This is a genomic window from Rothia sp. HMSC071B01 (assembly GCF_001808945.1).
Taxonomy (GTDB): Bacteria; Actinomycetota; Actinomycetes; order Actinomycetales; family Micrococcaceae; genus Rothia.
The window spans coordinates 225,225-282,895 of the sequence record NZ_KV795070.1; the positions used below are offsets into that span (position 1 = coordinate 225,225).

Annotated in this window: 39 protein-coding genes and 1 tRNA gene (2 of these 40 cut by a window edge); 33 read left to right on the top strand and 7 right to left on the bottom strand. The window is 60.1% G+C overall.

Annotation, left to right across the window (positions count from 1 at the left end):
* The 17 genes from ileS to HMPREF2527_RS02620 form a co-directional block, all read left to right on the top strand.
* On the top strand, positions 1-2,959 hold the 3' portion of the coding sequence (gene ileS / locus HMPREF2527_RS02540; protein ID WP_070506134.1) for an isoleucine--tRNA ligase. Its footprint begins 383 nt before the window's first position; only the last 2,959 of its 3,342 coding nucleotides appear in the window; the start codon falls outside the window, past its left edge; it ends in the stop codon at positions 2,957-2,959.
* Between the two features lie 131 nt (positions 2,960-3,090).
* Positions 3,091-4,752, top strand: coding sequence for a bifunctional folylpolyglutamate synthase/dihydrofolate synthase (locus HMPREF2527_RS02545; protein WP_044150372.1), 1,662 nt, complete (start codon positions 3,091-3,093; stop codon positions 4,750-4,752).
* Positions 4,753-5,138: 386 nt separating this feature from the next.
* Positions 5,139-5,816 carry a TenA family protein gene (locus tag HMPREF2527_RS02550; RefSeq protein ID WP_070506136.1) on the top strand — a complete coding sequence of 226 codons (678 nt, stop codon included), beginning with the start codon at positions 5,139-5,141 and terminating at the stop codon, positions 5,814-5,816.
* A 335-nt stretch (positions 5,817-6,151) separates the two neighbouring features.
* Entirely contained in the window at positions 6,152-6,820 is a 669-nt protein-coding gene (locus tag HMPREF2527_RS02555; protein WP_070506138.1) for a vitamin K epoxide reductase family protein, read from the top strand.
* Between the two features lie 304 nt (positions 6,821-7,124).
* On the top strand, positions 7,125-7,364 hold the full coding sequence (locus tag HMPREF2527_RS02560; protein WP_005505761.1) for a hypothetical protein: 240 nt from the start codon (positions 7,125-7,127) through the stop codon (positions 7,362-7,364).
* Between the two features lie 572 nt (positions 7,365-7,936).
* Complete coding sequence (locus tag HMPREF2527_RS02565) at positions 7,937-11,722, top strand: Rne/Rng family ribonuclease (RefSeq protein WP_083294448.1); 3,786 nt, start codon at positions 7,937-7,939, stop codon at positions 11,720-11,722.
* A 526-nt stretch (positions 11,723-12,248) separates the two neighbouring features.
* A complete protein-coding gene (rplU, locus tag HMPREF2527_RS02570) occupies positions 12,249-12,560 on the top strand; it encodes a 50S ribosomal protein L21 (protein ID WP_005505764.1) in 312 nt (103 codons plus the stop codon).
* Positions 12,561-12,601: 41 nt separating this feature from the next.
* On the top strand, positions 12,602-12,859 hold the full coding sequence (gene rpmA / locus HMPREF2527_RS02575; RefSeq protein ID WP_005505766.1) for a 50S ribosomal protein L27: 258 nt from the start codon (positions 12,602-12,604) through the stop codon (positions 12,857-12,859).
* A 194-nt stretch (positions 12,860-13,053) separates the two neighbouring features.
* On the top strand, positions 13,054-14,661 hold the full coding sequence (gene obgE / locus HMPREF2527_RS02580) for a GTPase ObgE (RefSeq protein WP_070506142.1): 1,608 nt from the start codon (positions 13,054-13,056) through the stop codon (positions 14,659-14,661).
* A 393-nt stretch (positions 14,662-15,054) separates the two neighbouring features.
* On the top strand, positions 15,055-15,804 hold the full coding sequence (gene nadD, locus HMPREF2527_RS02585) for a nicotinate-nucleotide adenylyltransferase (protein ID WP_070506143.1): 750 nt from the start codon (positions 15,055-15,057) through the stop codon (positions 15,802-15,804).
* Positions 15,797-16,849 carry a sulfite reductase subunit alpha gene (locus HMPREF2527_RS02590; RefSeq protein WP_070506145.1) on the top strand — a complete coding sequence of 351 codons (1,053 nt, stop codon included), beginning with the start codon at positions 15,797-15,799 and terminating at the stop codon, positions 16,847-16,849. Before nadD ends, HMPREF2527_RS02590 begins: the two co-directional genes overlap by 8 nt.
* Before the next feature lie 66 nt (positions 16,850-16,915).
* Positions 16,916-17,353: a ribosome silencing factor gene (rsfS, locus tag HMPREF2527_RS02595; RefSeq protein WP_049338426.1), complete on the top strand. Its 438-nt coding sequence runs from the start codon at positions 16,916-16,918 to the stop codon at positions 17,351-17,353.
* 195 nt (positions 17,354-17,548) lie between these two features.
* A tRNA-Ala gene (locus tag HMPREF2527_RS02600) sits at positions 17,549-17,621 on the top strand.
* A 112-nt stretch (positions 17,622-17,733) separates the two neighbouring features.
* On the top strand, positions 17,734-18,708 hold the full coding sequence (locus tag HMPREF2527_RS02605) for a cation diffusion facilitator family transporter (RefSeq protein WP_070506148.1): 975 nt from the start codon (positions 17,734-17,736) through the stop codon (positions 18,706-18,708).
* Positions 18,709-19,082: 374 nt separating this feature from the next.
* On the top strand, positions 19,083-20,483 hold the full coding sequence (locus HMPREF2527_RS02610; protein ID WP_049338428.1) for a glutaminase: 1,401 nt from the start codon (positions 19,083-19,085) through the stop codon (positions 20,481-20,483).
* A gap of 324 nt (positions 20,484-20,807) precedes the next feature.
* The gene (locus tag HMPREF2527_RS02615; protein WP_049352367.1) at positions 20,808-21,806 is read left to right on the top strand and encodes a polysaccharide deacetylase family protein; all 999 of its coding nucleotides are present in this window, start codon (positions 20,808-20,810) and stop codon (positions 21,804-21,806) included.
* A gap of 46 nt (positions 21,807-21,852) precedes the next feature.
* Positions 21,853-22,125, top strand: coding sequence for a hypothetical protein (locus HMPREF2527_RS02620; protein WP_239662317.1), 273 nt, complete (start codon positions 21,853-21,855; stop codon positions 22,123-22,125).
* A 123-nt stretch (positions 22,126-22,248) separates the two neighbouring features.
* Here HMPREF2527_RS02620 and HMPREF2527_RS09980 read toward each other — a convergent pair whose 3' ends face one another.
* From HMPREF2527_RS09980 to HMPREF2527_RS02630, 3 genes are all read right to left on the bottom strand, one after another.
* Positions 22,249-22,740: an excalibur calcium-binding domain-containing protein gene (locus HMPREF2527_RS09980; protein ID WP_080977152.1), complete on the bottom strand. Its 492-nt coding sequence runs from the start codon at positions 22,738-22,740 to the stop codon at positions 22,249-22,251.
* Positions 22,741-23,041: 301 nt separating this feature from the next.
* Positions 23,042-23,782 carry a DsbA family oxidoreductase gene (locus HMPREF2527_RS02625; protein WP_070506151.1) on the bottom strand — a complete coding sequence of 247 codons (741 nt, stop codon included), beginning with the start codon at positions 23,780-23,782 and terminating at the stop codon, positions 23,042-23,044.
* A gap of 192 nt (positions 23,783-23,974) precedes the next feature.
* Positions 23,975-25,105, bottom strand: coding sequence for a polysaccharide deacetylase family protein (locus HMPREF2527_RS02630; protein ID WP_070506153.1), 1,131 nt, complete (start codon positions 25,103-25,105; stop codon positions 23,975-23,977).
* Positions 25,106-25,283: 178 nt separating this feature from the next.
* On the opposite strand from HMPREF2527_RS02630, the gene HMPREF2527_RS02635 reads away from it, so the two are divergent.
* The 10 genes from HMPREF2527_RS02635 to HMPREF2527_RS02680 all read left to right on the top strand — a co-directional run bounded on the left by HMPREF2527_RS02635 (position 25,284) and on the right by HMPREF2527_RS02680 (position 40,864).
* Entirely contained in the window at positions 25,284-26,393 is a 1,110-nt protein-coding gene (locus tag HMPREF2527_RS02635; RefSeq protein WP_070506155.1) for an App1 family protein, read from the top strand.
* 773 nt (positions 26,394-27,166) lie between these two features.
* Positions 27,167-27,391: a glutaredoxin-like protein NrdH gene (nrdH, locus tag HMPREF2527_RS02640; protein WP_070506157.1), complete on the top strand. Its 225-nt coding sequence runs from the start codon at positions 27,167-27,169 to the stop codon at positions 27,389-27,391.
* A gap of 73 nt (positions 27,392-27,464) precedes the next feature.
* Positions 27,465-27,995 carry a class Ib ribonucleoside-diphosphate reductase assembly flavoprotein NrdI gene (gene nrdI / locus HMPREF2527_RS02645; protein ID WP_049338466.1) on the top strand — a complete coding sequence of 177 codons (531 nt, stop codon included), beginning with the start codon at positions 27,465-27,467 and terminating at the stop codon, positions 27,993-27,995.
* Complete coding sequence (nrdE, locus tag HMPREF2527_RS02650) at positions 27,968-30,148, top strand: class 1b ribonucleoside-diphosphate reductase subunit alpha (RefSeq protein ID WP_070506160.1); 2,181 nt, start codon at positions 27,968-27,970, stop codon at positions 30,146-30,148. Before nrdI ends, nrdE begins: the two co-directional genes overlap by 28 nt.
* Before the next feature lie 147 nt (positions 30,149-30,295).
* Complete coding sequence (gene nrdF / locus HMPREF2527_RS02655) at positions 30,296-31,273, top strand: class 1b ribonucleoside-diphosphate reductase subunit beta (protein WP_049338464.1); 978 nt, start codon at positions 30,296-30,298, stop codon at positions 31,271-31,273.
* A gap of 325 nt (positions 31,274-31,598) precedes the next feature.
* Complete coding sequence (locus HMPREF2527_RS02660; RefSeq protein WP_070506162.1) at positions 31,599-32,648, top strand: zinc-dependent alcohol dehydrogenase family protein; 1,050 nt, start codon at positions 31,599-31,601, stop codon at positions 32,646-32,648.
* Between the two features lie 232 nt (positions 32,649-32,880).
* Positions 32,881-34,593 carry a formate--tetrahydrofolate ligase gene (locus tag HMPREF2527_RS02665; RefSeq protein WP_070506164.1) on the top strand — a complete coding sequence of 571 codons (1,713 nt, stop codon included), beginning with the start codon at positions 32,881-32,883 and terminating at the stop codon, positions 34,591-34,593.
* A 1,249-nt stretch (positions 34,594-35,842) separates the two neighbouring features.
* A complete protein-coding gene (locus HMPREF2527_RS02670; RefSeq protein WP_070506172.1) occupies positions 35,843-36,616 on the top strand; it encodes an MBL fold metallo-hydrolase in 774 nt (257 codons plus the stop codon).
* 141 nt (positions 36,617-36,757) lie between these two features.
* The gene (gene uvrA / locus HMPREF2527_RS02675) at positions 36,758-39,646 is read left to right on the top strand and encodes an excinuclease ABC subunit UvrA (protein WP_070506174.1); all 2,889 of its coding nucleotides are present in this window, start codon (positions 36,758-36,760) and stop codon (positions 39,644-39,646) included.
* A 45-nt stretch (positions 39,647-39,691) separates the two neighbouring features.
* Positions 39,692-40,864, top strand: coding sequence for a GNAT family N-acetyltransferase (locus HMPREF2527_RS02680; RefSeq protein WP_070506175.1), 1,173 nt, complete (start codon positions 39,692-39,694; stop codon positions 40,862-40,864).
* 186 nt (positions 40,865-41,050) lie between these two features.
* Here HMPREF2527_RS02680 and HMPREF2527_RS02685 read toward each other — a convergent pair whose 3' ends face one another.
* Both HMPREF2527_RS02685 and HMPREF2527_RS02690 read right to left on the bottom strand, forming a co-directional pair.
* On the bottom strand, positions 41,051-42,532 hold the full coding sequence (locus HMPREF2527_RS02685) for a glycoside hydrolase family 1 protein (RefSeq protein ID WP_070506404.1): 1,482 nt from the start codon (positions 42,530-42,532) through the stop codon (positions 41,051-41,053).
* A gap of 192 nt (positions 42,533-42,724) precedes the next feature.
* Positions 42,725-44,206 carry an anion permease gene (locus tag HMPREF2527_RS02690; protein ID WP_070506178.1) on the bottom strand — a complete coding sequence of 494 codons (1,482 nt, stop codon included), beginning with the start codon at positions 44,204-44,206 and terminating at the stop codon, positions 42,725-42,727.
* 403 nt (positions 44,207-44,609) lie between these two features.
* Here HMPREF2527_RS02690 and HMPREF2527_RS02695 point away from each other — a divergent pair, with 403 nt between their 5' ends.
* The 6 genes from HMPREF2527_RS02695 to HMPREF2527_RS02720 all read left to right on the top strand — a co-directional run bounded on the left by HMPREF2527_RS02695 (position 44,610) and on the right by HMPREF2527_RS02720 (position 53,358).
* Positions 44,610-45,308, top strand: coding sequence for a lipoate--protein ligase family protein (locus tag HMPREF2527_RS02695; protein ID WP_070506180.1), 699 nt, complete (start codon positions 44,610-44,612; stop codon positions 45,306-45,308).
* A gap of 68 nt (positions 45,309-45,376) precedes the next feature.
* A complete protein-coding gene (locus tag HMPREF2527_RS02700; protein WP_005505816.1) occupies positions 45,377-46,267 on the top strand; it encodes a fumarylacetoacetate hydrolase family protein in 891 nt (296 codons plus the stop codon).
* A gap of 908 nt (positions 46,268-47,175) precedes the next feature.
* Positions 47,176-49,890, top strand: a complete 2,715-nt coding sequence (locus HMPREF2527_RS02705; RefSeq protein ID WP_070506182.1) for a Rib/alpha-like domain-containing protein — start codon at positions 47,176-47,178, stop codon at positions 49,888-49,890.
* A 129-nt stretch (positions 49,891-50,019) separates the two neighbouring features.
* Entirely contained in the window at positions 50,020-50,463 is a 444-nt protein-coding gene (locus tag HMPREF2527_RS02710; protein WP_049353252.1) for an ArsR/SmtB family transcription factor, read from the top strand.
* Positions 50,464-50,594: 131 nt separating this feature from the next.
* Positions 50,595-52,628, top strand: a complete 2,034-nt coding sequence (thrS, locus tag HMPREF2527_RS02715; protein ID WP_070506184.1) for a threonine--tRNA ligase — start codon at positions 50,595-50,597, stop codon at positions 52,626-52,628.
* 220 nt (positions 52,629-52,848) lie between these two features.
* A complete protein-coding gene (locus HMPREF2527_RS02720) occupies positions 52,849-53,358 on the top strand; it encodes an HXXEE domain-containing protein (RefSeq protein WP_080975566.1) in 510 nt (169 codons plus the stop codon).
* A gap of 378 nt (positions 53,359-53,736) precedes the next feature.
* Here HMPREF2527_RS02720 and HMPREF2527_RS02725 read toward each other — a convergent pair whose 3' ends face one another.
* On the bottom strand, positions 53,737-54,744 hold the full coding sequence (locus HMPREF2527_RS02725) for a GIY-YIG nuclease family protein (RefSeq protein WP_070506186.1): 1,008 nt from the start codon (positions 54,742-54,744) through the stop codon (positions 53,737-53,739).
* Positions 54,745-54,926: 182 nt separating this feature from the next.
* A protein-coding gene (locus HMPREF2527_RS02730; RefSeq protein ID WP_070506189.1) for an FAD-binding and (Fe-S)-binding domain-containing protein crosses the window boundary here: on the bottom strand, positions 54,927-57,671 show its 3' portion. It continues 162 nt past the right edge of the window; only the last 2,745 of its 2,907 coding nucleotides appear in the window; its start codon lies beyond the right edge, outside the window; it ends in the stop codon at positions 54,927-54,929.

Genomic DNA, 57,671 nt, shown 5'->3' on the forward strand with positions numbered 1-57,671 from the left:
GGGCATCGACAACTTCAACGACGCTGCCCGCGCATCCGTGCTCAAGTACACCAACGAGTGGGAAAAGTACGTCACCCGCCAGGCACGCTGGGTCGACTTCGAAAACGACTACAAGACCCTGAACGTCGAGTACATGGAGTCCGTCATCTGGGCGTTCAAGCGCCTCTACGACAAGGGCCTGACCTACCAGGGCTTCCGCGTGCTGCCCTACTGCTGGAAGGACGAGACCCCCCTCTCCAACCACGAGCTGCGCATGGACGACGACGTGTACAAGGACCGCCAGGACCAGACCGTCACCGTCGCATTCCGCCTCACCGCAGACACCTCCCTCGGTGCTGACGAGAAGGTCGCCGCAGAACTCGACGGCGTCGAAGCACTCGCATGGACCACCACCCCCTGGACCCTGCCCACCAACCAGGCGCTCGCCGTCGGACCCGAGATCGAATACTCCGTCGTACCCGGCGCGGGCAAGTTCGAGGGCCGCTCCTTCCTGATCGCCTCCGAGCTGCTCGGCTCCTACGCCAAGGATCTCGGCTACGAAGGCGACCAGCCCGAAAAGGACGCAGACGCAGCCGTCACCGCACGCTACACCGGCTCCCAGCTCGAGCACGTGCGCTACACCCCGCTCTGGGACTACTTCGCAGACGCCGAAAAGTGGGGCACCGAAACCTCCTGGCAGATCCTCGTCGCTGACTACGTCACCACCGGTGACGGTACCGGCATCGTCCACCAGGCACCCGCCTACGGTGAAGACGACCAGAAGGTCTGTGAAGGCTACGGCATCCCCGTGATCCTCTCCCTCGACGAAGGTGCAAAGTTCCTGAACCTCTTCGCTGAGCCTACCGCCTCCGGCTCCACCGCCTTGGCTGAAATCGCGGGCGTGCAGGCATTCGACGCGAACCGCACCATCATCAACGCCCTCAAGGCAGACGATGTGCTGATCCGCGAGAAGTCCTACGTGCACTCCTACCCGCACTGCTGGCGCTGCCGCACCCCGCTCATCTACCGCGCAATCACCTCCTGGTACGTGAAGGTCACCGACTTCAAGGACCGCATGTACGAGCTGAACAAGCAGATCAACTGGATCCCGGAAAACGTGAAGTACGGCCAGTTCGGCAAGTGGGTTGAGAACGCACGCGACTGGTCCATCTCCCGTAACCGCTTCTGGGGCTCCCCGATTCCCGTGTGGGTTTCGGACGACCCGAACTACCCGCGCATGGACGTGTACGGCTCCCTCGAAGAGCTCAAGGCAGACTTCGGCCGACTGCCCCTGAACAAGGATGGCGAACCCGACCTGCACCGCCCGTACATTGACGAGCTGACCCGCCCGAACCCGGACGACCCGACCGGTAAGTCCACCATGCGCCGCGTGGAAGACGTGCTCGACGTCTGGTTCGACTCCGGCTCCATGCCCTACGCACAGGTGCACTACCCCTTCGAGAACCAGGAATGGTTCGAGAACCACTACCCGGCAGACTTCATCGTCGAGTACATCGGTCAGACCCGCGGCTGGTTCTACGTGCTGCACGTACTGGCGACCGCGCTCTTCGACCGCCCCGCGTTCAAGAACGTCATCAGCCACGGTATTGTGCTCGGCTCGGACGGTCAGAAGATGTCCAAGTCCCTGCGTAACTACCCGGACGTCTCCGAGGTCCTCGACCGCGACGGCTCCGACGCGATGCGCTGGTTCCTGATGTCCTCCCCGATCCTGCGCGGCGGCAACCTGATCGTGACCGAGCAGGGCATCCGCGAGGGTGTTCGCCAGGTCATGCTGCCGTTGTGGAACGTCTACCACTTCTTCGCCCTGTACGCTAACGCCGCCAACAACGGCGAAGGCTACAGCGCAAAGCTCAAGTACGACTCGCAGCATGTGATGGACCGCTTCATCCTCGGCAAGACCCGCGAACTCATCGAGCAGGTCACTGCAGCGATGGACTCCTACGACATCTGGAACGCCTGCGAATCCCTGCGCCAGTACGCCGACGCACTGACCAACTGGTACGTGCGCCGCTCCCGCGAGCGCTTCTTCAACGAAGACACCGACGCATTCGACACCCTCTACACCGCACTGGTGACCGTGTCGAAGGTCGCCGCGTCCCTGCTGCCGCTCAGCAGCGAGGAAATCTACCGCGGCCTCACCGGTGAACGCTCTGTGCACCTGGCTGACTGGCCCGAGGCATCTGCTTTCGCTGACGAGTCTGACCTGCTGGCTCTCATGCAGACCGTGCGTGAGGTCTGCTCCGCAGGTTCGGCACTGCGCAAGGAAAAGAAGATCCGCGTGCGCCAGCCGCTGCAGAAGATGACCGTGGCAATCGCACCCGAGCAGTTCGCTGCCCTGGGTACCGCTTTCGGTGAGAAGGGCGCGGAGTACTTCGCGAACATCGTCGAGGACGAGTTGAACCTGCGCCAGGTGGAGCTGGTCAGCGCCGACACCGTCGACCCCGCCGACTACGGCATCTCCCAGCAGCTGAAGGTCAACGCACGTGCGGCAGGTCCGCGCCTGGGCAAGCAGGTGCAGGTTGCTATTAAGGCATCCAAGTCCGGTGACTGGGCCGTGACCGAGGACGGTACCGTCCTGGTCGGCGTGGCAGCTCTGGACGGCGGCCTGGCCCTGGAAGAGGGCGAATACGAGCTGGCAACCGTGGTTGCCGCTGACGCTGAGGGTGCTGAGCACACTGCGGCTGCGGTTCTGCCCGGTGGCTTCCTTGTCCTCAACATTGAGCTGACCGACGAGCTGGTTGCCGAGGGTATCGCCCGCGATACCATCCGCGCTATTCAGCAGGCACGTAAGGACGCCGACCTGAACGTTGCGGACCGCATCAACCTGAGCATCGCGGCACCGGAGGAAACTCTGGCAGCTCTGCGCACCAACGAAGCACTGGTGACCGGTGAAACCCTCGCCGTGTCCCTGCAGCTGAGCGAAGCAGCCGAGCTGAGCATTAGCGTAGCCAAGGCATAAAACGCCTGAACCGTACGGCCGTCCCGCCCCCTTCACGGGCGGGGCGGCCCGTCGTCTATCCCGCCGCACGGTTATCCCGCCGCACGGTGGGCCCCTGCCGGCACCGGCCGGCTATCCCAGTGAGGAGAACAATGAGCGAGAAGAATTACCCCGCAATTCCCGACCCCGAGGGCGTGGAGCGGGTCTACGGTGAACTGCTGGCGCGAGCACCCGAAAACAAGATGGCGCCGCGCCTGGACGCTGTGGCGCGCGCCGTCGAAATCCTTGGCGACGTGCACCGTGCCGCGCCGGTCATCCACATCACCGGCACGAACGGCAAGACCAGCACCGCCCGCATGATTGAGGCGCTGCTGCTCGGCCACGACCTGCGCGTGGGCCGTTTTACCAGCCCGCACCTCGAAAGCGTCACCGAGCGTATCTGCATTAACGGCGCGCCCGTACCGGACGCCACCTTCGTGCGCATTTGGGAGGAAATCGCCCCCTACCTGCAGATTGTGGACGCGGAGATGACCTCCCGCGGCGAGCCCACCCTGACCTTCTTCGAGTCCGTTACCGTGCTCGCCTTCGCGATTTTCGCGGACGAGCCGGTGGACGTGGTGGTGCTCGAGGTCGGTATCGGCGGCACCTGGGACTCCACGAACGTTGCCGACGGCGTGGTTTCCGTGGTCACCCCAATCGGTCTGGACCACACCGACATGCTCGGTGAAACCCTCGCCGAGATTGCGACCGAAAAGTCCGGCATTATCAAGCCCGGCGGCTTCTTGATTTCTGCGGCACAGGACCCGGAAGCGGCGGATGTGCTGCTCGCCTCCGCCCGCGAGAAGGAAGCATCCTTCGCCTTTGAGGGCGTGGAGTTCGGCGTGGTCTCCCGTGAGCTTGCGGTCGGCGGTCAGCTGCTGACCCTGCGCGGCCTGGCGGGGGAGTACCCGGATGTGCCGCTGTCCCTGCACGGTGCGCATCAGGCGCAGAACGCCGTGGTGGCTCTTGCCGCCGTGGAGGCGTTCTTCGGCGGTCAGCGTCAGCTGCCCGAGGACGTGGTGCGTACCGCGTTTGAGACGGTGCGTTCGCCGGGTCGTCTGGAGGTTGTACGCACCGAGCCGCTGACCATCCTGGACGCGGGCCACAACCCGCACGGTGTGCGTGCTTCCGCGGCTGCGCTGACTGAGGCGTTCAAGCTTTCGCACCTGCATTCCGTGGTCGGTATTTTGGGTGAGAAGGATGCTCTGGGCATGTTTGAGACCATGCGCGAAGAGTACGTTGACGCTTCGGACGGTACCTTCCGCCTGTACTTGGTGGCGTCGGATTCGCCGCGTGCGATTGCGCCGGAGCGTCTGCACGAGCTCGCCCTGGACGCTGGTCTGGACGAAGACTCGATTGAGGTGTTCGAGCACCTGGACGAGGCGATTGCCACCGCCATGGAGAACGCCCTCTTCGAGCAGGAGTCGGCGGGCGTGCTGATTACCGGTTCGATTACGGTCATCGGTGAGGCGCGTACCCTGCTGGCTGCGCATGAGCAGGCGAAGACCCCCGGCGCTGAGGCTGAGGAGCTGCCGGATGAGCTGGGCGCCGAGGGTGCTTATGCGGGTTCTGCGGGTGCGGCGTCGGCTTCGACTCTGGCTGCCGCTGCGGCTGCGGCTGCCTCTGCTGAGCCGGATGAGCTGCTGGACGGCATCATGGCTGAGCTGGGTGGCGAGTCTGCGGCGGGTTCTTCGCTGGAGGATTCGCTGGGTCTGCCGCTGGGTGACTCGTACACCGATGATTTCTTCGGTGACGATGATTCCGAAGACGAATAAAGCCCACTGAGGTTATTGATGAGAAGGCGGGGTGCCGCCCCCTAGTTGGTTTTACCGGCTGGGGGAGCGGCGCCCCGTTTTTTGTGCCCCGCCTTTTCGCGCCTCTGCCCTCGTGCTCCCACTCGAACGCATGATTTCTCACGTGTTCCCATGGGCTCTCACCTAACCCCAATCGCCCGAGTGCAACCGGTATCTTCCGCCTCCACCCACCCATAAATCGAAAATAACGAAAAATTGTGGGCACCGGGGGCGCAAAACCGGGCACGCCTTGGCGTCACGGTGCTATATTCGCTGAGGCGCCGGCCCCAACGCCTGAGGCCGCACCAACACACCCGCACACATACGCATACCAGCGACGGTATGCCACATAGTGAAAGGCACCCATCATGCCCGCACCCTTCACCGATTTGATTGGCACCGATTCGTTCACCGAGTCCCTACGCCAGGAGAACCTCGACACCTGGCTTGCCGCCACGAATCACCGCTTTGTTGCTGAGCTTTTTGACGGCTCGATTGCCCCGCAGGTCATGGCGGGGTACCTGGTGCAGGACTACCGCTTCCTCGATACCTTCCTCGCCCTGATTGGTGGCGCGATTGCTAACGCTGATACTCTCGCGGGTCGCCTGCGCTTGGCGCAGTTTGCCGGCGAGATTGCGGGCGATGAGAACACTTACTTCCTGCGTTGTTTTGAGACTCTGGGCGTGACCGAGCATCAGCGTGAATCCATGCCCGATACGGAGGCGACCACCGGCTTCAAGCGCCTCTTCCTCGACGCTGCGGCAAGCGGCAGCTACGCGGCGATTCTGTCGGTGCTGATGGTTTGCGAGGGCCTGTACCTGGATTGGGCGTCTAAGGCTCCCGCCAAGCGCCCCGATTCTTTTGTGCACCACGAGTGGATTACCCTGCACGACTACCCGGAGTTCCGTGAGCTGGTTGATTTCCTGCGCCGTGAACTGGACCGTGTGGGCCCGTCGGATGCGCAGGCTGCCCGCGAGTTCTTTAGCCGCGCGGTGGAGCTGGAGCAGCAGTTCTTTGACGAGTCGTACACCCACCCGCTGCCCTAACGCACTGCCCTCACGTGCCGTCTGTGCGCTCCACGGTAGTTGCCGTGGGAGCCGCCGCGCGTCGATGAGGCGAATGCCATAGAAAACATGCGCACCATGCCCCGGAAGGTCCCGCCCGCCGCTACGTTGCGGGCTCCTTCCGGGGCTTTTGTGTTTAAGGTACGTCACAAAAATGCGCCTATTTGCATGATTTGAGGCGTCATATAGTAAATGTAGAAGCTAATGGCGTGCTATTGAGCAATGTGAGAGGCTAGGATAAATGGGGTACTGCTTCCGGGGTGCTGGCTATGCCGCGCCGGTGAGTACCACCGTAAAACACTATCTAAAGGAGTCGTATGAGTACCGCCGCATCGAGTACTACCGAGCCCGTCCACGCTGAGGCTGAGAACGAAGCGCAGCACGGGCACGCGGGAACCCCGGGCAGCTACTCAGACCGACAGCTCGGATTCTGGCTGGTTGGCGCCGGCCTGATCGCACTCATTTCTTCAGCGATTCTGGTGTACGAGCGCCTGCAGATTTACATTGATGCCGGCCACTCCACGGTCTGCGATATCAACGCCCTGCTCAGCTGCGGCACGGTGATGCGCACCCCGCAGGCGGAGGCGTTCGGCTTCCCGAACCCGTTCATTGGCCTGGTGGGCTTCTCGATTGTGGTGACTATCGGCGCCGCGATGATGGCGGGTGCACGCTTCAAGAAGTGGTTCTGGGTGTGCATGAACATTGGTTTGGCTGCGGCAACCGCATTCATTATGTGGCTGTGGTACCAGACGACCTTCCAGATTAACGCGCTGTGCCTGTTCTGCATGATCGTGTGGGTTATGACCATCACGCTTTTTGTGAAGACTACGGTCCGCAATATTTCGGCGGGTGTTATTCCGGCGTCGCAGTCGATGCGTGAGAGCGCTCGCGGCTGGTCGTGGTTTGCGATTAGCCTGTGGCTGATCCTGATTTTCGGCATTATTGTGATCCGCTTCTTTGAGGTCATTGTGAATATGATGCGCTAAGCATTTGAGGGCTGATGCCCCGAACATGCAACGCCCCGGTGCCTGTTGGTGCCGGGGCGTTGCTGTATCTGCGGGCGGGTGAGGTTGCGCCGGGCTGAGGCGCCGGGCTGAGGCGCCGGGTAGTGGGGGGGGGTGCCGGTGACTTTGCCGGTGGCGGTCAGCGGGGAGGCGGCGCGGGTGCGTATAATGGTCAGGTATATTCTTGAGCGGCGTCAGCCGCAGCCGTCCGCGGGGTTTGCCCGCGGCGTTGACTGCCTGCCGTTCTGCTGGACACTAGATTCTTGATACCCCTTCGAGGAGAACCGTGAAGACTGCCGGAATTGCCGCAATGGGCGCTGCTGCTGTTATTTTTCTGACTGCCCTGCTGTTGCTGACTGCCGGTCACTTCTCGCTGCTGTGGGTGATTCTGCTGGTGGTTTCTCCGTTTGTTTTCATTCTGGGCGTTCCGTTTGCGACCGGTTCCGGTCCGGAGTACCTGCCGACCGACCCGAAGCTTGCTCAGCAGGCTCGTGAGGCGCGCGATGCGGAACTGGGTCTGGACTAGCCCCTCCTCTGAAAGTTTTTTGAAGCCGGGTGATGCGTAGTGGCACGCCCGGCTTTGCTGTACCCGCTAGACGACTGCCGCAATGTGCCCCGCTGCAATGTGTCCCGCGTATCCTGCCGGGAGGTGGAGCCCAGATAGGATGGGCGGGGTGGCTTAGAGGTACCCTCTACCGGGTATAATGGAACACGGTGTCTTGTGCGCCCCGCACGCGCATAAAGATCCCCACCAACGCATCGAGGGAGAGTACCCGAAGAGCGCCGGCTATAAGCCGCGGAGCATAACTGTCGCACCGCGCGGGCCCCGCCTCGGCGAAGAAACCCGAAGACCGGCAGGGCACCCAGGAAGGGTGTGAGCGTGCCGTGCTCGAGAGCGAGGTGGCTGTGACCGTCGCGGCGCGCTCTGCGTTCCGCCCGCTCGCCCCCTACGGCAGAAGCACTGAACGAGATAGTGCCCGCGATGAACGCGCACCGTAGGGTGAGGCTTGAGCCGCGGTGACAGCAACTAGGCTTTGCGCTGTATGCGCGCTGTTAAAATCCTTGCGGTGCGGAGCAGGGTGTAACGAAAGAAGATTAATGTCTGACGAGAAGAACGTCGAACTTGGGGTTTTTGAGGCGCTGAATGCCCTCGCGGAGGAGAAGAACGCCTCTGCAGAGACCCGTGAAACTCTGCGTAAGAATGTTCGTGAGAGCTCTGACGCCCAGCAGGGTACTGAGCGCCGCCGTCCGGGTCGCCCGAAGAAGGAGAAGGCTCCTGAGGTTCCCCTGGATGAGGCGATTGCTGCTGGCCTGACCAACCTGCGTAACGCTAAGGCTAAGCACGCGCCGGCACCGAAGGTTGCCGCTCCCGCTACGTCTGAGACCGAGGTCGCTTCTACCCTCGATAGCCTGTTTGAGGCTGCTGAGAAGAAGGCTGCTGAGCCTGCTGTCGTGGAGAACACCGCGAAGGTTGAGACCGTTGAGAAGACCGCTAAGGTGGAGGAAGTTGTTGCCCCCGCCGCTGAGTCTGTTGAGCCGGTTGCTGAGAAGAAGGCGGCTGAGCCCGCTGCCGAGTCTGCCGTTGAGGCGAAGGAAGAGACCGCCAAGGTTGAGGTCGTAACCTCCGCACCGGCTGAGAAGGCTGAAGCTCCCGCTGAAGAGCCTGCCGCAGAGCAGCCCGCCGAGGCTGCTGCAGCTGTTGAGGAATCCGCAACCGAAGAGGCTGCACTCAAGGCACCCGCAGTAGAAGAGTCTGCTGAGGAGCCTGAAGTAGCTCCCGAGCCGGTAAAGACCATTAGCGACCTGCAGCGCGAGAAGCTGCAGGAGCTGCGCTCGCGTACCCCGATGGGTGCGATGCCGCTGTTCATGGCGCCCGAGCCGGAGGAGCTGAGCGAGCTTGCTGTTGCCGCCAAGCTGGAGCGTGAAGCACGCCGCGCCGCTGCTGAGGAGCAGAAGCGTAAGGAGCGCATGGAGCGCCGCCGTGAGGAGGCTGCCGCTGAGGCTGAGGTGACGAGCCACCGTCGCCGTCGCCGTCGCCGCGGTACCGAAGATATTGAGATTGAGGGCGGCGTTGATGATGACGTTGAGACCGTCACCAAGGTGCGTGCACCGCGCCTGGCTGACTCTCACGCATCCAACACTGTGACCGGTGTGCGCGGTTCTACCCGCCTGGAGGCGAAGCGTGTGCGCCGCCGCGAGTCCCGCTCCCTGGGTCGCCGCCGCCACATCGTGACTGAGGCTGAGTTCCTGGCTCGCCGCGAGTCTGTGGACCGGCAGATGCTGGTTCGTCAGAAGGACGGCCGCATCCAGATTGGTGTGCTTGAGGACGGCGTGCTGGCTGAGCACTTCGTGTCTAAGACCCAGCAGGATTCGCTGATTGGCAACGTATACCTGGGTAAGGTTCAGAACGTCCTGCCGTCCATGGAAGCTGCGTTCGTTGACATTGGACGCGGCCGCAACGCTGTGCTGTACGCGGGCGAGGTCAACTGGGATGTCACCGGTCTGGACGGTGCGCCCCGCAAGATTGAGAACGCCCTGAAGCCCGGTGATTCGGTTCTGGTGCAGGTCACCAAGGACCCGATCGGTCACAAGGGTGCCCGCCTGACCAGCCAGGTTTCTCTGCCCGGCCGCTTCCTGGTGTATGTGCCGGGTGGTTCGATGACCGGTATTTCCCGTAAGCTGCCCGACACCGAGCGTGCTCGCCTGAAGAAGATTCTGAAGGACAAGCTGCCCGAGGGTGCTGGCGTGATTGTTCGTACCGCGGCGGAGGGTGCTTCTGAGGAGGAGCTGACCCACGACATTAACCGTCTGCGTGCGCAGTGGGAAGAGATTCAGGAGAAGGCTAAATCCCGCAAGGTGCTGGCTCCGGAGATGCTCTACCAGGAGCCCGACCTGATGATTAAGACCGTGCGTGACGTCTTCAACGAGGACTTCACCGCGATGATCGTTCAGGGCGAGAACGCGTGGGATTCCATCGAGGCGTACGTGACGTACGTGGCGCCGGACCTGGTCTCCCGCCTGCAGCAGTGGGACGGCGATGACGACCTCTTCGACCACTACCGCATCAACGAGCAGCTGGCGAAGGCACTGGACCGTAAGGTGTACCTGCCTTCGGGTGGTTCGCTGGTGATTGACCGTACCGAAGCCATGACCGTGGTGGATGTGAACACCGGTAAGTTCACCGGTAGCGGCGGCAACCTTGAAGAGACTGTCACCAAGAACAACCTGGAAGCTGCTGAGGAGATTGTCCGTCAGCTGCGTCTGCGCGATATCGGCGGCATTATCGTCATTGACTTCATTGACATGGTGCTTGAGTCGAACCGTGACCTGGTTCTGCGTCGCCTGATTGAGTGCCTGGGCCGTGACCGTACCAAGCATCAGGTGGCTGAGGTGACTTCGCTGGGTCTGGTTCAGATGACCCGTAAGCGCCTGGGTACCGGTCTGCTTGAGGTCTTCTCGGAGCCCTGTGAGCACTGCGCCGGTCGTGGCCTGGTGGTTCACGATCAGCCGCTGAGCGGTCGTAGCGGTGGCGCGTCGGATTACATTCACCGCCATGAGCGTAATGACCGTAAGCGTAGCCGTGCCGCTGCCCGCGAGGATTCTCGTGACCAGCAGAAGCAGGATGCTCTGGAGTCGAAGAAGGCTGAGCGCCGTAACGCTATGGCTGCGGTGGCTGCCGCATCCGCTCACAGTGAGGAAGCTTCGGAGGAGACTGCTTCGACCCGCAAGAAGCGTAAGCGTCGCAAGCGTTCGCGCCGCGCGGAGACCGCTGAGCTGTCGCTTGAGCAGGAAATTCAGGGTATTGCCGAGGCTGCCAGCGAGCAGGCCCACGCGGAGGTTGCTCAGCGTGAGGACAAGGTCGCTGAGGTCACCGAGGGCAACTGGATCGGTGAGCAGGGCGGTTTCTCCCTGGAACAGCTGGCAAGCGCGTTCGACCGCGTGGAGGAGGAGTCCGCTGAGGGTTCCTCGAAGGACTCTGCTGAGGAGCGTTCTGATCAGGAGCGTGCGGAGGAGCGTCGTTCGTCCAAGCGTGGCGAGAAGAAGTCTTCTCGTAACCGTAAGCGCCGCGAGCTGACCGATGCGGATATCGCCGCTGTGGAGGATTCCGGCGCGGGTGCGCTGGAGGATGAGCACCACGTTGACCCGGAGCTCGACCCGCGCTTTAGCCGCTCTTCGGATCGTTTTGAGGCGATTCGTGCTGGTGAGGCGAAGGCTCGTGCTTCTCAGAAGGCTGGCCGTCTTGCCCGCGCCGAGGGTGAGTCGTTCCGTTCGGGCCGCGAGGATCGTTCGGCGAAGCGCCAGAACGCTGAGCAGAAGGGCGCTGAGGCAACCTCCGCTGAGGTAAACTCGGGTGTGCAGAAGGCTCAGGAGTCCAAGCGTGTTGAGCGTGAGGACCTGCGCATTGAGGATGTTCGTGAGACCCCGCGTGCGTCCCGCCGCCGTGCTCGTCGCGCCGCTGATGAGAAGCGCGCCGAGAAGTCAGCTGAGCAGAGCGTGGCATCCGAGCAGGCACCCGCAAAGGCTGATAAGATTGAGAAGTCTGAGTCTCGCCCGGTTGTGACCGGCGTGATTGGTGCTCCGGCTGTGACCGGTGTGGTGGGCGCAGCTCCCGCAGCGGTTGAGGCTCCGGTTGAGGATCAGACGCCTGCGGCTCAGGTGCCCGGTTCGACCCCGCGTAAGCGTCGCACTCGCCGTGCGGCTTCGAGCGCCGGTGCCGGTGCTCAGGTCGTGACCGTGGACGCTTCCGAGCGTGCTGAGGGTTCCGTGGTTGCTTCCGCTTCTGTTGCGGATGTGGCTCCGGTGGCTGATGACGCTTCGGCCCCTGTCTTGTTCGGCATTGGCGTTGCCGCTGCCGACATTAAGCGTGAAGGTAAGGACGATTAGTCTTTAGCTTCCGATCATCGGAATTCCGATGGTGTGTGTATATGAGATAGCCTCGGTAGGGCGAGCCGGAACTTCCCTACCGAGGCTATTTTTTTCTGTGCGTGTGCTGCGTCATTTTAAAGGCGCTACTAAGAGTGCGGTGCAGTATTAGAGGAGCATCACGTGGTGTCTGCGGATAATCCGTAAATTTATCTATTGCGCGGCGCGTAGATCATGCCGTATCCTTAAGGACTGGTGTTTATCTCAGTGAAGCCCTATCGACGCAGGGCCAGCGGGAGACACCGCTCCCACCCGCATCGTCTTCGGCGTGGTCGAGTATTCGGCTGAGTCGAAACGTGCGGGAGAGAGACACCACCGGTGAGCCTCGCGTGTTGGCTTCGGCGGGCAATCCCGCCGGAACGCACGGGCCGTTCCTCCTTGTTCGCGGTCATTCGACTGGCGGGGGAGGGCGCACAGCAATGAAAGCGCAGGTTGCTCATTCGTGTGAGATCCAAGAAGCAAGTTGTCGAGAAAAGTGAGTCCCATAGTGGCATACGCGATTGTACGCGCTGGCGGCCGCCAGGAGAAGGTTTCCGTAGGCGACCTCGTTACCCTTGACCGTGTTGCAGGCGAGCCCGGCAGCACCATCGAGCTGCCCGTGCTGCTGCTCGTCGACGGTGACAAGGTCACCGCTGATGCAAAGTCCCTGGCTTCCGCCAAGGTTGTTGCTGAGAAGGTTGAGGACCTGCGCGGTCCGAAGATCGTTATTCAGAAGTACAAGAACAAGACCGGTTACAAGAAGCGTCAGGGCTTCCGCGCCGAGCTGACCACCGTCAAGATTACCGCTATCAACGCGTAATCGAAACGACCGGAATTCAAACCCTAAGGTAGGAATACAGAATGGCACACAAGAAGGGCGCAAGCTCCACCCGTAACGGCCGTGACTCGAACCCCCAGTACCTCGGTGTTAAGCGCTACGGCGGCCAGTCCGTCAACGCAGGCGAGATTCTCGTTCGCCAGCGCGGCACCCACTTCCACCCCGGCCTGAACGTTGGCCGCGGTGGCGACGACACCCTGTTCGCTCTGGCAGCAGGCACCGTCGAATTCGGTACCCGCAAGGGCCGCAAGGTCGTTAACATCCTGGCAGCAGCTGAGTAATACTCACCGCTAGGGCAGAGGGGGTAGGCGTTAGTCTACCCCCTCTCGCTATGACCTCGAATGCCGTGGACGCCTGTGCTGGGCTCCACGATGAGGCGCACCCCAACCCGGTCGCGCCTGCCGCCGCATCCGCAGCATGATTGGTGTGTGCCGTGCGGTGGCGAAGTGAAGATTTTCCAAGATAAGGAGAACCCGTGGCAGAATTCGTGGACCGCGTGGTCTTGCATGTATCTGGCGGTCGCGGAGGTAACGGCTGCGTCTCCGTGCGACGTGAAAAGTTTAAGCCCCTGGGCGGCCCTAACGGCGGTAACGGTGGTAATGGTGGCGCGGTGATTCTGCGCGTGGATAACCAGACCACGACCCTGCTGGAGTACCACCACAGCCCGCACCAGCACGCCCCGAATGGCGATATTGGTCGTGGCGATATGCACCACGGCTTTAACGGTGAGGACCTGATTCTGACCGTGCCGCAGGGTACTGTGGTGAAGGACCGCGAGGGTAATGTTTTGGCTGACCTGCTGCGTGTGGGCGACGAGTATGTTGCTGCCCGTGGCGGTATGGGCGGTCTGGGTAACGCTGCATTGGCTTCGGCTAAGCGTAAGGCTCCCGGTTTTGCTCTGCTGGGCACCCCCGGTGAAGAAGCTGATATTGTTCTGGAGCTGAAGTCCATTGCGGATGTGGCTCTGGTGGGTTACCCCTCGGCGGGTAAGTCTTCGTTGATTGCTGCGATTTCTGCGGCGCGTCCGAAGATTGCTGACTACCCGTTCACCACTTTGATCCCGAACCTGGGCGTGGTGCAGGCGGGCGATGTTCGCTACACCGTCGCGGATGTTCCGGGTCTGATTGAGGGCGCTTCGGAGGGCCGCGGTCTGGGTCACCGCTTCCTGCGCCATGTGGAGCGTTCTTCGGCTCTGGTGCACGTGATTGACTGCGCTACTTTGGAGCCGGGCCGCGACCCGATCAGTGACTTTGAGGTGATTCGCGGCGAGCTACAGAACTATGAGGTTGACCCGACTGCGGGTGTGACCGTGCCGCTGCATGAGCGTCCGCAGATTGTGGTGCTCAATAAGATTGACGTTCCTGAGGCTCGTGAGCTGGCTGAGTTTGTTCGCCCCGAGTTTGAGGAGATGGGCTTCAAGGTCTTCGAGATTTCGACGGCTTCCCATGAGGGTTTGAAGCCCCTGATCTTTGCGATGGCACAGCTCGTTGAGGAGGACCGTGTGGCTCGTGCCGCTGCCGAGAAGGAAGCGGAGCGCGTGGTTGTTGAGGCTCCTGTGGTTCGCCCGAAGGGCTTCCGCGGTAAGAAGAAGCAGGAGTTCACTATTCGCCGCGAGGAGCGTAACCTTGAGCCGCTGTTCCGCGTGATTGGTGAGAAGCCTGAGCGTTGGATTCAGCAGACTGACTTCAATAATGATGAGGCTGTCGGCTACCTGGCGGACCGCCTGGCGCGCCTGGGCGTTGAGGATGAGCTGTTCAAGGCTGGTGCTCGTGCCGGTGACGCCGTGGTGATTGGTGAGAACGACAACTCGGTGATCTTCGATTGGGAGCCGACCATGGTCGGTGGCGCTGAGTTGCTGTCCTCCCCGCGTGGTACGGACGCTCGTCTGGAAGAGATCATTCGCCCGACTCGTGCGCAGAAGCGTGTGGAGTACAAGGAGCGTATGGACGCGAAGGCGGAGGCTCGTGCCGAGCTGGAGTCCGAGCGCGCTGCAGGCGTGTGGACCGAGTCGGTTGAGTACCGCAAGAAGTTGAAGGAAGGCAAGATCGACGAGAATATCGACATGCCGAACGTCGAGGACTAATAGCTGAAGCGTTAGCTGTTGCCTAGACAGCTGTTTCATAGACAGTGAGTGGTGCCGCGTACCGGGGTTTGGCTCCGGTGCGCGGTGCTTTCTTGTGTGCGGTGCTTTCTTGTAGGTTCTGTGGTTGCCGCTCGAGCCGGATGTGCGTGTCAGAACACGCGGGTGAGCCTGTGGAGAACTTGTGGTTGGGCGTGCTGGCTGGGTATTCCACTGGCGGCTTAGCTCACCCCCGTCATTTCGGTGTTTTTGACCGTAAGCAGGTAGCATAGAGGGGAATGTACGCGGGCACCGTTTTCGGTGTTGCGTACCTTCTGTGTACCTGCCCGCATCCGCACCTGTGGTGGCTCTTTAAGTTGCCGTGGTGCGGTCTCTGTCCCAGCAAGGACGGCATTTGTGACTGACCAGCCTGTTCACCTTGATTTTGGTGCCCCGAGCACCGAGTCGATTCCCCCGCGTACCCCCGGTCGGGTGCGTCTGGGCGTGATGGGTGGAACTTTTGACCCGATTCACCACGGACACCTGGTGGCAGCTAGTGAAGTTGCCGCCGTGTTCGACCTGGACGAGGTCGTGTTCGTTCCGACCGGTCAGCCCTGGCAGAAGGTGGGGGAGCGGCACGTGAGTGACGCTGAGCATCGCTACCTGATGACGGTGATTGCGACCGCGTCGAACCCGCGTTTTACGGTGAGCCGTATTGATATTGACCGTGGCGGCGCCACCTACACCTTTGATACGCTTAACGAGCTGCGCGCCCTGCGCCCGGATGCTGACCTGTTCTTCATTACCGGCGCGGACGCGATCAGCCAGATTATGACCTGGCGCAATGCCCATAAGCTGTGGGATTTGGCGACTTTTGTGGGTGTGACCCGCCCCGATCATGAGCTGGATCCGCCGCTGGCAGAGGGTCGTCATATTACGACCCTGAAGATTCCTGCGATGGCGATTTCTTCGACCGATATTCGTCGCCGCGCAGCTGAAGACGCCCCCATCTGGTACCTGGTGCCCGATGGTGTGGTGCAGTACATTGCTAAGTACGGCCTGTACAAGAAGGACGCTTTGACGGCGTACCGTGACGGCTTGCCCCGCGTGAAGGATGAGTCTGGGCAGGCACCCCAATCGACGAGTAATGAGGGAACACATGAGTGAAGCTACGGGTTCGAAGCCCTATAGCGAGGACGAAGCGTACCTCTACGAGACGTACGTGACCGAGGACGGCATTGAGGTGCCGCCGCCTACTAAGGTGATGGGTCCGCGCCGTCTTGCCCGTTACCGTGAAGAAGTTGCCGAGTACCTGCGTGCGAACCGCCGCGGTGAGCCCGCGAAGCCTGTTGCGAACATGGGCTCCGTGATTCATACGGACGCTATTGACCCGCAGGTTTTGGCTGTTCAGCGTCGTTTTGCGGCGTTGGCGGCTCAGGGCAAGATTGACACTGAGGCGAACGATGAGGAGAAGCTGCATGAGCCTGCTCCTCTGACCAGTAGCCTGCGTGTTCTTCGCCCCGAAGAGATCGCGCAGAACCGTGTGGATGCGACCAGCCCCTCCGCGGTGGATAACCCGATGACTTCTTCGATCCCGGTCATTGCCGTGGTTAAGGAGGAGAAGCCGGAACCCGAGCTGCACCAGTACTTGGTGCGCGATGAGCCGAAAGTTGAGGAGCTGGACAGCTCTGACGTTGAGGCTGAGCAGACCGAGGTTGCTTCCATTGAGGAAGAAGCCGTTGAGATTGCTGAGGTTGAAGAGTCTGCTGACGAGCTGCCCACCCGCGTGAGCGCGGTGGACGCGCAGGGTCTTGACCTGAGCGTGCTGGATAGCGCCTCCGCAGGGGATACCGTGGATTCGGTGGACGGCGACCCGACTGTTGCTCTGAGCCCGGATGAGGTGGAGGAGCTGCTGCAGCGCATGGTGGATCGTCAGGATCCCGAAGAGTCGGCTGCTCTGGTTGAAGAGGTTACCGAGGACGCTGAAGAGTCTGAGGAAGCCGCAGAAGACGGCGAGTCCAAGTCTGCTGAGTCCAAGTCTGCTCCGGTACCTTCCGCTGAGGCTTCCAAGGAGTCCGCTTCTAAGGGCGCTGTTGAGAAGGCTGAAGAGGTTCTGCAGCCTGCGCAGAAGGCCTCCCTGGCGTGGCTGTGGATTGTGCTGTTGCTCGCCCTGGTCGTTGTTGGTCTGATTATGATTTTTGGCCCTAAGTAGGCCGTGAACAATGCACCCCTGTTGCGGGTGCTGCCGGCGGGTGTTCTGCCGGCAAGGAAGGAAAATATGACTGCTGCACAGTCCTCGATTGAGGCTCTGCGCATTGCCGCCCGCGCTGCGGAGGAGAAGCAGGGAACGAACCTGTTCGCTGTGGATGCATCCGACGCGATGGGTCTGATTGATGGCTTCCTGGTGGTTTCTGCCCACAATGAGCGCCTCGTGAACGCTGTTGCGGATGAGGTTGAGGACGCTCTGCGTGAGCAGGCTGACTTGAAGCCTGTCCGCCGTGAGGGTCGTTCCTCGGGTCGTTGGATTCTGCTGGACTTCGGCGATATTGTCGTGCATGTTCAGCATGAGGAGGACCGCGAGTTCTACGCTCTGGATCGTCTGTGGGCTGAGGCCCCGCGTATTGAGCTGGGGGTTGAGAACGAGGCTTCCTTCGACATTGAGGGTGAGACTGAGGAAGATGCTGCACGCATCATTCCCGCTCAGGATGAGGCATAGGCTTCTGCTTGATTTTTAGCTGATGAGGGGTGGGCTCTGCTGGCGCTGTATGGTGCCGCGGGGTCCGCCCTTCTTGCTTAGCCTTTGGCTTACCCGCCGGGAACTTTTTGGATTTTTGGGTGCGCTGGTTTGCATCGCTGTCCGTGGTGTGTGTAATATATTCATGTTGCCTCGTTGAGGTCACTAACAGAATATGGGGATATGGCGCAGCTGGTAGCGCACCTGCATGGCATGCAGGGGGTCAGGGGTTCGAGTCCCCTTATCTCCACGTTTTCCTCGGTTGAGGAGCTTGTCGCCCGGTTCTTGTGAATCGGGCGATTTTGCTATCTGCCGATAACTCTCGATAGTCAACAACACAGTTCATAGTTGAGGAGTCACTCATGGGAGCGCACGCACATCACGGCCACGGCGGGCATCACGGGCATCACCACGACCATTCGCATGCCCCGAGCCCGGAGGACGCCGCCTCGATGCGTCCGCGCCTGCTGATTGCGTTCAGTCTGGCGGTCGTTATTGTGTTGGCGCAGGCGATTGGTTCGTTGGTCACCGGAAGTCTTGCCCTGCTGACCGATACGGCGCACGCCATTACGGACGCGTCCGGACTGCTGGTGGCGCTCACGGCGGCTTCGCTGATGACGCGCCCGGCAACGTCCCGCCGTACGTGGGGTTTCCGCCGCATTGAGGTGCTTGCCGCCCTCGGGCAGTCGGTGCTGCTGCTGGCGGTGGGTATCTACACGGCGGTGGAGGGTGTGCATCGCCTGTTCGCCCCGCCGGAGGTGCCCGGCACCGAGCTGCTGATCTTTGGTGTGGTTGGCCTGGTGGCGAACGCTATTGGTATTGCGGTGCTGGCTACGGCGAGGAACGCGAACTTCAATATGCGTGCCGCGTTCCTGGAGGTGCTCAATGACGCCCTGGGCTCGCTGGGCGTGATTGTGGCGGCTATCGTGATTTGGCTGACCGGCTTCTACCAGGCGGATGCCCTGGCGGGTCTATTCATTGCGGCGCTGATTGTGCCGCGTGCAGTACGTTTGATGAAGCAGACCACGGCGGTGCTCATGGAGTTTACCCCGGACGGCCTGGACCTGGACGCGATGCGTGAGCACATGCTGCGCGTTGACGGCGTTGTAGAGGTGCACGATGTGCACGCCTCGATGGTGGCGACCGGTCTGCCAGTGGTGACCGCGCACGTGGTGGTTGCCGATTCATGCTTCCATGACGGGTCTGCGGTGACGATTCTGGACCATATCCGTTCGTGTGTGGCGAGCCATTTTGAGGTGTCGGTTGAGCACTCGACCTTCCAGCTGGAGACCGCCGAGCTGGGTGGTCGTGAGCCGGCTTCGATTCGCCACCCGTAGGCTGGCTCGCGTAGGTTTTGCCTCGCGTAGATTTTGCCCATGCTTCGCCGGCAGGTCTGCCCGCCGCGGTAAATTACGGCAGAAAACGGCAAGCCAGAACAGGTACCAGAGCCTGAAATAGCGGGGGAGAAGTGACCGTTATATTTGGTGGCTTCAACACGCAAAAGATACACTCTTTAGGGAGCAAAAGGTGCTCCTCACCCGCACACTTTGACAGGTCCGCTGGCTGGCTCTTTAGTTTGGCAGTCGCGGTAGCCTGCAACGATGAGCGCCTCAGCCCAGCTGAAACGGAATAGCTGAAACGGAACAGCGGGCGGGCGCATCCATAGATTTTTGACGAGAACAACCACGATTAGCAGCAGATACGGAACACTATGCATTCACCTATTGCCACTTACCTGACCGAGACCCTCGAGTCGGTCGCTTCTGATACCTCCGGTGAGTTGGCAAACTATATTCCGGAACTTGCCGCCGTGGACCCGGACAAGCTCGCCGCGTCTATTGCGATGGTTGACGGTGAGCAGTACGCCGCCGGTGACTCCGATGTGGAGTTCACAATTCAGTCGATTTCTAAGCCGTTCGTGTACGCCCTGGCGCTCGCGGACCGCGGCTATGATGACGTGCTTGCGAAGGTGGGCGTGGAGCCTTCCGGTGAGCCGTTCAACGAGCTGTCCCTGGAGGACGGCTCCGGTAAGCCGCTGAACCCGATGATTAACGCGGGCGCGATTACCACCCATTCGCTGGTTGGTCCTCCCGGTGCGACTCAGGGCGAGCGCATGGAGCGCGTCATTTCTGGTCTGTCTGCGTTTGCGGGTCGCCGCCTGTCGGTGAATGAGCGCGTGTACGAGTCTGAGCTGGAGCACGCGCACCGCAACTACGCGATTGCGCACATGCTGCGCGGCCACGGCATCCTGACCGGTGACCCGACTGTGGCGGTGCAGGGTTATACCCGCCAGTGCTCGCTGATGGTGACGGTTAAGGATTTGGCGTTGATGGCGGCGACTTTGGCGAACTATGGTGTGCATCCGGTGACGGGTGAGCAGGTGGTTCCTAAGACTGTGGTGCGTCAGGTGCTGAGCGTCATGTTCACGTGCGGCATGTATAACGCTGCGGGTGACTGGGCAACCCAGGTGGGTGTGCCGGCGAAGAGCGGCGTGGGCGGCGGCATTATTGGTGCGGTGCCCGGTCAGCTGGGTGTGGCGACGTTCTCGCCGCGCCTGGACGGTCACGGTAACAGTGTGCGCGGTGTGGAGCTGTTCGAGCAGTTCTCGGATGACATGGGCATGCACGTGATGAACGTGCCGACCGTGGCTCGTTCGGCGTTGCGCGCGAACTACCAGATCGGTTCGGGCGATGAGTCTATGCGCCTGATCCAGTTGCAGGGCCGTATCCGTTTTGCGGGTGTGGAGCGCGTAATCCGTGAGATTGTGGAATCCCCGATGGAGGGTTCCAAGGTCGCCCTGGACGTGACTCGCGTGTACGCGGTGGATGAGGTCGCTCAGAGCATGCTCCTGGAGCTGATGCGTCGTCTGAGGAATGACGGGTACAAGGTGTACCTGATTGATAATGACGAGACGATTACGAATACGGATGCGCTGCGCAGCATGGGTGTGAAGGTTCTGACGAACCCGACGGCAGTGACTTCTGCTGAGTCGGATGCTGAGCGTGTGGCTGAGGCGGACGCCGAAGAGGCTGCGGAGGCTGCGGCTCTGGAGGCACTGAATGCGCTGGACTCTGCTAAGGCGGAGCAGCCGGAAGCTTCGGAAACTGAGTAGGTTTCTCTCCGCGTACTTGATCGTATCTGCGTACTTGGCAGTACGATTGCGTGAACTTTATATATTGAGGCCCCTTTCCCGGGCGCGTTGTGAACGTGTTCTGGGGGAGGGGCCTCGCTGTACTTACCTAGAGTTGCACCTTGCGCTGTAGCTGGAGCTGTACCTGGATTGCCTGGCGGGGGTAGCTTAGTGCGCTGAGCGTGGTCTTCGGTGAGTGAGGGGACTGAAAGTACGTAGAGGTTCTTTAATGGCGCAGTTGTTAATCATTAAGTAATATTTTGAATTTTTCGATAGCTAACAGTGGTCTCATCATACACTCGTAATATGAACACTGTTCCACACCCAGAAACACCTATCGCTCCTCGTCAATCCGCTATCGTCAACCCCGTTACTGACCACATGGTATCGGGCGCCTCTGCCCGCGCCTCCATGGGGCGACGGGAACTCTTACAACACGTTGGTACCTTTGGCCTGGGCGCGGTGAGCTTCGGCGTGCTGGGTCTTGGCCTCACCGGTTGTACCCCGTCGAACACCCCATCGAGCAGCCCGTCCGGTAGTGCGTCGGCGAGCCCTTCTTCAACCCCTTCGGCAAGCTCGGCGGCTACCCCTTCCGCATCTGGCTCCGCAACGGGTACTGCATCCCCGACCGCCGCGGCATCTAAGACCGATTCTGCGACTGCGACCTCGTCGAACCCGGTTCCCGAAGCTCGTGCCTGGACTGGCCCGCAGACTGGCCTGCCGGGTGAGGGCAAGTATATTGCGTGGACGGTCGATGACGGCGCCGACCCGGAGGTGGTACGCGCCTACGCGGAGTTTTCCCGCCGTACCGGCACGCGCCTCACTTTCTTTATCAACGGTCAGTACCCGGCGTTTAGGCAGCATCGTGACCTGTTGTTGCCGCTGGTGAAGAGCGGTCAGTTGCAGATTGCGAACCATACGTATAGTCATGCGGCGTTGACGAGCCTGACGGATGAGCAGATTGTTCAGGAGTTGACCCGTAATGATGAGGAGATTAGGCGGCTTTTTGGGGTGTCTTCGAAGCCGTATTTCCGCCCGCCGTACGGGTATTATGATGCGCGCGTGTTGGCGGCTGCGGCGTCGTGTGGTTTTACGCGCCCGGTTCTGTGGTACGGGTCGTTGGCGGATTCGTCTAATATTTCTTCGGCTGAGGTGTATGCCTATGCGGAGAAGTATGCGTTGGCTCAGCATATTGTGATTGGGCATTTGAATTATCGGGGTGTGGTGTCTGAGCTGGACCGTATTCGGGCGTTGTTGGATCGGCGCGGGTTGAAGACGGTGACGATTCGCGACTATTACGGGTAGTGCGGGGGAGCCCCGGCGAGGGGTTCCGGTGGGTATACTGGGAGGCATGATGAAGCTTCCTCAGAACCCTATTCTTCGGCAGGTGTACCGCTTCCGTGAGTCGCTGCTGCTTCTGCTGTATTACTCGCTGTCTTTTCTGGGTGTGCGGTGGATGCGCACGGGGCATCCGCGTGTGGCGGCGGTGTGGTCTGTGGGTTTGTGGCTGAATTTGGTGCTGCGTGGCATGGGCCAGGTGGTGCGTATGCTGGTGCCGGTCCTGCAGGATGCGGAGGCGCGCCGTGCTCGTGCTGAGCGTGCCCGCGCCTACCAGCCGCGCTAACCTCACCGGCTGAGCTGACAGACTAGGCTGATATGACGAAGCCCCCTTGTACCGGTTCACGCAGAACCAGGACAAGGGGGCTTCGCTTTTAACGTTAGTTTGGTTTCTTCGTCGCTGGGATTTCTATTTCTTCGTTTTGCCAGTCCATTCGCAGGCGATGCCATCATCGTCTCTATCCAACTCAGCCCGATATCCAGGTTCACCCCGGTGTATGGGTGCGGCACCTGCGGCTCGGGCTTCAGCACAGTTCTTGTAATAGACGCTGGATTGCGCCGGTGCTTCCCGGGCAGGAGCTTCCTGAGTAGGCACCCTCTGAGCGGGGGCAACTGCCGCAGGCTCCTGAACTGGAGCCTGCGTTGCCACGCGAGTAGGCCTTGGTTTCGTGGCTCGTGGAGTAGGAGTATATGTCTCCCACGGAGCTACAGAAGGACTGGGAGTTGGTGAAGGCGAAGGAGTTCGTTTAGGACGTTTAGTTTTACTAGGCTTGGGTGAAGGGGTCTTTGAAGCAGAGTCTTTAGCAGGTACAGTTTTCTGTTCAGAGGTCTCCGTCGAGCAACCGGTCAACAACAGAGCACCCGCAAGAACACCAGCGGTCGCGGCGTGAATTTTCAACACAATATTCCTTTAGAAGTGAGTGGACAAGCGTGTTCACCGTAGAACACACACTCCAGTGTAAAGGAAAACAGCCCCACCCGCAGACAACATCGAGCCGCCCACAAAGAGCCCGACAAGGAAAGACACAGTGTGCGGGCATGGCAAAGCCCCCTCGCACCGGTTCGCACAGAACCGGCACAAGGGGGCTTCGCTATATCTGTTGCTTCGCCATATCTGGGGCTGTATGAGCCGGGGAGAGCTAGGGGAGTAGTCCCCGCCGGGACAGCTCTAGCCAGAACCGCTAGCTCTAGCCGGGCTGAGGCTAGGAGCAGTTGCCGTTCACATCGCAGGACGGACCCGCCTCCGCAGCATTGTTACCTGCTGCGTCACCAGCCGCGCCCGCCAGCGGGTTCAGGAACTCAACCTGATGAGTCTGCTCCCACACCTGACGCAGCGCCTGCACCAGCATCTCCGCAGGCTGCGCACCACTGACCGCCCACTTCGACTCAATCAAGAAGAACGGCACACCATTAATGCCCAGCTGGCGCGCCAACTGCTCGTCAGCACGCACATCCGCCGCGTAACGGTCGCTCTTCAACACCGCCTCAACCTCGGCAGTATCCAGGCCAATCTCAGAAGCAATATCCAGAATCGACTCGTGATCCTGCACCGAACGGCCCTGCGTAAAGTACGCCAGCTTAAACGCCTCCTCCGCCGCCGACGCCAAGCCCTGCTCCGCCGCATAATGAATCACACGGTGCGCATCAAACGTGTTACCGTACCGCGCCTGACGCCAATTGAAATCCAAACCCACCTCGCGGGCACGCTCCGCCAACGACTCCTGGCTCGCAATCGCCTGCTCCAACGGCATCTGATACTTGCCAGCAATCATCTCAGGCAACGAACCTGCCGGATGCTCCGTAGCCGACGGGTCCAGCTCAAAACTATGCCACACCACCTCAACCTCGTCACGGTGCTCAAACTCGGCGAGCGCCAGCTCCAGGTTACGCTTGCCCACGTAGCAGAAGGGGCACACAATATCGGACCAAATATCAATACGCATGGTGTCTATTCCTCTCACACTCGGATGGGGCAACTGCCGCAACTGTACGCTCACCTAACGCCCCGGTTGCCGCGTTTATTCCCCAGCCTTTATTCCCGCGCGTTTATTCTCGCCGGGTACGGCAAAGCCCCCTCGTACCGGTCCGTAGGGGAACCGGGTCAAGGGGGCTTAGCACACGCGATATACGCGAGCCTATCGGCGGGCAGCTGCCGGAGCGGTAGTGGCAGTAGCTGCGGGTGCCGTCGTTGCCGCCGGCGCAGTGGTCGCACGAGCAGGCGGAGCCGTAGTGGGTGCCGCCGCAGGTGCAGTCGTAGCCTGCTGATTAGCCGCTGCCTCATCCTCATAGCGGGTAGTCGGTGCCTGAGTCGGAGCCTCAGTAGTCGGCTCCGGGGTAGGGGCCGGCGCCTCCGTAGTCGCCTCGGGGGAGGGGGTGTTCTCCTCCGGGGTGGGGGTCGGCGAAGGAGCCGCCGCCTTAATCTCTTCCTCGGATGCGTCACCGTAGTAGTCACGAACCGTCACCGCAGTCAGGCCGCGGTCATCAATCAGGCCCTTCACCTTATCCAGGATCGGGATGATCGTCTCGTAGTTCAGGTGACCCAGCACGATCTGCTGCGGCAGCATGTAGCGGATGCAGCGCATGTAAATCACGCGGGAGCTAGTCTTCGCCTCGTCACCGGTAGTGCCGTTCCACATGACCGGGCGGGTAAAACCAATCTCACCGGCAGCCTTCAGCACCGCATCGTTGTAGCGGCCGTAGGGCGGGCGGAAGTACGGCTTCGACGAGACACCGAACATGCTCATAATCTCGTCTTCGTTACGCTGTAGCTCTTCCTTCACGCCCTCAGCATCCAGGGTGGTCAGATCGGCGTGGCTGTACGTGTGGTTCGCAACCTGAATCTGGCCGCTCTGAACCAGCGGACGCAGCAACGACACATGCTCCTTAAAACCGGTGTAAGAAGCGTTAATGAAGAAGGTCAGGCGAGTATTCGTACGCTTCGAGAACTCTGCGTAGCCGCGAATCGCCTCCGGGCTTGCGCCGTCATCAACAGTCCACGCAACATACTTGCCGTCACCAACGAGGGAATTGCCAACGCCGGGCCATTCGCGCGGCTTATCAACCGGGTTGCCAGCAGCGGCAACCGTCGGCGAATTCGTAGGTGCGGGGCGAGTAGCAGCAGCAGAGGTCTCGCCGCCAGCCTGATACGGAGTGAAATTACCGCTGGTGCCGTCGTAGTCATTCGACTTCTTCGAGCAGGCAGCAATCAGCGGAAGCATAGCAGTGCCGAGCACAAAAAGTCGGCGGTTAGGCTGTGAGTGGGTCATACTCTCCAGGATAACGCCCCCACCTGCAAGGAACGAATCTGAACAGCGAATACACCCCTAAATAATGCGCACATCACACCCCGCGCTCAGCACCACAGTATTAATAGGTATAAAAACTAGGTATAAGAACACAAAATCCTAAAGCCGCAAGCCGGTAACGCTCCGCTAAACTAGTGGGATGGAGAATTTGGGCACTCACGAACTGCGCAACCTTGTGAACGATGCTGCCGACGAGGCAGTCAACATCGGCTACCGTGTTGCAGACAGGCTGCACCGCTGGCGTGAAAAGCGCGCCATCGCTGCCGGTCGCGAGCCTATCCTCGTGCCCACCGAAGGCTACGGCCGCGCCGCCTCCGACGGCAACCCCGGCTGGGTCCGCGTCATCGCCCGCGCACTCTACAAGACGGTCAACCTCGAACGCCTCCTGCAGGTTGTAGAAGGCACCCAAGACACCGCCAACCCCATGCGTGGCTGGCGCTCCTTCACCGCAACCGCAATGTCCGATGCGCCCGTCACCATCGTCATTGACGGCACCAAGCACGAGGCGTACACCGACCGCGGCGGCGTGCTCGACGTCAAACTCAGCATCGACCTGGAACCCGGCATGCACGAAGTCATCATGTATGTGCCCGGCTCCCGCGCCGTAGCAACCAGCGTCTACATCGTTCCCGAAAGCCAGAAGCTCGGCGTCATCATGGACGTCGACGACACCGTCATGGTCACCATGCTGCCGCGCCCCCTGGTTGCCGCCTGGAACTCTTTCATCCTCGACGAGCACGCACGCATCCCCACCCCCGGCATGGCGGTCATGACCGACCGTATCCGCCGCAGCCACCCGAATGCGCCGTTCATGTACCTGTCCACCGGCGCCTGGAACATCACCCCGACCCTGCGCCGCTTCCTCAGCCGCAACGGCTACCCGCGCGGCACGTTCCTGCTGACCGACTGGGGCCCCACCCCGGACCGCTGGTTCCGCTCCGGAACCAACCACAAGGTCGAGTCCCTGCGCCGACTCGCCGAGGAATTCCCGCAGATGAAGTGGATCCTCGTCGGTGACGACGGGCAGCGCGATCCGTACATCTACAACGGCTTCGCGGTACGCTACCCGGACAACGTGGCGGCAATTGTCATCCGCAACCTGACGGTGGGGGAGACCATGCTCGCCTCCGGTCGCGTGTGGAGTGACTACCGTGCCGAACAGATGATGCGCTCGCCGCTGTGGATTGAAGCCACCGACGGCGTAACGCTGAGTAAGAAACTGCGTGAGCTGGGCCTGATCGATTTCTAGCCGGTTACTGCTCGCCGGTTGCTAAAATCTGTGCCTATAGCCTGTAAACCCACCGCAAATACCGCGAAATACCGGTATCTGCGGCGGGTTTTGCTGTTTCAGCGGAATTAACCAACTTAAACCCACGACACACCGGTTACTGGAAAAGAGTTAAAAATCTTTTCTACAGCTTTAATCACATAGCTTAAAGCCGCTCGAAGGGGGTTAACCCTCGTCTTTAAGAAAGTCCGTTCTGCTTTAAAACCGCGCCGTTCCGCGCAAGAACGCGTGAGAGCGAAGATCTCTTTAAAATCAAGCCCGAACCTGCCGGGTTTTATGCCCCCGAAAGCATACATGAGGTTAACTGAACCTCAACTTGGCGGGCGAATGAACCCTTAAAAATCCTGACCAACTTAAACCCCACCTGTGGATAACCCGGCGCACCCCGCGAAAATCCAACGAACTAGCCTCGCGGTAGGGTGTGGATAAGCTGTAGGCACCCCCTCTTAAGTGGGTTCAGCTGTGGGTTTATCGAACGAAACACGACCCTTGCACCACATCATCTTGTGGTGAAGAAAAATCTCGACACTAGATGTAGTATTAATACTCGGTTCCACCACTACGGCACTTTTGACCGCCCTGCCCCAGCGCAGGAAGCCGCCACACCCCACTAGAAGGGGCAGCGGACGGCACCGCGCCCGCCGTAAACAACACGTGGTGAACCACAAACGAAACACGCCAGATTCATTCACGAGATAACCCCGCCTGAGCGGGAGAAAGTAAGAGGCACTCCCATGGTAGTGACCGTGTACACCAAGCCCCAGTGCGTCCAGTGCAACATGACCTACCGCGCCCTCGACGCGAAGGGTATCAGCTACGTCAAGGTTGATATCACCGAAGACGCTCAGGCCCTCGAAATGGTCAAGTCCCTCGGCTACATGCAGGCACCCGTTGTCATTGCAGGTGACGAGCACTGGTCCGGCTTCCAGCCCGACAAGATCAACGCTCTGGCAGCCTAACAACCCTGCCGAACCCGTACAAACGGAAAAATCGGCACGACCTCACACCGGCACACGAGATAAGGAGTACACGTTGAGTACCGCCCTCACGCCCAACCCCGTCGACGAGCACGCAGAAATCCGCAAGATCCTTCTGGATGCACGCAACGCCTCCGAGGGTCGAGCGACCGAGGTCGGACTGGACGACACAGCGCCACTCATCGTGTACTTCTCCTCCATCTCCGGTAACACCCACAAGTTCGTGGAGAAGATCCGTGCCCGCCGCCTCCGCCTGCCGCTGCGCACCGGCGAAGACACCCTCATTCTTGATGAGCCGTTCGTGCTCATCGTCCCCACCTACGGCAAGCCTGAAGGCGCCGGTAACGTTCCCCCGCAGGTGGTTAAATTCCTGAACGTGGAGCAGAATCGCCACCACATGCTCGGTGTGATTGGCTCCGGCAACACCAACTTTGGTCCGCTCTTCGGTATCGCGGCAGACATTGTCGCCAAGAAGTGCGACGTACCGGTGCTCTTCAAGTTTGAGCTCATGGGCACCGATTCAGATGTAGAAAAAGTCAACGAAGGATTGGAAGCATTTTGGACGCAAAACTGCCCTCAGCACTAGAAACTCTCGGTGCGGGCCACAGCGGCAAGAGCGTGCCCGAGAAGTTCAAGGGTATGAGCTACCACGAGCTGAACGCACTGCTGAACCTCTACGATGAGAACGGCCAGATTCAGTTCGATGCAGACCGTCAGGCGGCACGACAGTACTTCCTGCAGCACGTCAACAACAACACCGTCTTCTTCCACGACCTGGAAGAGAAGATCGAGTACCTGATCGAGAACCAGTACTACGAGCCGGAACTCTTCGACAAGTACAACTTCCAGTTCATTAAGAACCTGTTCAAGCGCGCCTACGCCGTGAAGTTCCGCTTCCCGACCTTCCTGGGTGCCTTCAAGTTCTACACCTCCTACGCGCTCAAGACCTTCGACGGTCAGCGCTACCTGGAGCGTTTCGAAGACCGCGTCTGCATGGTCGCACTGCTGCTGGCAGAAGGCAACGAGAAGCTCGCCGAAGACATCGTCGACGAGATCATCTCCGGCCGTTTCCAGCCGGCAACCCCGACCTTCCTCAACGCAGGTAAGAAGCAGCGCGGCGAGCTCGTCTCCTGCTTCCTGTTGCGCATGGAAGATAACATGGAGTCCATCGGTCGCTCCATCAACTCTGCACTGCAGCTCTCCAAGCGCGGCGGCGGCGTGGCATTCGCCCTGACCAACCTGCGCGAGTCCGGTGCGCCCATTAAGAAGATTGAGAACCAGTCCTCGGGCGTTATCCCCGTCATGAAGCTGCTGGAAGACGCCTTCTCCTACGCAAACCAGCTCGGCGCACGTCAGGGTGCCGGTGCCGTGTACCTGCACGCACACCACCCCGACATCTACGCCTTCCTGGACACCAAGCGTGAGAACGCTGACGAGAAGATCCGCATCAAGACCCTCTCCCTGGGCGTTGTCATCCCCGACATCACCTTCGAGCTGGCGAAGAAGAACGAGGACATGTACCTCTTCTCCCCGTACGATGTGGAACGCATCTACGGCGTGCCCTTCTCCGACATCAACGTCTCCGAGAAGTACTACGAGATGGTCGACGATGCACGCATCACCAAGACCAAGATCAACGCGCGTGAGTTCTTCCAGACCATCGCAGAGATCCAGTTCGAGTCCGGCTACCCGTACGTGATGTTCGAAGACACCGTCAACCGCGCGAACCCCATCGCCGGTAAGGTCATCATGTCCAACCTGTGCTCCGAGATTCTGCAGGTTTCTGAGCCGTCCACCTACCACGCTGACCTCGGCTACGAGACCGTCGGTAAGGACATCTCCTGCAACCTCGGTTCGCTGAACATTGCACTGACCATGGACGGCGAAGACTTCGGCAAGACCGTGGAAACCGCGATTCGTTCGCTGACCTCCGTCTCCGACCAGTCCGACATCCGCTCCGTACCCTCCATCGAGCGCGGCAACAACATGAGCCACGCCGTGGGTCTGGGCCAGATGAACCTGCACGGCTACCTGGCACGCGAGCACGTCTACTACGGTTCCGAAGAAGCGCTGGACTTCACCAACATGTACTTCTACACCGTCGCCTACCACGCAATCCGCACCTCCATGCAGATTGCTAAGGAACGCGGCCAGCGTTTCGAGGGCTTCGAGAACTCGAAGTACGCATCCGGTGAGTTCTTCGCCAAGTACATCGAGAAGGAATGGGAACCGCAGACTGAGCGTACCCGCGAACTGTTCGCTAAGCACCACATCCCCACCCGTGAAGAGTGGATTCAGCTGGCTGCTGACGTGGCACAGTACGGCATGTACAACCAGAACCTGCAGGCTGTTCCGCCGACCGGCTCCATCTCCTACATCAACGGCTCGACCTCTTCGATTCACCCGATCGCTTCGAAGATTGAGATCCGTAAGGAAGGCAAGCTCGGCCGCGTCTACTACCCGGCGCCGTACATGACCAACGAGAACCTGGACTACTACCAGGACTCCTACGAAATTGGTTACGAGAAGATCATCGACACCTACGCTGTAGCAACCCAGCACGTGGACCAGGGCCTGTCGCTGACCCTCTTCTTCCGCGATACCGCAACCACCCGCGATATCAACCGCGCCCAGATTTACGCATGGCGTAAGGGCATCAAGACCATCTACTACATCCGTCTGCGTCAGATGGCTCTTGAAGGCACCGAGGTTGAAGGCTGCGTATCCTGCATGCTCTAGCCCGAATGCTGTGACGCATTCAGCCTGAGCTGGCACACTATAACTAAAGACTGGAAGGGGCGGTTACGGTGAACACGCAAACCGCCTGCGCGACTGGCTGGGCGCGCGTGGGACCGTAACCGCCCCTTAAGAATCGGAGAATTACTAATGAGCGAAAAGGTGAAGCTCGTCGACCACGTGGTTGAGGCTATCAACTGGAACCGTATTGAGGACGAGAAGGACCTTGAGGTTTGGGATCGTCTGACCGGTAACTTCTGGCTGCCGGAGAAGGTGCCGCTGAGCAACGACGTGCCCTCCTGGAAGACCCTGACCGAGGAAGAGAAGCAGCTGACCATGCGCGTCTTCACCGGTCTGACCCTGCTGGACACCATCCAGGGTACTGTCGGTGCAGTGTCCCTGCTGCCGGACGCTGTGACCGCGCACGAAGAGGCCGTGTACACCAACATTGCGTTCATGGAGTCCGTGCACGCAAAGTCGTACTCCTCGATCTTCTCGACCCTCGCCTCCACCAAGGAGATTGACGAGGCATTCCGCTGGGCTTCTGAGAATGAGCACCTGCAGAAGAAGGCGAAGATCGTTCTGTCCTACTACACCGGTGACGACCCGCTGAAGAAGAAGGTTGCCTCCACCCTACTGGAGTCCTTCCTGTTCTACTCGGGCTTCTACCTGCCTATGTACTGGTCTTCGCACGCGAAGCTGACCAACACCGCTGACCTGATTCGTCTGATTATTCGTGACGAGGCAGTGCACGGCTACTACATTGGCTACAAGTTCCAGCAAGGCCTGGCGAAGGAGTCCGCTGAGCGTCAGGCAGAGCTGAAGGAGTACACCTTCAACCTGCTGTACGAACTGTACGAGAACGAGGTGGCGTACACCCACTCCCTGTATGACGGTGTGGGTTGGAGTGAGGACGTTAAGAAGTTCCTGCACTACAACGCTAACAAGGCTCTGATGAACCTGGGCTACGAGCCGATGTTCCCGGCGTCTGTGACTAATGTGTCTCCGGCGATCCTGTCGGCGCTGTCCCCGAACGCTGATGAGAACCACGACTTCTTCTCCGGTTCCGGCTCTTCCTACGTGATTGGTAAGGCTGTGAACACCGAGGACGAGGACTGGGACTTCTAAGGCTGAAACTTCTAGGCTTGGGACTTCTAAGCCCCTTCTCGCTGCGAGATATCAGGCTGAGATAAACCGAGCGGAACCCCCGCGTATCCACTATGGATGCGCGGGGGTTCCGCCGTTTAACCGGGCTATTCAACGTGCCGGGATGTCCAGGATTCCCCGGTTTAACCTGGTGTGGAAGCGCTGGGGAAGCGGGGGAGTGGGAGCAGTTTTGCGGGTTCAGATTGTCGGAGTTTTTGCCTTCACCCCGTAGCATAAAAAATCATTGATATATCGGGGCGCGGGGCGTACTATTGGACTACTATCCCACAACCCCTAAAGGAATATCATGCGTTCAGTTGTTATGGAAGCCCCCGGCAAGGTCGTCGTCAACGAAGTTGAGAAGCCGACCCTGCTCGAACCCACCGACGCCATCATCAAGCTCGCAGCATCCTGCATCTGCGGCTCCGACCTGTGGCCCTACCGCGGCGCAGACGCAAAGCCCGTCGACCACCGCGCAATGGGCCACGAATACATCGGCGAGGTCGTAGAAATCGGCTCCGAGGTCACCACCGTAGCCCCCGGCGACTTCGTCGTAGGCTCCTTCTGCATCTCCTGCGGCGAGTGCGAAACCTGCACCGCAGGCTACCCCTCCCGTTGCCTCAAGGCAATCGCAGCAGGCGACACATTCATCGGCATGCGCTCTAACGGCACCCAGGCAGAATACGCCCGCGTACCCTTCGCAGACGGCACCCTCGTCAAGACCCCCGCAACCCCCACCGAAGAGCAGATCCCGCACCTGATGGCGGCATCCGACGTGCTCGGCACCGGCTGGTACGCAGCAGACGCAGCGCAGGCAGGCCCCGGCAAGACCATCGTCGTTATTGGCGACGGCGCAGTCGGCCTGAGCGCAGTCATCGGCGCTAAGCAGCTCGGCGCGGAGAAGATCATCATCATGTCCCGCAACCCCGAACGTCAGGCGCTCGCTAAGGAATTCGGCGCAACCCACGTCGTGGAAGAGCGCGGCGAAGAGGGCATCGCCAAGGTTCTGGAGCTCACCGACGGCGTGGGCGCACACGGCGTTGCTGAGGCTGTTGGTACCCAGCAGTCCTTCGACCAGGCACTCGGTTGCGTACGCCACGGTGGTTACATCGGCTTCGTGGGCGTGCCGCACGACAGCTCCATCGGCACCGATAAGCTCTTCGACAAGCAGGTTCACCTGGAGGGCGGCCCCGCCCCCGTGCGCAAGTACCTGCCGACCCTCATTGACCTGATTTACAAGGGTGAAATTGAGCCCGGTAAGGTGTTCGACCTGGTTCTGCCCATCGACGAGGCAGCTAAGGGTTACGAGGCAATGGACCAGCGTACCGCCACCAAGGTTCTGCTGACTATGCCGTAATAGCCGCTCGTATCGTCGGTTCTTGTGCCTTCTTACACCGGCAACCCGACGTGTATGCGCTACTGATCCCCGCACCGACCCTGTTCACTCCATGTGAGCGTAGGGTACCGGTTGCGGGGATTAGTGCTTTAAAAATTGAGTTTATTTGCCACCTTCCGGCGAGGTGAGGGACAAATGCGTGAGCCAAGGCATAGAATAAAAGAGCATGATTCGTACAACTCGAAGGATGACAATGACGAAGAAGCCTTTCCCTTCCGACCTCGAAATCGCACTTGCCGCCGATCTTTGGCCCATCAACAAGATCGCAGCGGACAACGGCATCAGCGAAGATCGCCTTGAGCCCTACGGCAAGTACGTCGCTAAGGTCCTTCTCGACGAAACCACCAACGCAGAGACCGCCCGCAAGCGCGGCTCCAAGTACATCGTGGTTACTGCAGTCACCCCCACCCCGCTCGGTGAAGGTAAGACCGCAACCTCCGTCTCCCTCGCACAGGGCTTCGCCCAGACCGGCCGCAAGGCAATCCTGGCGCTGCGCCAGCCCGCAATGGGCCCGACCTTCGGCATCAAGGGCGGCGCAGCAGGCGGCGGCTACTCCCAGATCGTTCCCATGGAGAAGCTGAACCTGCACCTGACCGGCGACTTCCACGCCGTCACCGCAGCACACAACCTGCTTGCCGCAATGATCGACAACCACCTGCACCACGGCAACGAGCTGCGCATCGACCCGCGCGCAATTGAGTGGCGCCGAGTCATCGACATGAACGACCGCTCCCTGCGCAACATCGTCGTGGGCCTGGGCGAACGCATGGACGGCGTGACCCGCCAGACCGGTTTCGACATCACCAGCGCCTCCGAAATCATGGTGATTCTCTCGCTGGCAACCTCCTTCAAGGACCTGCGCGAGCGCCTGGCAAAGATCGTGATCGGCCTGAACTACGATGGCGAGCCCGTCACCGCAGCCGACCTGAAGGCTGACGGCGCAATGGCTGTCATCCTGGCAGACGCCATCAACCCGAACCTGCTGCAGACCCTGGAGCACACCCCCGCGCTGATTCACGCGGGCCCCTTCGGCAACATCGCAACCGGTAACTCCTCCGTGGTCGCCGACTACGTTGGCCTGGAGTACTCCGACTACGTGATTACCGAGGCTGGCTTCGGTGCCGACATGGGTGCGGAGCGTTTCTTCAACGTCAAGTGCCGCGTCTCCGGCCTGAAGCCCGACGCAGCAGTGCTCGTCGTTACCGTGCGCTCCCTGAAGTCTCACTCCGGCCTGTACAAGATCGTTCCGGGCAAGCCCCTGCCCGAAGGCATGCTGCAGGAAAGCCCCTCCGACGTGGAGAAGGGCGCAGAGAACCTGAAGAAGCACATCGAGATTGTGCGCAACTTCGGTGTTCAGCCGGTCGTGGCAATCAACGCCTTCCCGACCGACTTCGAGTCCGAGCACGAGACTATCCGCCGTATCGCTGAGGAAGCTGGCGCTCGCGTCGCTATCCACCGCGGTGTGGCTGAGGGCGGTAAGGGCACCACCGACCTGGCAGACGTGGTTGCTGAGGCATGTGACGACGTTTCGGACCTGAAGTACACCTACGATCTTGAGGACTCCATCGAGACCAAGATCGAGAAGGTTGCGACCAAGGTCTACGGCGCGGACGGCATCTCCATTGCTCCCGCCGCCGCTAAGCAGCTGAAGCGTTTCGCTGAGCTGGGCTACTCGCACCTGCCCGTGGTCATCGCGAAGACCCACCTGTCCATCTCTTCGGATGCAACTCTGAAGGGCGCACCGACCGGCTGGACCCTGCCCGTGCGCGAGGTTCGCCTGGCTGCAGGTGCAGGCTACGTCTACGCTATCTGCGGCACCATGCGCACCATGCCGGGCTTGAGCAAGAGCCCCGCAGCTGAGCGCATCGGCTTTGACGAGAATGGCGTGATGGTCGGCCTGTCCTAAGGCTTGTCCTAAAGCGGCTGTTCCAGCTGATTTATAGCTAGTGGAGGCGGCGCTCCTTCCCCACAGCGGGGGAGGGGCGCCGCCTTTGCTGTGCCCTATGGTGCTCTCTGTAGTGATTATAAGGGGAAGTAGAGTACCTGAAAACGGGGGAGTGAAGGATTCTGAAACCCCTGGTGGAGGGGTCTTTCAACCTTTCATTGAGGCTTCTAGAGCGCCTGTTTTGAGGGTGAAATTGGTACGTGCTGGTTAATAATTGGGCTCTATTTGTGCTTAAAGGTCAGGTTTTATTAAACAATCTATAGAGGTTGATTTTTTAGTGACACACTGTCTTGCATTTTGTGAAAATATGGTATTGACTAGGTACTTTGTTTTTTGAAAGATGTTTTTTTGGGTGGCTCTAGGGAGCCTTTTGGGTGAGGTATTGTTATTGTTTTGTAATAAAACCTCTACTTTAGGGGGTACCTACAGGGGTAAAACAGACCAATTGATTTTGCCCTCGCGCGAATAATTGTGCAGATTTTGAACGGTGAGCAGTACATTTTTTCCTGCTCATGAAGTTGCAAGTACTTGAAGATACTTTCACCTTAACCCTCTACTTCCGCAGAATACCGGGCTAAAACTGGGTATTGAACCTTTGGGATTGCCGAGTGTGGAGCTTAAGTTAAAGGTGCACCGAAGTGCCAAAAGAGGGAAATTCTAAAATTATTTTGGGTGAAATAAGTCACGCTAAAACTCGAAAAAAATGAAATTGGTACGTATGGATACCCTAAAAAACACCTGTTTTTATTACAGAATGATTACAATGAGGCGCGGGTCACTAAATCCGGCTCTCCGTACCAAATTGGGTGGTAAAACAGCCCCCAAAAAGTTCGCTACTATTGAGTCATCAAGTAATCGTGAGATTTCCAAAGTCCTCGGGTTGCTTGTGTTTGAGTGAGTGATAGATACCCCTGGGTGTCATGAGAAGCGACTGTGTATCGATGCGCAGTCGCTTCTCTGTTTAACTTTTGAATTTCAGTGGAACCTCAGCCGGGCGGGATCCAGCCGGGCTGAATCCAGCCGGAACCTAATCCGCGCTGAACCCAATCTGTATCGAGCGTGCTCCAGAATCTGTTCCCTGTGCATCCCGCACATGCATCCCGCACAGGCAACCCGTACATGTACCCCGCGCGTTCAACGCCGAATGCGCTGATAGGGGAGTATTACGCATAGGTGCCTGCTGTGCGGTCACAACCCCTACACTGGAACTATGACTACTTACCCCGAACCCACCCTCATCTTTGAGAACCCCGAACTGACCGTCCGTGCGTTCAGCGTCTCCGAGATGGACAACAGCGTCTACCTCATCACCATGCGCGCCACCGGCGAGCAGGTACTCATCGACCCCGCAGACGACGCAGAAGAACTCTACGCCTACACCCTCGACGCGCTCCTGCACGACTGCCCGCAGCTCGAACTGGCAGACGGCGAAGAACGCCGCGTGCGCGTTATGGAGAGGGACGAGGACTTCAACTCCCTCAAGCCCCGCGCAATCGGTCTGACCGGCATCCTGGTCACCCACGGCCACTGGGACCACATCCGTGCCATTAAGGAGCTCGACCGCCTCACCGGTGCCGTCACCTCCGCAGGCGCCGCTGACGCAGCCGCTATTAAGGAGCAGGAAGACTACACCGTCGAAGAGGAGCTGACCGGCGGCGAAAGCTTCGACTTCTATCTCTCTGACACCGTCATTCACGCCCTGCACGTGCCCGGCCACACCCCAGGATCCATCGTCTACACCCTCGAAACCACCTGGGAAGACGGCACTCCCGCAACCCTGCTGTTCACCGGCGACGCTCTCTTCCCCGGCGGCGTGGGCAAGACCGACTCCCCGCAGCAGTTCGGCGAGCTCTTCTCCAACGTGCTCGAAAAGCTCTTCGGCGGCTTTGAAGACGACGCCATCGTACTGCCCGGCCATGGCCGCTCCACCACCCTCGGCGACGAGCGCCCCCACCTGGAAGAGTGGGGAACCCGTGGCTGGTAAACCGCGCCTGACGAATTGCGCCTCCTAGTCCGCCTCATATAAGTACTGCACCCTCATGCCTTCACCGGCCGCATAATCCCACCGGTGAAAGGTATGAGGGTGTAGAATTTAAGTTCGAAGATTAAGACGAAAGGATTTTCGATGACACCCCGCCCGGCACACGGAAGCACCGCACTCAAAGCGAACGACCTGACCAGCATCCGGGTTCAGGGCGCCCGCGAAAACAACCTCAAGAACGTAGACCTGACCATCCCGCGCGATGCGATGGTCGTCTTCACCGGCCTCTCCGGTTCCGGTAAGTCCTCCCTCGCCTTCGATACCATCTTTGCGGAAGGTCAGCGCCGCTACGTTGAGTCGCTGTCCTCCTACGCGCGCATGTTCCTCGGACAGGTCGACAAGCCCGACGTAGACTTCATCGAGGGCCTCTCCCCGGCGGTGTCTATTGACCAGAAGTCCACCTCCAAGAACCCGCGCTCAACCGTCGGTACCATCACCGAAATCTACGACTACATGCGTCTGCTCTGGGCGCGCATCGGCCACCCGCACTGCCCCGAATGCGGCGAAGAAATCACCCAGCAGACTCCGCAGCAGATCGTGGACATTCTGCAGGAGTATCCCGAACGCACCCGCCTGCAGATTCTCGCGCCCGTCGTCAGCGCACGTAAGGGCGAGTTTGTCGACCTCTTCAAGGACCTGCTGACCCAGGGCTATTCGCGCGCCCGCGTGGACGGCGAAACCGTGCAGCTCTCCGACCCGCCCAAGCTCGCCAAGCAGTACAAGCACACCATTGATGTGGTCGTCGACCGTATCGTCATTAAGGACGGTATTCACCAGCGCCTGACCGACTCCATTGAAACCGCGCTCAAGCTCGCCGACGGCCGCGTACTCATCGACTTCGTGGACCGCGAGCAGGACGACCCCGAACGCACCCGCTCCTTCAGCGAAAACCTCGCCTGCCCCAACAACCACCCGCTGCAGATCGACACCATCGAGCCGCGCGCCTTCTCCTTCAACTCGCCGTTCGGCGCATGTAGCGCCTGCGATGGCATCGGCTCGCGCCTGGAAGTAGACACCGAACTGCTCGTACCCAACCCCGACCTGACCCTCGGCGAGGGCGCTATCGCCCCCTGGTCACAGGGCAAAGCAACCACCGAATACTGGCTGCGCCTGCTCGCAGGCCTGGGGGAGGAGCTCGGCTTCGACCTGAACACCCCCTTCAAGGACCTGCCCGCCAAGACCCGCGCCGCCATCCTGGACGGCAAGGACTACAAGGTTGAGGTGTCCTACCGCAACCGATTCGGCCGCGAACGCCGCTACACCTCCGGGTTCGAGGGCGTGAAGGCGTACATCAAGCGCAAGCACGAAGAAACCGAATCGGACTTCGCCCGCGACCGCTACGAACAGTACATGCGCCAGGTCGCCTGCCCCTCCTGCGGTGGCGCGCGCCTGAACCCGACCATCCTCGGCGTGAAGGTCGGAGGCCAGTCCATCGCAGACATCACCGACCTGTCCCTGGCTGACGCGCTCGCTTTCGTGCGCGGACTGCAGCTCAGCGCCCGCGAAGCCAAGATTGGCGAGCAGGTCCTCAAAGAAATTGACGCGCGCCTGCAGTTCCTGCTGGACGTTGGCCTGGATTATCTGACCCTCTCACGCTCCGCCGGTACGCTCTCCGGCGGTGAGGCGCAGCGCATCCGCCTCGCAACCCAGATTGGTTCGGGCCTGGTCGGCGTGCTCTACGTGCTCGACGAGCCCTCCATCGGCCTGCACCAGCGCGATAACCGCCGCCTCATTGAAACCCTGACCAAGCTGCGCGACATGGGCAACACGCTTATCGTGGTTGAGCATGACGAAGACACCATGCGCGAAGCCGACTGGATTGTGGACGTAGGACCCGGCGCCGGCGAACACGGCGGCGAAATCGTGCACTCCGGCAGCTTTGAAGAGTTGCTGAAGAACACCAAGTCCATTACCGGCGACTACATGGCTGGCCGCCGCAGCATTGAGGTGCCCGCATCCCGCCGCTCCGTGGACAAGGAACGCCAGCTGACCGTGCGCGGCGCCCGCGAAAACAACCTCAAGAACGTGACCGCGTCCTTCCCGCTGGGCGTGTTTACCGCGGTGACCGGCGTGTCCGGCTCGGGTAAATCCACCCTCGTCAACGACATTCTGTACACCTCCCTGGCGAACAAGCTCAATGGCGCCAAGCAGGTACCCGGCCGCCACAAGAGCATCGACGGCCTGGAACACCTGGACAAGGTCATTCACGTGGACCAGTCGCCCATCGGCCGTACCCCGCGCTCGAACCCCGCCACCTACACCGGCGTGTTCGACCACATCCGCAAGCTGTTCGCAGAGACCAGCGAAGCGAAAATGCGAGGCTACACCCCCGGCCGATTCTCCTTCAACGTCAAGGGCGGCCGCTGCGAGGACTGCTCCGGCGACGGCACCCTGAAGATTGAAATGAACTTCCTGCCGGACGTGTACGTGCCCTGCGAAACCTGCCACGGCAAGCGCTACAACCGCGAAACCCTCGAAGTACACTACAAGGGCAAGACCATTGCAGACGTACTCGAAATGCCCGTGGAAGAAGCCGCAGAGTTCTTCGCCGCGTTCACCCCGATTGCGCGCCACCTGAACACCCTCGTGGACGTGGGCCTGGGCTACATTCGCCTGGGTCAGCCCGCAACCACCCTCTCCGGTGGTGAAGCGCAGCGCGTGAAGCTCGCAACCGAACTGCAGAAGCGCTCCAACGGTCGCTCCATCTACGTGCTGGACGAGCCGACCACCGGTCTGCACTTTGAAGACATCCGCAAGCTGCTCGCCGTGCTGCAATCGCTGGTGGACAAGGGCAATAGCGTCATCACCATCGAGCACAACCTGGACGTGGTTAAGTGCGCCGACTGGATTATCGACATGGGCCCCGAAGGCGGTAGCGGCGGCGGCACCGTCATCGCTGAAGGAACCCCGGAGCAGGTGGCTCAGGTGAAGGGCTCGCACACCGGCGCGTTCCTTGCAGAGATTTTGAGCTAGTTGAGATCCTGAACTAGTCGAGAACTTGAACTAAAGGAAACCTACGTGACTGATACTCAAGGAACCGAACCTAACTCGGGAGCCGAGCGCTCTGCGGGTGCTGCGGGCTTTGGCGCGCGCCGAGACACTGTGAACCGGGGTGTTGTGAATCGTGGCGCTGTGACCACCGCGGACCGTGCGCGGCACATCCTGCACACCCAGCTGGAGGCGGACTTTTGCCAGGCACCCGGCTCGATTAGCCGCGCCCTTCAAGAGCTACGCGACTACCCGGAAGCCGAGAGCCTGCCGCTGCTCGCCACCGTGCAGCCGCCCTCCGAGAAGATGGGTGCCGCACGCCGCCGCAACGACGACATTTGGGAGTTGCGCGTCGCCAACTATGCGAGCGTCGGCATTCTCTGCGCCAAGCATCCGCGCGTGCTCGACAGGGCAATCGACTACATGCTCGGCGATCAGTCGAACTGGCTGGGTGACTACGCGCCGCTGCGCCAGCTCAATGAACTGGTCACCCCCTACACGCTGCAGGTCAGCGGCACGAGCGTCTACTACACGCCCGGCCGCGCCCTGCTGAACTCGGTCGTACCCGAGGGTGTGCAGGCGCAGGAAGTGAAGTGCGCCGTGCCCGGTGTGGGCATGATGCGCCGCGTTGACCCCGCCGAACTGAAGGCGGCGCTGCTTGCCGAAATCACCGGCGAGCGCACCATCCGCAGGGAGGCAAACGCCTCCGCGGGGGCACTTGAGGTTGACCCGGAAGACACGGAGGCGCGCGTAACCCGCCTGCGCGTGGAGCTGCTGGACGCTGAGCAGATTGAGCGTTTCCGCGGGGATAAGCGCTACTCGAACGCGCTGGGCTTTAGCGTGACCCGCCCGGATGTGCTGGTGCTCGCCGCATACCCGGTGGAAGAGGATGCAGCTGATGTACCCGCGGCGGGGGAGAGCGACCCTGCGCTCGCAGACCCTATCGCCCTCGTGGGTGTGAGCGACGATTCGCCGATAATGCGCCAAATCGGTATCGATGTGCTGCCCGCCTGGCGCGGCGCCGGCATCGCCAGCGTGCTGGTGCGTGATGCCGCACGTCTGACCCTGGCGGAAGGGTACCTGCCGTTCTACGGTACGAGCCCCTCGCACATCCTCTCGCAGAGGGTCGCGATGAACGCCGGGCTGGTGCCGACCTGGTGGGAGTACGTCTCGACCAGTCTGAATGACCTGCCCATGGACTAGGTTTGCTTACAGACTAGATTTGCCCGCGCTAGGCATAACGGACATGCGCAAAAGCCCCCGAGATTCAGAGTCTCGGGGGCCTTTTGTCGCTGGTTTCGCGGGGCTCAGGCTTACGAGGGGGCCTGAGTTTCACGCGCCGTGAATTTCGCGTGCTAGTTTCGCGGGGCGGGGGTAGAACCTGACAGGTTACAGCTCCGCGCCGTTGCTGGCAATCACCTCGCGGTACCAGTGGAAGGACTTCTTACGGTAGCGCTCCAGGGTGCCGGAGCCATCGTCGTTGCGGTCCACGTAGATGAACCCGTAGCGCTTGGACATCTGCGCGGTCGAGGCGCTAATCATGTCGATGCAGCCCCATGTGGTGTAGCCGAGCACGTTCACGCCGTCCTCGATGGCTTCACGCACCGCGCGCAGGTGCTGGCGCAGGTAGTCGATGCGGTAGTCATCCTCCACGGTGAGCTCACCGTTCACCTCAACCAGTTCGTCGCGGGCGCCCAGGCCGTTCTCCACGATGAATAGCGGCTTCTGCCAGCGGTCCCAATACTGGTTGAGGACCACGCGCAGGCCGGTCGGGTCGATCTGCCAGCCCCATTCGCTGGAGGGCAGGGTCGGGTTCGCCACGCCACCGAGGATGTTGCCCTCGCCGCGCTCGCCTCGTGCCGGGTCGCCGGTCGCGCAGGTGGACATGTAGTAGCTGAACGACACGAAATCCACAGTGTTCTTCAGGTCCTCGCGGTCCTGCTCGGTGATGTTCAGCTCCACACCCTTCTCACGCAGGGCACGCAGGAAGTAGCCGGGGTATGCGCCGCGCACGTGCACGTCACCGAACGCGAAGTTCGCCTGCTCCGCCTGCAGTGCGGCGAGTACGTCGGCGGGGTCGGGGGTGAGCGGGTAGGTGGGCATGGCAAGAATCATGCAGCCGATCTGTGCGCCCGGTGCCAGTTCGCGTGCCGCAGCGGTGGCGCGCGCGGAGGCGACCAGCTCGTGGTGCATCGCCTGGTAGAGGTCGGCGTCGCTGAGCTGATCCGCCGGGGTGTTGATGCCACCGGACATGAACGGCAGGTGCAGCATGGAGTTGATTTCGTTGAAGGTCAGCCAGTACTTCACGCGCTTGCCGTAGCGGGCGAACACGGTGCGGGCGTAGCGTTCGTAGAAGCCGATGAGTTCGCGGCTGGTCCAGCCGTTGTACTGTTCGACCAGGTGCAGCGGGGTTTCGTAGTGGCTGAGGGTGATGAGCGGTTCCATGCCGTGCTTTTCGAGCTCGTCGAGCACGCGGTCGTAGAAGGCGAGGCCCGCCTCGTTCGGGGTTTCTTCGTCGCCGCGAGGGAAGATACGCGACCAGGCGATGGAGAAGCGGAAGACCTTGAAACCCATCTCCGCGAGCAGGGCGATGTCTTCGCGGTAGCGGTGGTAGAAGTCGATGCCTTCCAGCTTGAGGTTGTCCTCGGTGGGTTCCGCGGTGCGGGGGTACAGGCCGCCGGCGGGTAGCACATCCTGCAGGCTGGGGCCCTTGCCGTCTTCGTTCCAGGCGCCTTCGAACTGGTTGGCGGCGGTGGCGCCTCCGAAGAGGAAACCGGCGGGGAATGCGCCGAGCGGCTGCGGCTCGGTCAGCGCCGGGTTGGAGTTTGGCAAAGAGGTAGTCTGGGCGGTGATGTGCTGGTCCTGGTGCACGGCATCCTCCAAGGTGTTGTGGGGTTTTCTTCTACCCTAGCGGAGGGGGTGGGGGAATACTAGGATTTGCCCTGTTTTAGGAAGCTAGCGGGCGCGTAAAAGCCCGGTGTTCTCACACGAAAATTCACGTGAGAACACCGGGCTTTCTACAGCGCTTTTACGCTGAGCTAAGCCGCCGCGGGGCCTGCGCTACTAGTTGGCGAAGCCGAGCGCGAACAGCCATGCGGTACCGACCGCACCCCAGATGACGAGGTTCACGATAGCCGCCATGAAGCCGATCTTGAACCATTCGCCCACGCTGAAGTAACCGGAACCGTAGTACACGCCGGCCGGGCCGGAGGCGTAGTGGGTGATGCCGCCAATCAGGTTACCCATGAAGCCGAGGAACAGCGCCGCAAACATCGGCGGAACACCCGCCGCGACGGCCGCGCCGAGGAACACAGCGTACAGGGCCACGATCTGGGCGGTGTTCGAGGCGAACATGTAGTGAATGAAGAAGTAGGCCAGAACCAGCACGGTGAAGGCCAGGGGCCAGGCCATGCCGCTGACGCTGTGGGCGGCCTGCTGGCCAATCCAGTCCACGACCTTGAGCTTCTTGAGGTGGTCGGCCATGCCCACGAGCACGGCGAAGAAGATGAGGGTGGACCAGGCGCTGGAGTTCTTCGCCATGTCCTTCCAGGTCAGGACCTTAGTCACCAACAGAATTGCGATGCCGAAGAATGCGGCGCTGGTCGCGTCAATACCGATAGAAGTGCCGGTAATCCACAGGATCAGCAGCAGCGCGAAGGTGCTGAGCATGATCCATTCCTTGGAGCTCATGGGGCCCATTTCGTGCAGTTCCCGGCGGGCGTGCTCGGGTGCGTCCGGGGTCTTCTTGATGGTCGGCGGGTAAATCTTCGACATGATCCACGGCATCACAATCAGCGCGGCAAGACCGGGAACGATAGCGGCGAGCGCCCACGTGCCCCAGTCGAGGTTGATGCCGCGGTCGTGCGCGAATTTCTGCGCCAGCGGATTACCTGCCATTGCGGTCAGGAACATGGCGGAGGTGATGGTGTTGACCTGCGCCTCGGTCATGAGCAGGTAGGAGCCGAGCTTACGGCGTGATTCGGGGGTTTCGTTGGTGGATCCGTTGACCTCGGAGAGGGAACGGATAATCGGGTAAATCACGCCACCGGCACGCGCAGTGTTGGAGGGGGTGGCGGGGGCGAGCACCAGGTCGGTGATTGCCATACCGTAGGACAGGCCGAGCGAGGACTTGCCGAGCGCACGCACGAACAGCAGTGCGATGCGCTTGCCCAGGCCGGTGATGAGGAAGCCGTCGGCGATGAAGAATGCGGCAACAATAATCCAGATGGAGGAGTTACCGAAGCCGGTCAGTGCCTCGTTCTTTGCCGCCATGGTGCCGGTAATCATTGCGGCGCCAAGGCCGACGAGCGCCACGGACGGGGTCGGCAGCGGCTGCAGGATCAGGCCGAGGATGGTGCCGACGAAGATGGCGAGCATGTGCATGCCGCGCGGGTCAACGCCTTCGGGGGCGGGAACGAACCAGATGGCGAGGGTCGCTGCGAGGATGATAGCAACGTGCAGGATCAGCTTGTTTCGCTGTTTGCGGGCTGCGCTCACCTCCTGGCTGGGGGCAGCGGCTGCTGCTGTGTTGGTGGACTGTGTCATGTCCGTACTCCTTATGTGAAACGTACAGTTTGGTCCGTGGCGGGTGGGCCGTCACGGTGTGCGCGTTTCTTCTGCGTTGTCATGCTGTGTTGTGTACTTATGGCAACGTGTGGGATGCCACGTAGTCTTTTAATCGTAATGGGTTGGATTCACGGAGTGAAGAAAATTGGTATAAAAAATGTGAATATGGCCGGGTGTATCGGCGGCTGGGATTCTGCGGGGCGTCGGCGATGACTTTGCACAGATTCAAGGGGGAATCGGCGTGAGGCATAGCGGGGGAGTGCCGCCTCTTGAACTGCTTCTGGGCCGCCCCTGAGCTGCTCCTGGGTTGCCTACGGGCCGCTCCTGAGACGCCCCGCCGACCACGCACCGTAAGTGACGGGCGTAACCGTAAAATAGGAACGTGCAGATTATTCGAGAGACCGGCCCCGACTCCGGCGATATCCTCATTCACCACGACCAGACGGTGCAGATGCTCCGCGAGGTGGCAACCGGCAAGCGTGAAGCCACCTTGCGCATGTATCAGCCGAACCCGACGGTCGCGTTCGGCCGCCGTGACGAACTGAACCCCGGCTTCGCGGAGGCCTCCGCGGCGTGCGCCGAGCACGGCTTTGAGGTGCTGGTGCGCAAGGTCGGTGGGCATGCCGCCGCCTACCATCAGGGGTGCCTGGTCGTGGACCATTTTCAGCCCGCCTCCGACGCCCGCAGCGGCAACACCCTACGCTACGAACTGTTCGGTTCCATGTACGCGCAGGCGCTACGCGAAGTCGGCGTGGATGCGCGCATGGGTGAAATCCCGGGGGAGTACTGCCCCGGCGAGTATTCGGTGCACGCGCAGCTTCCCGCCTCCGCAGGTGGCGGCCGCATTAAACTGGTCGGCACCGCCCAGCGTGTGGTGACCGGCGGCTGGTGGTTTAGCACCGGCATCGTGGTCTCTGATTCTGCACCCCTGCGGGCGGTCACCGCGGATGTGTACCGTGCCCTCGGCATGGAGCTGGACCCCGCCACGGTCGGCGCGGCGCAGGACGCGAACCCCGCCCTGCTCATGGAAGACCTGGAAGACGCCATCGTTGAGGTGTACGCCCAAAACGGTTTTCACTAGGTTGTTTTATTTCTGACTTTTATCCGTAACTTATTCGATATATCCCCACCTGAAGCGAAGGAGCATCCATGCGTTGGGCACAGATTAAAGACTCGAAGGGCAGCCGCGCGGTCTGCTTCTTCGAAGAGACCGTGTACGAGCTTCCGGCGAAGCTCAGCCCGCTACTGAATTTCTACAGCCGGTTCCGGCTGAACTTTGGCGACCCGAAGAACGCCGTGGCGATTCTGAAGGAGAACGGCGCGACCGTCATGGGTCACGGCGAGGAGCTGTGGAACTCCCTACCCTTTATTCGCCCACTGGATAAGCCCGGCAAGATTGTGTGCGCCGGCCTGAACTACCGCGACCACGCCGCGGAAATGAACCTTGAGGTGCCTGAGCATCCGGCGCTGTTCGCGAAGTTCCCGAACGCGCTGATTGGCCCCGGCGAGCAGATCCGCATGCCCGCCGCCGACGGCACCGGCAGCACGAAGGTCGACTGGGAGGTTGAGCTGTGCCTGGTCGTGGGCGCTCGCCTGCGTAATGCCACGGAGGAGCAGGCGCTTGAGGCTCTGATGGGGTACACGGTCATGAATGATGTGTCGGTGCGTGACTGGCAGGGTCGTTCTTCGGAGTGGTTCCAGGGTAAGAACTGGGATGCGATGACTCCGTTCGGTCCGGTGATTGTGAGCCCCGATGAGGTTGACCCGGTTGCCGGCCTGGAGCTGGTCTGTGAGGTGGACGGTGTGGTGCGTCAGCGCGGCACGACGGCGGATATGGTGTTTACCCCGGCGCAGCTGCTGTCCTATATTTCGCGGTTTATGACCCTGGAGCCGGGTGATCTGGTAGCGACGGGTACCCCGGCAGGGGTTGGTTTGTCGCTGCATCCGCGTCAGTGGTTGAAGCCGGGGCAGACGGTACGCACCCGCATTGAGGGTATTGGTGAGCTGGTGAATGTCTGCTCGGAGGCGGGCGCGCTGTAACTATTTTGCGCTGTAGCTAACCCGTGGCGCCGTGGTTTCCCCTGGCTCTGTGAGCAACTGCTGATGAACCCACGTGAACCCACGCGGGGGGGGGCTGCTGGCATATGCTGCGGGGCGCACCCGCGGTAGCTATAGGTGAATATATATGCACTCCGCATGTGTTTTTAAGGCACATGCGGAGTGCTTTTTTGCATTGATAAAGCCTCCGGTGGGCGGCTTGGATTCGTTACTGGGAGCTGCGTTCGGCACCTGAGGTGGGGGAATGGCGCGTATGCATGGTTACACGCTGTCAAACACACAGAAACTTTGAACTTTTACGTAAATTTTAGGGTTTTGAGTGGGTTTTGAGGGGGTCATAAGGTGAAGCGAGGGGTGCCCTTGCGGGGTGGTGGTTGCCTGAAAAATGCTCCTTGGGGGGTGGTTGGGTGCTCATTCCGATGCATGAGATGCTATCTGCCCTCAGTGCAGAATCCCAGATTGTGGTCACGTGTGAGAAATTCAACAGGGAGTTTTGGCGCGTCTTTCAGGGAACTTCAAGGTTTAAGGCTTAGTTTCCCGTGCGCATTTTTCGTTTTCTTCACATCACCCTCGCTTGACTAGGAGTAAAGCCTAAACACTGCGGTGCAAATTCTGCGTCTTCAAACACCAATAAATGCACGATGGTGCAAGGAGATGTGACTCTAAACCTGAACCTTTATCAAAAAATCGGTGCCCCAAATCACAAACTCGTTTTGCGTTCGCCCAAAAGACTATGTAGGGTATGGGGATTATCTGAGAGTTTCCTGAGAATTCCTGCCAGAAGATCGGGACCCACCCGGGCACACCCTCAGATGCATATTTCACTCACGTCCGTGTTTGTTCATACAAACGCACTCACTCAAACAAGCCGACACGAACGGAAGAAAAACATGACCGCAACTGCATCCAAAAATCCGGCACAGCGCCCGACAAACCGCCGCCGTGCCACCATCGCTGCCTCCGCAGCACTGGCAACCGTCATCACCGGCGCGAACCTCCCCGCGACCTTCGGTGCGACCGCCTCCACCCGCAACGTATCCGGTACCACCTGCGTCGACGCAGGCTACCGCACCGTGCCGACCCTCGCGAACATCACCAACGTCGCGCCCGGTCCGACCTGCTACTGGAACCCCGACCAGCAGGCACAGACCATCGACACTCTCGCACCCGTCAACTCCTCCCTCACCAAGGAGCAGCTGACCACCACCGAGAACACCTCGCCGCTGAGCGGCAAGCTCGCCAGCGACTCCTTCGCAGCCCAGAAGCTCACCGGCACCGAAGCCGTCGCGCCCAACAGCAGCGAAATTAGCCGCACCTTCCTCGAATACAGCGGCGATGCGGGCAACCACCCCGTCACCACCGCCATCAACGGCGGTACCCTCAAGAAGATTCGCACCCAGACCGTCGGCGGCCACGAAAACATCCCGACCCTCGCCGTGAACTCCGCGAACCCGCACCAGGAGTACGTCGAGGTCGTCTCCCGCGATGGCCGCGTCAACGCCAACGCAGAGAACAAGCGCATCCTCACCGGCGGCATCCCGATCCCGAACTGGCTTGCCGAGGACCACGGCCTCTCCGGCGACCAGTCCGTCGCCCTGTACGACGAGGCGACCGGCATCTGGCGCTCCTACTTCAAGTTCGTCAAGGATGCAGACGCACAGACCTACACCAGCACCGCCCGTGTGCAGGTTGGCGGTGGCAACGCGTCCACCCCCAAGAGCGCCAAGATTCAGTACGACAACGTTGGCCGCGGCAACGCAGGCCAGACCGTCACCATCAAGGCGCCCGTCAGCATTGACGTGAAGTCCGGCAACGCCCGCACCTCCTACCCGATTGCTCGCGGTGCGAAGTTCCGCCTGGCGAAGAACGTGCCCGGCGCGTCCATCAACGAGACCACCGGCGAGATTACCTACAAGATTCCCGCAGGCACCCGCGGCACCGTGGACATTCCCGTGGCGGTTGACTACCCGGCAACCTACCACGTGTCCTCCGGCGGTTACATGCTCGCTAAGCCGAACTTCGGCGGCGTGGGCGAAGACAACTACTGGCTGACCCTCAAGAACGGCACCTCCTCCGTGGTGGGCCTGGCAAATGAGCTCACCCAGATTGGTGTGGACGAGCTCAAGGCCGGCAAAATCAACCACATGGTGTCCATCACCGCGGCTGACTACGCTGCACTGGTCTCCTCCTTCCCCGCGAAGGGTACCGACGGCAAGATTGACGCGAGCAAGTACCCGAACGCACCCCGCGCAGGTCAGCGTGGCTTCCTGCCCGCAAGCTTTGATGTGGAAGAGCACCTGGCAAACACCGGCCACGCTGACGACCAGCTCACCCGCATGATCCTGACCGCAATGAAGGAATACGGCTTCATCCTCACGGACCACAACCTCTTCACCAACGCATTCAACCTGGAGGCGGCAAGCTCCTACGCGCCCTACGCCCGCCAGGGTAAGAACGTGTATAAGGAAGACCCGCAGCTGGCGGCAATGTTCGCGAACTTCGTGCCCAGCGGCTTCACCGGCAACCAGTTCCCCTGGCAGCAGGTGCAGTGGATGCCCGTGAACTACACCGAGTCCGCTGAGAACACTGCACGCCGCGAGGGCACCCAGGTTCTGCCGCAGAGCAACAACCAGGCTGCCGACTCGAACGCTGACGCGCACAAGATTGCACGCCCCGTGACCGTGCGCCGCTCCGCCGTGCGCACCCCCAAGGCCGTGCGCATCAGCGACGCCGAGACTCAGAACGCGGCAGTGAACCAGGCTTCGGACGCCGTGAAGTTCAAGTACCCCTCGGATTCCTACGGTAAGACCGGCACCGGCTCCGGCGTGTTCTACCAGCCCGCCGAGCACCACGCCACCGTCTACTCCGGCGAGACCGCAGTCGCGCAGAGTGTTCACCAGTCGCACAAGGTTTCCCCGAACTACCGTTACGCGCGCGACTACAACTTCCAGGAAATCCAGCAGACCCCGAACTTCCGCCCCAGCCGCTGGGTCAACAAGGAGAAGGTCAACACTGCTGGCGGCCAGTTCTCCAGCGCGGAGACCGGCATCCGTTTTGCCTCCAACGGCAAGACCGGCACCTACTCGATCGACCTGAACACCCACGACGTTACCGGCACCACCTGGGATCTGCGCCGCGACAACGGCACGAACATCACCGTGAACCGCACCGGCAAGGCACCCGCACGCATGTCTGATGTGAAGGCGAAGAGGGGCTCCGCCGCGCAGCTGTACTCGATCCCGCTGAAGGTTCACGTGGTCGATAAGAACAGCCCCATCGCGCGTGAGGACTCCGTCTCCCTGTACTCGGGCACCACCCAGAACGTGGCTGTCCTGAACAACGACGAAGCATCCTTCGGCGCATACAGCCGCGGCGAAACCGTGAAGAAGCTCGAGCTGCTCAACCAGCGCGGCCAGGCCGTCAGCGCATACAGCGACGAATACGGCACCTACCGTGTGGTGACCCTGCCCGACGGCACCCAGGGCATCGCGGTATCTGCTAAGAATAAGCAGGGCTTCGCACCGCTGGTCCGCTACCGCGCAGTGACTGACAAGGGCGTAAAGTCCGCTGAAGGTTACCTGCAGGTGGCAGTCGCTAACCGCTAAGGGCCCGCTAGGGTTGCATACCCGCGAGCTGATGCGCAGTTAGGGGAGAGGGGCACGCTCAAGAAAGCACGCCGCGCAGGCGTCACTTCCTTGACGTGCCCCCTTTCCTGTACATAAGGTGAAAATACTATGATTCAGAGCCAGCACACAGACCAGACCGAAACCACCCACGCTCACTACGCCGCCGAGCAGGTAGCGAAGCACGTAGCCGAGCACACCGCCGAGCACGCCCACGAGGTGCCCACCAACGCGCCCCTCCTCGAAGGCAACAGCCCCAAGGACTGGGAGGAACAGTTCGGCCCGTCCGTGGCGATTTTCTCTGCGCTCGCGAACCCGCTGCGCCTGGCGATTGCGCACCATCTGATGCATCGCCCGCACAGTGTGAGCGAGCTGCACACCTGCCTGGGTATTTCGCAGCCGCTCGCCTCGCACCACCTGCGCATCCTGCGTGAGGCGCACGTGATTGACCGTGAGCAGCAGGGCCGCACCACGATTTACCGCCTGAAGGACGACCATATTAGCCACATTGTGGTTGACGTGTATGAGCATACGCGTGAGCATCATGCGGACTAGTCTGCCCTCAAGCTGAGCGTTTGCTGGGAGCCGTTGTAAGATGGTGTGTGTCCGTGCACCAGTACAGTGCGGAATAGTATGCGCACCCGCGGCGCCCCGAGCGGCCGCGCGCGCCTGAGTTAAGGAGACTTATGTCTGCCGCTGATTCTTCAGCAATTGTTATTAGCGTTTCTGGTGAGGAACGCGAGGTTACCGCGAAGACTGCTGCTGAGCTGTTCGCTGACGACCCGAAGATCGTTGTGGCACGCGTGAACGGCGTGCTCGTTGATCTCTCCCATGAGCTGTCTGCTGGCGATTCTGTTGAGCCGGTTTTCATTCACGAACCGGACGGCCTGAACGTTCTGCGCCACTCCGCTGCGCACGTGATGGCGCAGGCGGTGCAGGAGTACCGCAAGGACGCCAAGCTGGGTATTGGCCCGTACATTACTGACGGCTTCTACTTTGACTTTGATGTGGCTGAGCCCTTCACCCCGGAAGATCTGAAGAAGATCGAGAAGTCGATGATTAAGATCATCAAGTCCGGTCAGCTGTTCCGCCGCCGCGTGGTCACCCACGACGAGGCTGTCGCCGAGATGGCGAACGAGCCGTACAAGCTGGAACTGCTCTCCCTGACCCAGGGCCCCGGTTCTGGTGCGGACGCTGCCGAGGGCGCATCCGTGGAGGTCGGCGAGGGTGAAATCACCATTTACGACAACGTGCACCCGAAGACCGGCGAGACTGTCTGGAAGGACCTCTGCCGCGGCCCGCACCTGCCGAACACCAAGCTGATTGCTAACGGTTACGCCCTGATGCGTGCCGGTGGCGCGTACTGGCGCGGTTCTGAGAAGAACCCCATGCTACAGCGTATTTACGGTACCGCTTGGCCGACTAAGGACGAGCTGGTGGCGTACAAGGAGCGCATCGCTGAGGCGGAGCGCCGTGACCACCGCCGCCTGGGCCGTGAACTGGACCTGTTCTCCTTCCCGAAGAACATTGGCCCCGGCCTGCCGGTGATTCACCCCAAGGGTGGCGTGATTAAGCGCGAGATGGAAGACTACGTGCGTACCCGCCACATTCAGGAGGGTTTCCAGTACGTCAGCACCCCGCACATTTCGAAGGAAGACCTGTTCTACACTTCCGGTCACCTTCCGTACTATGCGGACGGCATGTTCCCGCCCATGGAGCTGGATAACGGCAACTACCGTCTGAAGGCTATGAACTGCCCGATGCACAACGAGATTTACCGTTCTCGTGGCCGTTCGTACCGTGAGCTGCCGCTGCGTTTCTTCGAGTTCGGCACCGTGTACCGTGACGAGAAGTCCGGTGTGTTGCAGGGTCTGACCCGCGTGCGCATGATCAGCCAGGATGACTCCCACTCGTATGTGACGAAGGAGCAGGCACCGGACGAGGTGCGTCACCTGCTGAAGTTCATGCTGAGCCTGCTTGAGGACTTCGGCATGACCGACTTCTACCTTGAGCTGTCCACCCGCGACACTGAGGGCGATAAGAAGGATAAGTTCATCGGTACTGATGAGCAGTGGGAGGAGGCTACCGCGGTTCTGGAGCAGGTTGCGAAGGAGACCGGCCTGGAGCTCGTCCCGGATCCCGGTGGTGCTGCGTTCTACGGTCCGAAGATTTCGGTTCAGGCGAAGGACGCGATTGGCCGTACCTGGCAGATGTCGACTGTTCAGTACGACTTCAACCAGCCGAGCCGTTTCGGTCTGGAGTACCAGGCTGCGGACGGTACCGTGCAGGAGCCGGTCATGATTCACTCGGCGAAGTTCGGCTCGATTGAGCGCTTCTTGGGTGTGCTGACTGAGCACTATGCGGGCGCGTTCCCGGCGTGGCTGGCACCGGTCCAGGTGATTGGTGTGCCGGTGGCTGAGGCGTTCAACGACTACATGACCGAGATCGCGGACAAGCTGCGTGCGCACGGTGTGCGTGTTGAGGTGGATTACGGTTCGGATCGCTTCACCAAGAAGATTCGTACCGCGTCTACTGAGAAGGTTCCGTTCATTCTGATTGCTGGCGGTGAGGATGCGGAGCACGGCGCTGTTTCGTTCCGTTTCCGCGGCAACAAGCAGGAGAACGGCGTGCCCGTGGATGAGGCTGTGGCACGTATTGTGGAGCATATCCGCAACCGCGTGAACGAAGACCCCAAGCCCAGCACGGAGGCTACTGAGTAGTACTAGGCTTTCTGGTCTAACTCATATATAGAAACCACCCCCTTCGTGGCGACAAGCTGCGGAGGGGGTGGTTTCTTTGTGTATTCTAAAAAGAGGAGTGTTCCAGTCTAAAATTTTTCACCACGGTCTTATAATTGAAATGATGATTATATTTGAAAAATAATAACGACAAGGAATTATTTGGTCTATGTAATTAAATCTAGATATCTGGAAGGTGAAAGTGGAAGTAAATCTGTGGTTGTTTCCTGTTATTTTTATGGTCCATGAGATGGAGGAGATAGTAGGTTTCAGGGTATGGTTTGAAAAAAATCTTGACCTAATAGAAAAATATAGCATCCTTCGAAAATTGTATAGAAACTTCAGTACTGAAGGGTTTGCGGTTGCGGTTCTTGAAGAATACGTGATATGTATTGCGGTGACCTATGTGGCTACAATATGGAAAATGTATGTAGTGTGGATAGGTGTGTTTATCGCATTCTTGATACATTTATTAATTCATATAGCGCAAAGCATCGTAGTAAGGAGGTATATTCCGTCGCTAATTTCAAGCATTGTACTTTTTCCGGGTAGTGTTTATTTAGTATATAGTTCCGTTGAATATTTGGGGCTTACTTTTGAAAGTATAGTTGCAGCATCCATTCTGTGTGTAATTTTAATGTTTCTAAATTTGATATTTGTTCACTGGATAATGGGGGTAGTGACTCGTAAAATTGATAATAAAACACAATGAAAAGATGTAGCACGAAACAACCGTCAGATTCCTCTCAATTTTGGCGATTTTCTCGATAGATCAATATTATGTATACTGTAGATATTTAATATAGCCCTGAAATGGCGTATCGCTGTTGATTATTGAGGGAGCACGAGCGTATGAAGTCGAATAAGTATGTTCCTGTTGGGATGTTGTTCTTGATCCTGGCAATTATCTTGAATGTAGTGTCAAATATCAGCGACCTGGTGCTTGGAATTCTCTATGGCATCTCAATAGCAGTATTGATTATTGGACTATTTAATAGTCGAAAATAAGTGCTGTAGCAGACGAAAATGGACCCGGCAGACTATCCATCAGATAGCCCGCCGGGTCTTCTCATACACAGCACACAGGGGATTAGTTCTGAGAACCGTCAAGGTTCTGCAGGAACACACCCAGCGAAATGTTCGGATCAGTTTCCAAAACCCAATCCGCATTACCGCTCGAAGCGCCGCCCAGAACAAAACGGGAAGCAGCAGACTGGCTTGTAAACTCAATCGGTTTCACAATCTTCAAACCATCCAGGTGACCGGCGGCAACCTGCTCAGCGCGGGTAACTTCCAAAGCCTCCAAATCCTTCAGACAGCGCGCCTCGGCCTTCTTCGGTGCACGCACCGGCAGAAGCTCACCCTCAAATACTTCAACGCCCACACGAGTACCAGAGATATTGACAATCCGAGCGCGAGCCGGATGCTTCAACTCCTTGCGCTTAATGCGGAATACTGCATCAGCCAAAGCGGCAGGGAGTTGAGCTTCTTCCGGCTGAGAAATAGTAGAAGAATCATCAGCCGGTGCATTCGCTGTTACCTCTGTACCCGTCGACTTAGCCTTCTTCGGGGTGATGGGCTCAAACATGCGGTGACCACTCGCGCGTAGCATCAGTAGAACTTCAAGGACGAGGGAACGCAGAATTGCTTTCTTCACTTTTGCGATATTTCCGGCGAAGGGGATAATGCCATTCTCCAGACGATATCTGCCAACCTTCTGAGCCTCACGACAGAACGCGCTTTCCAGGTAGTTGAGCTCTGTCGCTTCCCAAGAATTGTCGGTGGAAGTAATCAGGTACGCGGTATCCCAGAAATCCTTAGAGCGGTCATGCTCACGAATACGGCCTATCAGCCCATTTCCATTCAGGCGTTTTGCCGCCTGGCCAATATACAGGCGGGGGTCGTTTGCTGAGGAATTCGTGAGGAAGTAGATACCGGAGAAATGCAGTTCCTCTTCGTTTTTGTATTTCTCAAGCAGAGTGCGGGGGAGCTTATCAATCGTGATGTTTCGGTTATAGAGCTGGTAAGTAACACGCTCTACAACATCGCCCTCCCAAAGAGTTGTATATAGCCGAACAGTAGTCGGGGTGATAGACACGGTGCTCCTTCGCTGCCGTTGTGAGTGAACAATCGAGATGAGACCCTCATAGGGGTCCTGAGTAGCAATAATACAGGGTTATTGATTCCTGCGAGATACTGCAAGTCATCAAAAAGACCCGGCAGGCTATCCATCAGATAGCCCGCCGGGTCCCTTCTTTATACCGCTATGCGCTCAGCCTCTTAGCGGGTGGTGCGTTCCAGCAACTGCAGCACGTTCTGGTAGCTGTGGCCGGTCGCCTCCGTCATACCCTGCTCACAGGTGCGGTTAGCCGAAATATATGCGGCAAACTGCTTCTGCTCGCTCAGCTCGGCAGCCTCCGCCTCCGTAGCGCTCGCAGTCAGCTCAGGGTGCAGCATACCGCGGTCACCCGCATAACCACAGCAACCCCAGTGCTTCGGCACGTACACGTCGTCACTCATCGCGTTCGCAATCTTCTCAAACGCAGGCTGAGTACCCAGGTGAGTCATGGAGCAGGTCGGGTGCAGAGCAACCGACGGCAGGGGAGCAGACACAGTCAGCTTGTCCAGCATGTTATCGGCGGCGAACTGCACCGCGTCGTACATGCGCAGACGCGAGTAGTCCGGCTCACCCGGCTTCAGGCCGTTCACGATCTTGTGCTCAAGCGCCTTAATAACCTTCTCGCGCATCACCTCAAGGCCCTCAGTACAGGACGAAGCGTCACACACGACCGGCAGGCGGCCACCGTCAGTAGCCTCCCACAGGGACTTCAGCACGCGGTCACTCATAATCGAGTAGCCGTCGGTGAAGCCCTTCGACTTCCACGGGGTAGCACAGCACATCTCACCAATATTGTCCGGGATGCGGTACTTCACGCCCGCACGCTCACACAGGCGAATGAACGCCTGGGTTGCGTTGACCGGGTCGTGCTTGCCGTCGCCGTCCACGCCGCCGAACATGGAGTTCACGCAGGCAGGGAAGAACACAATCTCAGCGGTTGCGTCCTTGTGCGGCTTACGCGCCGGGCCACCAACCGGCAGGTCCTTCTTGTAGGAAGGAACCATGTCGTCGCCCATGACCTTACGGGCGATGTTGGTGGTACCGTGCACCACGGGGAACGGCAGCTTCTTAGCCACAGTCAGAGACTTACCGGCGACCTTGTCCATGATGCCCCACTGCTGTGCGGCGACCTTCCAGCCGGCGGCAGCCATCTTGTCCTGGTTCTCAGAACGCAGGCGGCGAATCAGGTCACCGGTGTTGATGTTCACGGGGCAGCGGGTCTGGCACATGCCGTCCACAGCACAGGTCTCAATGCCGTAGTACTCGTACTCCTTACGCAGGCGCTCAGCGAGCTCGTGGTCGCCGTTCGCCTCAGCGGCAGCAATCTCACGGCGCAGCACAATACGCTTACGGGGGGTCAAAGTCAGGTTGCGGGAGGGGCAGACCGGCTCACAGTAGCCGCACTCCACACAACGGTCGACTTCTTCCTCAACGGTCTCAGCGACCTTCAGATCGGTCACGTAGTCGGTGCCCGGCTCAACCAGCAGAACGCCCGGGTTCATGAAGCCCTTCGGGTCAATGAGGCGCTTAATCTGGCGCATCACGTCGAAGAGCTCCTCACCGAACTGGCGGCTCACAAACGGAGCCATGATACGACCGGTACCGTGCTCAGCCTTCAGCGAGCCTTCGTTACCGAGAATCAGCTGAACCATTTCTTCAGTGAAGTCGCGGTAGCGGTCCAGCTGCTTCGGGTCGCGGAACTGCTCGTTCAGCATGAAGTGGATGTTACCGTCCTTCGCGTGACCGAAGATCACGGAATCCTTGTAGCCGTGCGAATCGAACAGCTTGGTCAGGTCGCTACAGGTGTTGCCCAGAACCTCAACAGGAACAACCACGTCTTCCAGCAGTGCGTTGGTGCCAGAACGGCGGTTACCTGCAACGGTGGTGTACAGGCCGCGGCGGGCAGCCCACAGGGCGTTACGCTCAGACAGCTTGCTGGTCATCGACACCGGCGAAGCCACGGGCAGGCTCTTAAACATGGGTGCCGCAGCGGCAGCCAGGTCGCTCAGCTCCTGCTCGGAGTTGCCCTGGAACTCAACCAGCAGGGCGGCGTGGTCCTTCACGTCAATGGCGGCGAGCGCCTCCGCAGCCTGGCCGGTACGCTGAGCCACGCGGATGCTGGTGGCGTCCATGAGCTCGACGGTGGCCAGCTTGTTGGCAACCAGCTCGGGTACGGAGCGTGCAGCATCAATCAGGTTGTTGAACACCAGCAGGCCGGTGGAAATGTTCTTCAGAATCGGGCGGGTGCGGTAGGTTGCCGAAGCAACAAAGCCGAGGGTGCCCTCCGAACCAATCAGCAGGTGCTGCAGAATGTCCACGGGGGTCTCAAAGTCGACCAGGGAGTTCAGGCCGTAACCCATGGTGTTCTTCATGGAGTACTGCTGGCGAATCTTCGCCATGGATTCGGGGTTTTCGGTGACGCGCTTGCGCAGGCGCAGCAGGCCCTCGTGAAGTTCAGGTTCGAGGGAGCGTAGCTTCTGGTCGGCGTCAGGCTCAGCGGTGTCGATGATGGTGCCGCTGGGGAGCACGAACACCATGGAATCCAGGGTGTTGTACGTGTTGTAGGCAGTACCCGACGACATGCCGGAGGAGTTGTTCGCAACCACACCACCGATGGTGCAGGCCGACCAGGAGGCGGGGTCCGGGCCGAGCTTGTAGCCGTAGGGTGCCAGGTAGTTGTTGACCATCATGATGGTCGCACCGGGCTGCACGCGAACCTTCTTGCCGTCTTCAAGAACCTCAATCTTCTTAAAGTGGCGGCGGGTGTCGACCATCAGGCCGTCACCGCTGGACTGGCCGGAGAGGGAGGTACCGCCGGAGCGGAAGGTCAGCGGCAGGCCAAGGTCGCCGGCTGCGCGGAAGATGTTTGCGACGTCTTCGGCGGAGTCGGGGCGGACCAGGCCGGC

Bases quoted from the DNA above. Each gene is read 5' to 3' on its own strand.
- HMPREF2527_RS02545 (WP_044150372.1), top strand. From the start codon at position 3,091: ATGAGCGAGAAGAATTACCCCGCAATTCCCGACCCCGAGGGCGTGGAG.
- HMPREF2527_RS02550 (WP_070506136.1), top strand. From the start codon at position 5,139: ATGCCCGCACCCTTCACCGATTTGATTGGCACCGATTCGTTCACCGAG.
- HMPREF2527_RS02555 (WP_070506138.1), top strand. From the start codon at position 6,152: ATGAGTACCGCCGCATCGAGTACTACCGAGCCCGTCCACGCTGAGGCT.
- HMPREF2527_RS02565 (WP_083294448.1), top strand. From the start codon at position 7,937: ATGTCTGACGAGAAGAACGTCGAACTTGGGGTTTTTGAGGCGCTGAAT.
- rpmA (WP_005505766.1), top strand. From the start codon at position 12,602: ATGGCACACAAGAAGGGCGCAAGCTCCACCCGTAACGGCCGTGACTCG.
- HMPREF2527_RS02590 (WP_070506145.1), top strand. From the start codon at position 15,797: ATGAGTGAAGCTACGGGTTCGAAGCCCTATAGCGAGGACGAAGCGTAC.
- rsfS (WP_049338426.1), top strand. From the start codon at position 16,916: ATGACTGCTGCACAGTCCTCGATTGAGGCTCTGCGCATTGCCGCCCGC.
- HMPREF2527_RS02605 (WP_070506148.1), top strand. From the start codon at position 17,734: ATGGGAGCGCACGCACATCACGGCCACGGCGGGCATCACGGGCATCAC.
- HMPREF2527_RS02610 (WP_049338428.1), top strand. From the start codon at position 19,083: ATGCATTCACCTATTGCCACTTACCTGACCGAGACCCTCGAGTCGGTC.
- HMPREF2527_RS02615 (WP_049352367.1), top strand. From the start codon at position 20,808: ATGAACACTGTTCCACACCCAGAAACACCTATCGCTCCTCGTCAATCC.
- HMPREF2527_RS02620 (WP_239662317.1), top strand. From the start codon at position 21,853: ATGATGAAGCTTCCTCAGAACCCTATTCTTCGGCAGGTGTACCGCTTC.
- HMPREF2527_RS02625 (WP_070506151.1), bottom strand. From the start codon at position 23,782: ATGCGTATTGATATTTGGTCCGATATTGTGTGCCCCTTCTGCTACGTG.
- HMPREF2527_RS02630 (WP_070506153.1), bottom strand. From the start codon at position 25,105: ATGACCCACTCACAGCCTAACCGCCGACTTTTTGTGCTCGGCACTGCT.
- HMPREF2527_RS02635 (WP_070506155.1), top strand. From the start codon at position 25,284: ATGGAGAATTTGGGCACTCACGAACTGCGCAACCTTGTGAACGATGCT.
- nrdH (WP_070506157.1), top strand. From the start codon at position 27,167: ATGGTAGTGACCGTGTACACCAAGCCCCAGTGCGTCCAGTGCAACATG.
- nrdF (WP_049338464.1), top strand. From the start codon at position 30,296: ATGAGCGAAAAGGTGAAGCTCGTCGACCACGTGGTTGAGGCTATCAAC.
- HMPREF2527_RS02660 (WP_070506162.1), top strand. From the start codon at position 31,599: ATGCGTTCAGTTGTTATGGAAGCCCCCGGCAAGGTCGTCGTCAACGAA.
- HMPREF2527_RS02665 (WP_070506164.1), top strand. From the start codon at position 32,881: ATGACGAAGAAGCCTTTCCCTTCCGACCTCGAAATCGCACTTGCCGCC.
- HMPREF2527_RS02670 (WP_070506172.1), top strand. From the start codon at position 35,843: ATGACTACTTACCCCGAACCCACCCTCATCTTTGAGAACCCCGAACTG.
- uvrA (WP_070506174.1), top strand. From the start codon at position 36,758: ATGACACCCCGCCCGGCACACGGAAGCACCGCACTCAAAGCGAACGAC.
- HMPREF2527_RS02690 (WP_070506178.1), bottom strand. From the start codon at position 44,206: ATGACACAGTCCACCAACACAGCAGCAGCCGCTGCCCCCAGCCAGGAG.
- HMPREF2527_RS02700 (WP_005505816.1), top strand. From the start codon at position 45,377: ATGCGTTGGGCACAGATTAAAGACTCGAAGGGCAGCCGCGCGGTCTGC.
- HMPREF2527_RS02705 (WP_070506182.1), top strand. From the start codon at position 47,176: ATGACCGCAACTGCATCCAAAAATCCGGCACAGCGCCCGACAAACCGC.
- HMPREF2527_RS02710 (WP_049353252.1), top strand. From the start codon at position 50,020: ATGATTCAGAGCCAGCACACAGACCAGACCGAAACCACCCACGCTCAC.
- thrS (WP_070506184.1), top strand. From the start codon at position 50,595: ATGTCTGCCGCTGATTCTTCAGCAATTGTTATTAGCGTTTCTGGTGAG.